Annotated in this window: 59 protein-coding genes and 1 riboswitch (1 of these 60 cut by a window edge); of the genes, 13 read left to right on the top strand and 46 right to left on the bottom strand. The window is 63.5% G+C overall.

Annotated elements, in window-relative coordinates:
• From QRN52_RS01855 to fabF, 6 genes are all read left to right on the top strand, one after another.
• On the top strand, window positions 1–605 hold a 605-nt coding region (locus QRN52_RS01855; RefSeq protein ID WP_502869680.1), incomplete at its 5' end, for a transketolase-like TK C-terminal-containing protein.
• 209 nt (window positions 606–814) lie between these two features.
• On the top strand, window positions 815–2,059 hold the full coding sequence (locus QRN52_RS01860) for a PucR family transcriptional regulator (RefSeq protein WP_284751101.1): 1,245 nt from the start codon (window positions 815–817) through the stop codon (window positions 2,057–2,059).
• Window positions 2,060–2,147: 88 nt separating this feature from the next.
• Entirely contained in the window at window positions 2,148–3,077 is a 930-nt protein-coding gene (locus tag QRN52_RS01865) for an ACP S-malonyltransferase (RefSeq protein ID WP_284751102.1), read from the top strand.
• A complete protein-coding gene (locus tag QRN52_RS01870; protein ID WP_284751103.1) occupies window positions 3,074–4,135 on the top strand; it encodes a beta-ketoacyl-ACP synthase III in 1,062 nt (353 codons plus the stop codon). The genes QRN52_RS01865 and QRN52_RS01870 overlap by 4 nt, the downstream gene beginning before the upstream one ends.
• A 109-nt stretch (window positions 4,136–4,244) precedes the next feature.
• Complete coding sequence (locus QRN52_RS01875; RefSeq protein ID WP_028267518.1) at window positions 4,245–4,490, top strand: acyl carrier protein; 246 nt, start codon at window positions 4,245–4,247, stop codon at window positions 4,488–4,490.
• 140 nt (window positions 4,491–4,630) lie between these two features.
• On the top strand, window positions 4,631–5,866 hold the full coding sequence (gene fabF, locus QRN52_RS01880; RefSeq protein ID WP_284751104.1) for a beta-ketoacyl-ACP synthase II: 1,236 nt from the start codon (window positions 4,631–4,633) through the stop codon (window positions 5,864–5,866).
• Between the two features lie 143 nt (window positions 5,867–6,009).
• Here fabF and QRN52_RS01885 read toward each other — a convergent pair whose 3' ends face one another.
• From QRN52_RS01885 to dprA, 3 genes are all read right to left on the bottom strand, one after another.
• Window positions 6,010–6,513 (bottom strand): DUF3145 domain-containing protein, encoded by a 504-nt coding sequence (locus QRN52_RS01885; RefSeq protein ID WP_078108617.1) that lies wholly within the window; start codon window positions 6,511–6,513, stop codon window positions 6,010–6,012.
• 259 nt (window positions 6,514–6,772) lie between these two features.
• Window positions 6,773–7,738 (bottom strand): tyrosine recombinase XerC, encoded by a 966-nt coding sequence (locus tag QRN52_RS01890; RefSeq protein WP_284751319.1) that lies wholly within the window; start codon window positions 7,736–7,738, stop codon window positions 6,773–6,775.
• Window positions 7,739–8,007: 269 nt separating this feature from the next.
• The gene (gene dprA / locus QRN52_RS01895; RefSeq protein ID WP_284751105.1) at window positions 8,008–9,234 is read right to left on the bottom strand and encodes a DNA-processing protein DprA; all 1,227 of its coding nucleotides are present in this window, start codon (window positions 9,232–9,234) and stop codon (window positions 8,008–8,010) included.
• Between the two features lie 208 nt (window positions 9,235–9,442).
• On the opposite strand from dprA, the gene QRN52_RS01900 reads away from it, so the two are divergent.
• Window positions 9,443–10,138 carry a hypothetical protein gene (locus QRN52_RS01900; protein ID WP_284751106.1) on the top strand — a complete coding sequence of 232 codons (696 nt, stop codon included), beginning with the start codon at window positions 9,443–9,445 and terminating at the stop codon, window positions 10,136–10,138.
• Between the two features lie 437 nt (window positions 10,139–10,575).
• On the opposite strand, the gene QRN52_RS01905 is transcribed toward QRN52_RS01900, so the two are convergent.
• From QRN52_RS01905 to QRN52_RS02020, 25 genes are all read right to left on the bottom strand, one after another.
• Window positions 10,576–10,866 (bottom strand): hypothetical protein, encoded by a 291-nt coding sequence (locus QRN52_RS01905; protein WP_284751107.1) that lies wholly within the window; start codon window positions 10,864–10,866, stop codon window positions 10,576–10,578.
• Between the two features lie 243 nt (window positions 10,867–11,109).
• Window positions 11,110–12,453 (bottom strand): phage major capsid protein, encoded by a 1,344-nt coding sequence (locus tag QRN52_RS01910; RefSeq protein WP_284751108.1) that lies wholly within the window; start codon window positions 12,451–12,453, stop codon window positions 11,110–11,112.
• 226 nt (window positions 12,454–12,679) lie between these two features.
• On the bottom strand, window positions 12,680–13,036 hold the full coding sequence (locus tag QRN52_RS01915) for a hypothetical protein (RefSeq protein ID WP_284751109.1): 357 nt from the start codon (window positions 13,034–13,036) through the stop codon (window positions 12,680–12,682).
• A 1-nt stretch (window position 13,037) separates the two neighbouring features.
• Window positions 13,038–13,628 carry a hypothetical protein gene (locus QRN52_RS01920; protein ID WP_284751110.1) on the bottom strand — a complete coding sequence of 197 codons (591 nt, stop codon included), beginning with the start codon at window positions 13,626–13,628 and terminating at the stop codon, window positions 13,038–13,040.
• A gap of 448 nt (window positions 13,629–14,076) precedes the next feature.
• Window positions 14,077–14,373 (bottom strand): hypothetical protein, encoded by a 297-nt coding sequence (locus QRN52_RS01925; RefSeq protein WP_284751111.1) that lies wholly within the window; start codon window positions 14,371–14,373, stop codon window positions 14,077–14,079.
• Window positions 14,370–14,585, bottom strand: coding sequence for a hypothetical protein (locus tag QRN52_RS01930; protein WP_284751112.1), 216 nt, complete (start codon window positions 14,583–14,585; stop codon window positions 14,370–14,372). Before QRN52_RS01930 ends, QRN52_RS01925 begins: the two co-directional genes overlap by 4 nt.
• Window positions 14,582–15,499, bottom strand: coding sequence for a hypothetical protein (locus QRN52_RS01935; RefSeq protein ID WP_284751113.1), 918 nt, complete (start codon window positions 15,497–15,499; stop codon window positions 14,582–14,584). Before QRN52_RS01935 ends, QRN52_RS01930 begins: the two co-directional genes overlap by 4 nt.
• Window positions 15,496–15,954 carry a hypothetical protein gene (locus tag QRN52_RS01940; protein WP_284751114.1) on the bottom strand — a complete coding sequence of 153 codons (459 nt, stop codon included), beginning with the start codon at window positions 15,952–15,954 and terminating at the stop codon, window positions 15,496–15,498. The genes QRN52_RS01935 and QRN52_RS01940 overlap by 4 nt, the downstream gene beginning before the upstream one ends.
• Window positions 15,951–16,190, bottom strand: a complete 240-nt coding sequence (locus QRN52_RS23895; RefSeq protein ID WP_350225118.1) for a DUF6011 domain-containing protein — start codon at window positions 16,188–16,190, stop codon at window positions 15,951–15,953. Before QRN52_RS23895 ends, QRN52_RS01940 begins: the two co-directional genes overlap by 4 nt.
• Before the next feature lie 2 nt (window positions 16,191–16,192).
• Window positions 16,193–16,408 carry a hypothetical protein gene (locus QRN52_RS01945; RefSeq protein ID WP_284751115.1) on the bottom strand — a complete coding sequence of 72 codons (216 nt, stop codon included), beginning with the start codon at window positions 16,406–16,408 and terminating at the stop codon, window positions 16,193–16,195.
• Window positions 16,409–16,614: 206 nt separating this feature from the next.
• Entirely contained in the window at window positions 16,615–18,036 is a 1,422-nt protein-coding gene (locus QRN52_RS01950; RefSeq protein ID WP_284751116.1) for a recombinase family protein, read from the bottom strand.
• Complete coding sequence (locus QRN52_RS01955; protein WP_284751117.1) at window positions 18,021–19,484, bottom strand: YifB family Mg chelatase-like AAA ATPase; 1,464 nt, start codon at window positions 19,482–19,484, stop codon at window positions 18,021–18,023. The genes QRN52_RS01950 and QRN52_RS01955 overlap by 16 nt, the downstream gene beginning before the upstream one ends.
• The gene (locus QRN52_RS01960) at window positions 19,485–19,841 is read right to left on the bottom strand and encodes a YraN family protein (RefSeq protein ID WP_284751118.1); all 357 of its coding nucleotides are present in this window, start codon (window positions 19,839–19,841) and stop codon (window positions 19,485–19,487) included.
• A gap of 113 nt (window positions 19,842–19,954) precedes the next feature.
• The gene (locus tag QRN52_RS01965; RefSeq protein WP_059387678.1) at window positions 19,955–20,299 is read right to left on the bottom strand and encodes a DUF2469 domain-containing protein; all 345 of its coding nucleotides are present in this window, start codon (window positions 20,297–20,299) and stop codon (window positions 19,955–19,957) included.
• A gap of 78 nt (window positions 20,300–20,377) precedes the next feature.
• Entirely contained in the window at window positions 20,378–21,088 is a 711-nt protein-coding gene (gene rnhB, locus QRN52_RS01970; RefSeq protein ID WP_284751119.1) for a ribonuclease HII, read from the bottom strand.
• Between the two features lie 35 nt (window positions 21,089–21,123).
• Window positions 21,124–22,071, bottom strand: a complete 948-nt coding sequence (lepB, locus tag QRN52_RS01975) for a signal peptidase I (protein ID WP_284751120.1) — start codon at window positions 22,069–22,071, stop codon at window positions 21,124–21,126.
• Window positions 22,072–22,749, bottom strand: a complete 678-nt coding sequence (gene lepB / locus QRN52_RS01980; protein ID WP_284751121.1) for a signal peptidase I — start codon at window positions 22,747–22,749, stop codon at window positions 22,072–22,074.
• A 78-nt stretch (window positions 22,750–22,827) separates the two neighbouring features.
• On the bottom strand, window positions 22,828–23,187 hold the full coding sequence (gene rplS, locus QRN52_RS01985) for a 50S ribosomal protein L19 (protein WP_059387674.1): 360 nt from the start codon (window positions 23,185–23,187) through the stop codon (window positions 22,828–22,830).
• A gap of 286 nt (window positions 23,188–23,473) precedes the next feature.
• Window positions 23,474–24,319, bottom strand: a complete 846-nt coding sequence (gene trmD / locus QRN52_RS01990) for a tRNA (guanosine(37)-N1)-methyltransferase TrmD (RefSeq protein WP_284751122.1) — start codon at window positions 24,317–24,319, stop codon at window positions 23,474–23,476.
• Window positions 24,320–24,883 carry a ribosome maturation factor RimM gene (gene rimM / locus QRN52_RS01995; protein ID WP_284751123.1) on the bottom strand — a complete coding sequence of 188 codons (564 nt, stop codon included), beginning with the start codon at window positions 24,881–24,883 and terminating at the stop codon, window positions 24,320–24,322.
• A gap of 130 nt (window positions 24,884–25,013) precedes the next feature.
• Entirely contained in the window at window positions 25,014–25,256 is a 243-nt protein-coding gene (locus QRN52_RS02000) for an RNA-binding protein (protein WP_028267532.1), read from the bottom strand.
• 1 nt (window position 25,257) lies between these two features.
• A complete protein-coding gene (gene rpsP, locus QRN52_RS02005) occupies window positions 25,258–25,680 on the bottom strand; it encodes a 30S ribosomal protein S16 (protein ID WP_284751124.1) in 423 nt (140 codons plus the stop codon).
• A 194-nt stretch (window positions 25,681–25,874) separates the two neighbouring features.
• Window positions 25,875–26,318 carry a hypothetical protein gene (locus QRN52_RS02010; RefSeq protein ID WP_284751125.1) on the bottom strand — a complete coding sequence of 148 codons (444 nt, stop codon included), beginning with the start codon at window positions 26,316–26,318 and terminating at the stop codon, window positions 25,875–25,877.
• A gap of 134 nt (window positions 26,319–26,452) precedes the next feature.
• Window positions 26,453–27,325 carry a VOC family protein gene (locus QRN52_RS02015; RefSeq protein ID WP_284751126.1) on the bottom strand — a complete coding sequence of 291 codons (873 nt, stop codon included), beginning with the start codon at window positions 27,323–27,325 and terminating at the stop codon, window positions 26,453–26,455.
• A gap of 77 nt (window positions 27,326–27,402) precedes the next feature.
• A complete protein-coding gene (locus QRN52_RS02020) occupies window positions 27,403–28,497 on the bottom strand; it encodes an amidohydrolase family protein (RefSeq protein ID WP_284751127.1) in 1,095 nt (364 codons plus the stop codon).
• Between the two features lie 93 nt (window positions 28,498–28,590).
• Window positions 28,591–28,698, top strand: a riboswitch (TPP riboswitch).
• Here QRN52_RS02020 and thiC point away from each other — a divergent pair.
• Entirely contained in the window at window positions 28,694–30,523 is a 1,830-nt protein-coding gene (thiC, locus tag QRN52_RS02025; RefSeq protein WP_284751128.1) for a phosphomethylpyrimidine synthase ThiC, read from the top strand. (Overlaps the previous riboswitch by 5 nt.)
• Here the strand turns inward: thiC and QRN52_RS02030 are convergent, their stop codons facing one another.
• Window positions 30,524–31,273, bottom strand: a complete 750-nt coding sequence (locus tag QRN52_RS02030) for an alpha/beta fold hydrolase (protein WP_284751129.1) — start codon at window positions 31,271–31,273, stop codon at window positions 30,524–30,526.
• Between the two features lie 44 nt (window positions 31,274–31,317).
• Window positions 31,318–32,883 (bottom strand): signal recognition particle protein, encoded by a 1,566-nt coding sequence (ffh, locus tag QRN52_RS02035; protein ID WP_284751130.1) that lies wholly within the window; start codon window positions 32,881–32,883, stop codon window positions 31,318–31,320.
• 151 nt (window positions 32,884–33,034) lie between these two features.
• Here ffh and QRN52_RS02040 point away from each other — a divergent pair, with 151 nt between their 5' ends.
• Window positions 33,035–34,435 (top strand): glucose-6-phosphate dehydrogenase, encoded by a 1,401-nt coding sequence (locus tag QRN52_RS02040; protein WP_284751131.1) that lies wholly within the window; start codon window positions 33,035–33,037, stop codon window positions 34,433–34,435.
• Window positions 34,436–34,523: 88 nt separating this feature from the next.
• On the opposite strand, the gene QRN52_RS02045 is transcribed toward QRN52_RS02040, so the two are convergent.
• Window positions 34,524–34,862, bottom strand: coding sequence for a P-II family nitrogen regulator (locus QRN52_RS02045; protein ID WP_028264639.1), 339 nt, complete (start codon window positions 34,860–34,862; stop codon window positions 34,524–34,526).
• Window positions 34,859–36,193: an ammonium transporter gene (locus QRN52_RS02050; protein ID WP_284751132.1), complete on the bottom strand. Its 1,335-nt coding sequence runs from the start codon at window positions 36,191–36,193 to the stop codon at window positions 34,859–34,861. Before QRN52_RS02050 ends, QRN52_RS02045 begins: the two co-directional genes overlap by 4 nt.
• A gap of 226 nt (window positions 36,194–36,419) precedes the next feature.
• Here QRN52_RS02050 and QRN52_RS02055 point away from each other — a divergent pair, with 226 nt between their 5' ends.
• Window positions 36,420–37,655, top strand: a complete 1,236-nt coding sequence (locus QRN52_RS02055; protein ID WP_284751133.1) for an MFS transporter — start codon at window positions 36,420–36,422, stop codon at window positions 37,653–37,655.
• Window positions 37,656–37,731: 76 nt separating this feature from the next.
• On the opposite strand, the gene ftsY is transcribed toward QRN52_RS02055, so the two are convergent.
• The 9 genes from ftsY to coaD all read right to left on the bottom strand — a co-directional run bounded on the left by ftsY (window position 37,732) and on the right by coaD (window position 48,341).
• Window positions 37,732–38,955, bottom strand: coding sequence for a signal recognition particle-docking protein FtsY (gene ftsY / locus QRN52_RS02060; protein ID WP_284751134.1), 1,224 nt, complete (start codon window positions 38,953–38,955; stop codon window positions 37,732–37,734).
• Between the two features lie 20 nt (window positions 38,956–38,975).
• Window positions 38,976–42,569, bottom strand: a complete 3,594-nt coding sequence (gene smc / locus QRN52_RS02065; protein WP_284751135.1) for a chromosome segregation protein SMC — start codon at window positions 42,567–42,569, stop codon at window positions 38,976–38,978.
• Window positions 42,570–42,667: 98 nt separating this feature from the next.
• A complete protein-coding gene (locus tag QRN52_RS02070) occupies window positions 42,668–43,735 on the bottom strand; it encodes a hypothetical protein (protein WP_350225119.1) in 1,068 nt (355 codons plus the stop codon).
• A gap of 41 nt (window positions 43,736–43,776) precedes the next feature.
• Complete coding sequence (locus tag QRN52_RS02075) at window positions 43,777–44,976, bottom strand: MFS transporter (RefSeq protein ID WP_284751321.1); 1,200 nt, start codon at window positions 44,974–44,976, stop codon at window positions 43,777–43,779.
• Window positions 44,977–45,204: 228 nt separating this feature from the next.
• On the bottom strand, window positions 45,205–46,185 hold the full coding sequence (mutM, locus tag QRN52_RS02080) for a bifunctional DNA-formamidopyrimidine glycosylase/DNA-(apurinic or apyrimidinic site) lyase (protein ID WP_284751136.1): 981 nt from the start codon (window positions 46,183–46,185) through the stop codon (window positions 45,205–45,207).
• 6 nt (window positions 46,186–46,191) lie between these two features.
• A complete protein-coding gene (rnc, locus tag QRN52_RS02085) occupies window positions 46,192–46,923 on the bottom strand; it encodes a ribonuclease III (RefSeq protein WP_284751137.1) in 732 nt (243 codons plus the stop codon).
• A 22-nt stretch (window positions 46,924–46,945) separates the two neighbouring features.
• On the bottom strand, window positions 46,946–47,149 hold the full coding sequence (gene rpmF / locus QRN52_RS02090; RefSeq protein ID WP_028264646.1) for a 50S ribosomal protein L32: 204 nt from the start codon (window positions 47,147–47,149) through the stop codon (window positions 46,946–46,948).
• Window positions 47,150–47,181: 32 nt separating this feature from the next.
• Window positions 47,182–47,709, bottom strand: a complete 528-nt coding sequence (locus tag QRN52_RS02095) for a YceD family protein (RefSeq protein WP_059387665.1) — start codon at window positions 47,707–47,709, stop codon at window positions 47,182–47,184.
• 146 nt (window positions 47,710–47,855) lie between these two features.
• Window positions 47,856–48,341, bottom strand: coding sequence for a pantetheine-phosphate adenylyltransferase (coaD, locus tag QRN52_RS02100; protein ID WP_236811552.1), 486 nt, complete (start codon window positions 48,339–48,341; stop codon window positions 47,856–47,858).
• A gap of 105 nt (window positions 48,342–48,446) precedes the next feature.
• On the opposite strand from coaD, the gene QRN52_RS02105 reads away from it, so the two are divergent.
• Window positions 48,447–49,676 carry an aminotransferase class I/II-fold pyridoxal phosphate-dependent enzyme gene (locus QRN52_RS02105; protein ID WP_284751138.1) on the top strand — a complete coding sequence of 410 codons (1,230 nt, stop codon included), beginning with the start codon at window positions 48,447–48,449 and terminating at the stop codon, window positions 49,674–49,676.
• Between the two features lie 2 nt (window positions 49,677–49,678).
• Entirely contained in the window at window positions 49,679–50,467 is a 789-nt protein-coding gene (locus QRN52_RS02110; protein ID WP_284751139.1) for a spermidine synthase, read from the top strand.
• A 39-nt stretch (window positions 50,468–50,506) separates the two neighbouring features.
• On the opposite strand, the gene rsmD is transcribed toward QRN52_RS02110, so the two are convergent.
• From rsmD to thiL, 4 genes are read right to left on the bottom strand one after another with little or no spacing between them, the layout of a single operon-like run.
• Window positions 50,507–51,073 carry a 16S rRNA (guanine(966)-N(2))-methyltransferase RsmD gene (gene rsmD / locus QRN52_RS02115; RefSeq protein WP_284751140.1) on the bottom strand — a complete coding sequence of 189 codons (567 nt, stop codon included), beginning with the start codon at window positions 51,071–51,073 and terminating at the stop codon, window positions 50,507–50,509.
• A gap of 51 nt (window positions 51,074–51,124) precedes the next feature.
• A complete protein-coding gene (locus tag QRN52_RS02120; RefSeq protein ID WP_284751141.1) occupies window positions 51,125–53,392 on the bottom strand; it encodes an ATP-dependent DNA helicase RecG in 2,268 nt (755 codons plus the stop codon).
• Window positions 53,382–54,428, bottom strand: coding sequence for a DAK2 domain-containing protein (locus tag QRN52_RS02125; protein WP_284751322.1), 1,047 nt, complete (start codon window positions 54,426–54,428; stop codon window positions 53,382–53,384). Before QRN52_RS02125 ends, QRN52_RS02120 begins: the two co-directional genes overlap by 11 nt.
• Before the next feature lie 22 nt (window positions 54,429–54,450).
• Window positions 54,451–55,464 carry a thiamine-phosphate kinase gene (thiL, locus tag QRN52_RS02130; RefSeq protein WP_284751142.1) on the bottom strand — a complete coding sequence of 338 codons (1,014 nt, stop codon included), beginning with the start codon at window positions 55,462–55,464 and terminating at the stop codon, window positions 54,451–54,453.
• 95 nt (window positions 55,465–55,559) lie between these two features.
• Between thiL and QRN52_RS02135 the strand changes: the two genes are divergently transcribed.
• The gene (locus QRN52_RS02135) at window positions 55,560–56,075 is read left to right on the top strand and encodes a DUF3515 family protein (protein ID WP_284751143.1); all 516 of its coding nucleotides are present in this window, start codon (window positions 55,560–55,562) and stop codon (window positions 56,073–56,075) included.
• Between the two features lie 56 nt (window positions 56,076–56,131).
• Here the strand turns inward: QRN52_RS02135 and QRN52_RS02140 are convergent, their stop codons facing one another.
• Window positions 56,132–56,659, bottom strand: partial view of a D-alanine--D-alanine ligase family protein gene (locus QRN52_RS02140; RefSeq protein WP_502869682.1) — the final stretch only. The gene runs 639 nt beyond the window's last position; 528 of the gene's 1,167 nt are visible here — the last part of the coding sequence; its start codon lies beyond the right edge, outside the window — the gene reads right to left on this strand; its stop codon occupies window positions 56,132–56,134.

A 56,659-nucleotide genomic window follows, 5' to 3' on the forward strand; every position in this document is an offset into this window, starting at 1 on the left:
ACGAACCGATCAGCCAGCCCGCGGAACCGGAAAACCTCGACACCGAAGGCCTCCTCAAGGGCATCTACCTGCTCGCCCCGGCGAAAACCGACGGGCCCCGGGCACAGATCCTGGCCTCCGGCGTCTCGGTCCCCTGGGCCCTGGAAGCCCAGAAGGTCCTGGCCCAGGACTGGGGAGTCTCCGCCGATGTCTGGTCCGTGACCTCCTGGAACGAACTCCGGCGCGACGGACTCGCCGCCGAAGAACACGCCTTCCTGAACCCCGGCGAAGAACCCCGCATCCCGTTCGTCGCCCAGCAACTCGCCGGCGCCACCGGACCGGTCATCGCCGTCACCGACTACATGAAAGCCGTCCCCGACCAGATCCGCCAATTCATCCCCAACGAATTCGCCTCCCTCGGCGCCGACGGCTTCGGATTCTCCGACACCCGCCAAGCCGCACGCCGCTTCTTCAAGAACGACACCCACTCCATCGTCGTCAAAGCCCTCCAACTCCTCGCCCGCCGAGGCGAAGTTGACGTGCAGGCGCCTGCCCAGGCAATCGAGAAGTACAGCCTCCTCGACGTCAACGCCGGCACCACCGGAGGGGCGGGCGGCGAAAGCTAAGCCTCCAGAGAAGCAAGCAACATCTCGACGGCGGTCCACACCGAAAGGTGCGGGCCGCCGTCGGGCTTTAACACCCGGGCTTTAACATCCGGGCAGTAACAATCGCCGCTCAGCACCACTCGACGCGGGCAGTCACGTGACGTGCACCAATCGCAGTTGTAGCCTTCGCACAAATGGAGCTTGTGGATGATGCGCCGTATGCTCAAGGCATGGCAGAGCCGAATCAAACCCCCGCGAAACGCAAAGCGGCCGCGCGCACGTTATCACCCGAAAAGGCGGAGACCCTCAAGCGGCTCCGTGCCAATGTGGGGCAACTGTCCACCACCACCATGCGCAAGCTTGAGAAATCGTTGCCATGGTACAGCCGGCTGAGCTCCGATGAACGCTCAGCATTGGGCCTGGTTGCCCAAAACGGAATCGCGGCTTTCGTGACGTGGTACGAGAGGCCGAGCTCGCCGTCGTGGATCCTGACGGACGTCTTCGGGAATGCTCCGACCGAACTGACCCGCTCCATCAGCCTGCAAAAGGCCCTCCAGCTGATCCGGATCGTCGTCGAGGTGGTGGAGGACCAGGTCCCCGTCATCGCACCCGAAGCCGACCAGCCCTCTTTGCGCGAAGCGGTCCTGCGCTACTCGCGGGAAGTGGCATTCGCCGCAGCCGATGTCTATGCCCGCGCCGCCGAATCCCGCGGTTCCTGGGACACCAGGCTCGAAGCCTTGATCGTGGACGCCATCCTCCGTGGCGAGAACACCGACGCCCTTCGTTCCCGCATCGCGGCCCTCGGCTGGAAGGCCCAGGAGCGCTTCACGGTGATGGTGGGCAACTCGCCGTCGGAACCAAGCGCAAGCTACGTGAGCGAGTTGCGCCGGACCGCCGGACGCTACGCGGAGGACGCCCTGGTCGGCATCCAGGGCGACCGCCTCATCTTGATCCTCGGTGGCGTCCAAGACCGAGACACCGCGTATCTGAAACTGAGCGAACTGTTCGCCCCCGGCGCGGTGGTCTATGGACCCGAGGCCGGGTCACTGTTGGAGGCAAGCAGCTCCGCACAGGCAGCCTTTGCAGGGCTCACCGCTGCCAAGGCCTGGCCTTCGGCTCCGCGACCGGTAGCCGCTGACGACCTCCTCCCGGAGCGCGTAGTCTCAGGCGACGACGCCGCCCGCCGTTCCCTGATCAAGAACATTTACCGGCCGCTGCTGGCCGCATCCAACGGCCTTGTTGAAACCCTCGGAACCTACTTGGAACTGGGCCATTCCCTCGAAGCAACCGCCCGCGAGCTGTTCGTCCACGCAAACACGGTGCGGTATCGTCTCAAGCGCGTCTGCGACGTCACAGGGTGGGATCCGCTCCTCCCCCGGGAGGCTTTCGTGCTCCAAACCGCGTTGGTTGTGGGCAGGCTTTCGGCCCAGCCAAAGGCGACGTCGGAGCGTCACGGTACCCGATCCGCGGGTTGAACCGTTGTAGACTTCCTACAAACTGACCCAGTGAGCTTGGTGTACGCAAACACCAGTAGTTCACGCGGCAATTTGGAAAGCTGGTTACGTGCTTGCAATCGTCTGCCCTGGACAGGGCTCCCAGACCCCTGGATTTTTGGCCCCCTGGCTGGAGCTCCCTTCCGTAGAAGGCCATTTGGCCTCCCTGAGCGAAATCGCAGGCATCGACCTCAAGGCCCACGGCACCACCTCCGATGAAGAAACCATCAAGGACACTGCCGTCGCGCAGCCCCTGATTGTTGCCGCAGGGCTCGTGGCAGCGAAATCGCTGTTCGACGTCGAACTCAGTACCCTTCCGATCGTCCTTGCCGGCCACTCGGTCGGGGAGATCACGGCCTCGGCGCTTGCGGGTGTCCTGAGCGAGGAAGAAGCCATGACGTTTGTCCGCGAGCGTGCCAACAACATGGCCGCTGCCGCCGCCGTCACCCCCACCGGAATGAGTGCCGTCGTCGGCGGCGATCCGGCCGAGGTGCTGTCCGCTATCGAGGCAGCGGGCGCAACTCCCGCGAACGTCAACGGCGCGGGCCAGACGGTTGCCGCGGGCACGTTCGAACAGCTCCAGGCGCTGGCTGACAACCCGCCTGCCAAGGCCAGGGTCATCCCGCTGAAGGTCGCCGGAGCATTCCACACCTCCCACATGGCCCCGGCCGTGAGCGCGCTTGAAGCACTGCGGCCGTCGCTCAAACCGCAGGCTCCCACGGTTCCCTTGCTCTCGAACTTCGATGGCCAGGAAGTCACGGACGGCGGCGCCGCCGTCGAAAGCCTGATCGCCCAGGTCTCGCGCCCGGTGCGCTGGGACCTCTGCATGGAGAACCTGGTCCAGCGCGGAGTCACCGGACTCATCGAACTGGCACCTGCCGGCACCCTGGCCGGCCTCGCCAAGCGCGGCATGCCCGGCGTGAAAACCGTTGCCGTCAAGACGCCGGAAGACTTGTCCGCCGCACTTGCACTCTTCGCGGAATTGGAGGGAGACGCATGAGCGCCCCCGTACTCAAGCAAGCGCCGACGAACGCATACTCACGCGTTATCGGCATCGGGGCATACCGCCCTGACATCATCGTCACCAACGACGACGTTTGCCAGTGGATCGATTCCTCGGACGAATGGATCCGCCAGCGCACAGGCATCGTGACCCGCCACCGCGCTGCGGCCGATGTCAGCGTTATCGACATGGCCGAAGGCGCTGCCCGCGAGGCACTCAAGCAGGCCGGCATTGAGGCTTCCCAGCTGGGTGCCGTCATCGTCTCCACCGTCACGCACCCGTATGCCACGCCGTCCGCCGCCGCCGCCCTCACCGACCGTTTGGGCGCCACCCCTGCACCGGCCTTCGACATCTCCGCGGCATGTGCAGGCTACTGCTATGGCATCGCCCAGGGCGACGCCTTGGTCCGATCGGGCGCGGCTGAATACGTCCTGGTGGTCGGCGCCGAGAAGCTCTCGGACGTCATCGACAACCATGAGCGAACCATTTCCTTCCTTCTCGGCGACGGTGCGGGCGCCGTGATCATCGGCCCGTCCGACACGCCCGGCATTGCCCCGTCCGTCTGGGGATCCGATGGCAGCAAGTGGAACGCGATCGGCATGACGCATTCCCTCGACGAAGTCCGCAACCTTGGCGAGACTGCCCGCCACTCGGATGAATCCGACGATCAGGCCATTATTTCCGCGGCGCAGGATGTCTGGCCGACGCTCCGCCAGGACGGCCAGACGGTCTTCCGCTGGGCCGTCTGGGAAATGGCGAAGGTTGCCCAGCAAGCCCTCGACGCCGCAGGCATTGAAGCCTCGGATCTGGCGGCGTTTGTCCCGCACCAGGCGAACATGCGGATCATCGATGAGATGGTCAAGAAGCTCAAACTTCCCGAGACTGTGGTGGTTGCACGGGACATCGCCGATGCGGGAAATACTTCTGCCGCCTCCATTCCGCTGGCCACGCACCGACTCCTCAAGGAGAACCCGGCGCTCAGCGGCGGCCTCGCCTTGCAGATCGGCTTCGGTGCCGGTCTTGTGTTTGGTGCCCAGGTAATCGTTCTTCCGTAGTTTCGGACCGCGCCTGCCTTCCAATTGAATAGCGCTTTGAAACCCAAGCCGTAACCGCGGTTTGCCCCCATTCCGGCAATAGCCGGCACAACAAGAAAAGGAGCCAACAATGGCTAGCAACGAAGAAATCCTGGCCGGCCTGGCTGAAATCGTGAACGAAGAGACCGGCCTCGCCACCGAAGCCGTGGAGCTGGACAAGTCCTTCACCGAGGACCTCGACATCGACTCCATCTCCATGATGACCATCGTCGTCAACGCTGAAGAGAAGTTCGGCGTGCGCATCCCGGACGAAGAGGTCAAGAACCTCAAGACCGTCGGCGACGCCGTCAACTTCATCTCGAACGCACAGGCCTAGCCTGGCCTCAACTGTGCCGGACTTCGGGTGCGCCCTGTTGCATCCGAAGCCCGGCACAGCTGCTTTATCTCCCAAAGTTTTTTCCTGCCTCCCCAGTGAGAACAGCACGTGGGTTGGCTGATCCGACAGAGAGTGATCGCATGGCACGCAAAGTAGTCATAACCGGTCTGGGCGCCACAACGCCCATCGGCGGCGACGTCCCCACGATGTGGAAGAACGCGCTCAAAGGGGTCTCCGGTGCCCACACACTCGAGGACGAGTGGGTTGCCAAGTATGACCTTCCGGTCCACTTTGCCGCCCGGTGCTCGACGCCGGCCCTCGAGGTTCTGAGCCGCGTAGAAGCCAAGCGCATGGACCCGTCCACGCAATTCGGTGTCATCGCCGCCCGCGAGGCCTGGGCTGATTCCGGTATCACCGAAATCGACCACGATCGCCTTGCCGTGGCTTTCGCCACGGGTATCGGTGGCGTCTGGACGCTCCTGGACGCTTGGGACACGCTGAGGGAAAAGGGCCCCCGCCGGGTTCTGCCCATGACGGTTCCCATGCTCATGCCGAACGGCGTCGCCGCCGCGGTCAGCCTTGACCTTGGTGCCCGCGCCGGTGCGCACACCCCGGTTTCTGCTTGCGCTTCCGGCACCGAAGCCTTGCACCTCGGCCTGGATCTCATCCGCTCCGGCAAGGCCGACGTCGTCGTCTGCGGCGGCGCCGAAGCCGCCATCCACCCGATGCCGCTCGCCGCGTTTTCCTCGATGCAGGCCCTCTCGCGCCGCAATGACGATCCCGAGCACGCTTCGCGGCCATACGACCGCGACCGCGACGGCTTTGTCATGGGTGAAGGCGCCGGCGCCCTGGTCCTGGAAGCCGAGGAGCACGCGATCGCCCGCGGCGCACGCATCTACGCTGAGCTCGCCGGCACTTCAGTCACAGCTGACGCCTACCACATCACCGCACCGGACCCGGAAGGCCTGGGCGCTACCCGCGCTTTGAAGGCTGCCATGTTCGATGGCCGCATCCAAGCTGAGGACGTCGTGCACGTCAACGCCCACGCCACCTCGACGCCTGTTGGTGACAAGCCCGAGTACACGGCGCTCCGCGCCGCACTGGGCGCCCACGTCGACAATGTGGCGGTCTCCGCCACCAAGTCGCAGATGGGCCACCTGTTGGGCGCTTCAGGGGCCGTAGAAGCGGTGCTGACGGTCCTCGCCGTCTACGAACGCCAGGCTCCGTTGACCATCAACCTTGAGAACCAGGATCCGGAGATCCCGCTCGACGTCGTCACTTCGGCACGCACTTTGCCTGCCGGTGACATTGTCGCTTTGAGCAACTCCTTCGGTTTCGGCGGCCACAACGCCGTCATCGCCATCCGCAACGTCTGACGGTCGCCGGAGCTTCGGCGAACAAAGCAAGGCACAAGAGGAGGGCCCCACCGTGGTGGGGCCCTCCTCTTTGCTATGGAAAAGCTATTTTGGGAACTTTGTTCCCTAACCGACCGGGTGTTGCTTAACCGAGCTGGTGTTGCCTAACCGACCTGGTGGAGCCAGCGCACAGGGGCGCCTTCAGCGGCATGCCGGAAGGGCTCGAGCTCTTCGTCCCAGGCCTCACCGAGCGCCAAGGAAAGCTCGTGGTAGACGGCGGCAGGATCTCCCGCCCCCGACTCGTAGGCGTAGCGGATGCGGTCCTCAGTCACCATGATGTTGCCGTGGACATCGGTAACCGCATGGAAGATACCCAGCTCCGGTGTGTGCGACCAACGCGCGCCGTCGACGCCTTGGCTGGGCTCCTCGGTGACTTCGTAGCGAAGGTGCGCCCATCCTCGCAGTGCCGAAGCCAATTGGGCACCGGTTCCAGGCACTCCTGCCCAGGAGAGCTCGGCGCGGAACATTCCGGGCGCGGCCGGCTGAGGGGTCCACTCAAGATCGGTCCGCTTGTCAACGACCGATCCGATGGCCCACTCAACGTGAGGGCACAACGCGGTAGGGGCCGAATGCACAAACAAGACACCGCGGGTTATTGCAACAGACATTCCATCCTCCATAGCTGTAGGTACGTCTTCCCCAACGACCTCTGCCTGGATGAAAATGTGCTGCGCGGGTGCCGCGCTGTTCCGGTTTCCCTACCTATCTATGATTTTTTCCGCAGCGGAAGAACATTCAAGTTTTGGTTGAAAGTTCCCCCGCAGTGCTTTCATTTTGCCGTACCGACCCGAATTACGCCAGTGCGATTCACGGACGTGCGGTTTTCCTCCTCTGGGACTGTTCGAAGTGTTGCACGGTTTCTGGTCCTTAAGCACGGGGGTGGGCTTGTTGATAGCTCTTGCGGAGCCGGTCCACCGACACATGGGTGTAGATCTGGGTTGTTGCGAGGCTGCTGTGTCCCAGAATTTCCTGCACGGCACGCAGGTCCGCGCCGCCGTCGAGCAAATGGGTGGCGGCGGTGTGACGCAGGGCGTGGGGGCCGGTTGCCGCGGTATCCCCCAAGGCTGCCAGGAGATCGTTGACGACGCTGCGGGCCTGGCGCTGATCGATGCGGTTGCCCCTTGAACTGAGGAAGAGTGCCGGCCCGCTGCGCTCGTTTGCGAGCCGTGGGCGTCCGCGGCGGAGCCAGTCGTCGACGGCGAGCGCAGCCGGGACCCCATAGGGCACCGTCCGTTCCTTGTTGCCCTTGCCGAGCACGCGAAGAGTCCGGCGGTCCGGATCGAGATCATCGATGTCCAGGCCGGCGAGCTCGCCGACGCGGATCCCTGTGGCGTAGAGCAATTCGACGACGGCGCGGTTTCTCAACGGCATCGGAGAGCCCGCCGCGGCTGCCCCTGACAGGTTTTCGAAGATCCTGGAGACCTGCTGCTGGTGAAGGACTCCGGGGAGTGTGTGGTCCAGCTTGGGGGCTTGGAGGCGAATGGCAGGGTCCGACGCGATGAGTTCTTCCCGCAGGGCCCAGGCGGTGAATGCGCGGGCCGTCGCGGCATGCCGGGCGAGTGTTGCCCTGGACCGGCCGGATTCGCTTTGTGCCCCCAGCCAACGTCGAAGGGTGCCGAGTTCCAGGTCCGCGAGTTCCCCCACGCCCTCCACGGCAGCGAAGCGCAGTAGGTTCTCGACGTCGGCGATGTACGCCCTCACCGTGTGGGCGGACCTGGCCCGTTCGCTTTCGAGGTAACGCCGGAAGCCCTGAACGGACCCGGCGAGTGCTTCGGGGAGCGGATTCTCTTGCACCCTTCCACTGTGCCAGCCGCGGGGCCCGGTGGCTGGCATCGCCACGACGAGCCGCTTCACCTTTGACCGATGGACCCGCACATCCTGAAGTACTGCCACAGGAGCAACCCCTGCCAGACCACGAAAACAACCCAAAGGCAGACCGGGCCAGAGCCGCCTTGGACGAACAGGACGGCTCCCACAATCAGAAAGAGACCGATTTGCCGTCCAATCACGAACCTCGCGGGCTGCGTCCTTGGCTTCATGTCCACTCCGTCCCCATCGAAGCTACCTCAACCCCCGCTAACTGATAGTCGACTATCCCTAGTTTATCCCTGTTTCCCCGATCTCTTCCACGCGCCACTCACTGATACCGCCAAGCCCAACAGGCCGAGGCGTCCAAGACCTGCCCTGACGGACTCGGGGCTGAGTCCCGCAACGACCGCGAGCTTCTCCACCGAGCTCGTAGAACGGACGGGCAGGGAGTCGAGCAGGATGAGGTCCTCGAGGGTGAGCCCGTCGTGATCCGAGGCTGCCGTTTCCTTGTCCCCGACGAGCCCCTCACCGCTCGACCCTGCCAGTTCAGCGATCTCTCCGACGTCCGTGACGCAAACAGCTCCGCCATCCCGGAGGAGCCGATGGCAGCCCGCAGAGTTGGCGCTGTGGATGGACCCCGGGACCGCGGCGACCGCCCTGCCGATGGATTCAGCATGATGAGCTGTATTCAGGGCACCCGAACGCCAGCGCGCTTCCACGACCACGGTCACGGCTGCCAAGGCAGCGATAATCCTGTTCCGCTGAAGGAAGCGGTAACGGGTGGGCGCCGAGCCCGGGGGAACTTCGGAAATGACCGCCCCTTGGTTTGCCACGGCACGCAGCAAATCCTCGTTTCCGGACGGATAGTATCGGTCCACGCCCCCGGCCATCACCGCGATGGTCGGCATGTCGTTCGTGCCCCCGGCCAAGGCTCCGCGGTGAGCATGGGCGTCGATCCCGTAGGCCCCTCCGGACACGACGGTGCAGCCGCGCTGACCCAGCCCGTAGGCGAAATCGCCCGTGACGGAGGCCCCGTAGCTTGTACTGTCCCGGGAGCCGACAAGCGCCACGACCCGACGTACGGGTGGGAACTCCAATTCGTTTCCCCGCCACCACAAACACAACGGCTCATGAAGGCCCAGGTCTGCCAACTGCGCGGGCCACAGCGGGTCCCCAGGGATGATCATGCGACCACCCAGGCGTTGCATGGTGGCAAGATCGCGGTCCGGGGCAAGGTCCGGGATCCGGGGCGCCCACCGGCGCAACGCAGCAGCCAATCCGGCCCCGGCGGAAGATACCCCGCTGTCCACCAACAAGGAAGCCACTTCCTGCTCAAGCCCGGGTCCGGGAGCGAGTTCGCCGGTCGCTATTTTGAGACCGTCAACGGCCCCTGCGGCCTTCACCAGCGCGAGCCCGCCCGCATCTTGCGGTTCCATGAGCCGCGATAATGCTGTCCGGGCGAGTCGCTCCCTGCTCCGGTCCGGGGCGTCCGAGGTGAGCCGCTGGCCATGTTTAGTCATGGCGTGTCCTTTCATGCGGCCGCAACCGCCTGCCGCAAGCCGAGGGCCTGCCCGATGTCGTCACTGTGGGGTTGGTCTCTGTGGCCCAGGTCCGCGAGGGTCCAGGCGAGGACATGGACAGCGAAACAGCAGAACTAGATTGGCGGCACGGAACACTGAAAGGGACAAAGGCCCCTCTTCGGCGGTGGCGCTTGTGTATGTTGTGCCAATGGATGCCGAAACTCTCCGACTTTTGATCACCGCTGGGACTGCAATCGTCGCCGGTCTAGGCGGTGCCGGTCTTACTGCCTATATCAACCGTAGGAACACTACGGACTCGCTTGCGTCAGCACGAGCGACGACTGATGAGCAGTGGAAACGGACCCAAGAGCGGGAACACACCACTTGGCTCCGAGACCAGAAAATGGAAGCCTATACAACTTTCATGTTGCGTGCCCAGTCAATTCATGCGGAAATCTCCGCTGCGAGATTCGAAGAAATCCCCGATGTTGATCCTGAGGAACTGGTGATAGATCGAGGAAAAGTGAAGATTCTTGGCTCGCCCAAGGTTCGCTACGCCGCACGTTCACTTGACACTTGCGTCTCTGAGATGTTCGAAGCGCATATGTACGTTCGCATCCAATATATGGAAGGCATCGGGGACGGCAAGGCGACGGAAGAGGACGAGGACCGAATCCGGGCGAGGAGACACAACCGACTCATGGAAGCCTTGGATGGATTACACGCGGCAAAGGTGCGTTTCTCAATGCACCTCATTGACTATGTGGAAGAGGTGCGAAACGACCTCGGTACCGCCACACCAGACGACCATGAACTGAACGCCAGCAACCGCGCTCTCATTGATCCGGACAGAGAAATTGAAGATGAAGAGGTTGACTTGGTGCCCGATGGCGAGTTGGCCTAAGAAGAGGCATCCAAACCGCCTTTGCCCAGCCGGGGCACCTCGCCCTAGCTCCCAGTTGGCTCTGCGGCGAGTCCTTGCCCGCCATGGCAGCCAGCACGTCTCTAGGATCGGGGACATGACTACTGAGAACGCGGTTCCAACAGAAGAGCAATGCGACTACTCGGAGCGCAACATTTCCGGGGACGCTGTACGGTGCGCTCGTAGACAAGGCCACTCGGGCGGTCACACGCCGGTGTGGAACGGTTCAGAAGCGGAGCGCTGAGCTTCAACACGCAAGAAGAGACCCCCACCGGGAAACGGACGGTAAAGCGGTGGGGGTCTCTTTGTGTTGGCGCTGGCGGTTCATCGGTCCCGAAAGGTTTGGGCTGCCTCGCCGCCATGGGCTGCTCGGGCCGCTTATTGAAAAGCCGGAGCAGTGACCTTTACGCCAAGCTCTCTTAGTCCGACGCCTTCACGGACTTGTTGCCGCGCCTCACGGGCGGCTCGCTCGGTTCGGGCGGCGGCGCTGCTGCTGCTGCCGCCTCCTGCTCAAGCACGAATTGAGGTTTCCGCTCGCCCGGCAGGAAAGTGACTTCACCCCATTCCGGATGCTCCGGGTTGACGACGCGAAACACGTCCTCAAACACGGGATTGACGGGATGCTCCGCGTCACCGAACTGCAACGCCTCGGCGTTGGAACGACGCCGCGACGCTGGCCCGTATGGCCCGCTAAATTTGTGATCGGCCACTTTCTCAATTCCTTATCTGTAAGGTTGCGCCCATGCCGGGAGGGATTCGCCCGGCAGGAAGGTAACCGCGACGCCGTTAGGGTCCGTCAGGTGCATGATGTGGAGTGCGTCAATACGAGGCGTGGGAACGGCATTGGAGGTCTGCGGCAATCTTCCGTCGCTGGTTCCGTTGCGATAGTTCTGGTCTTCGATTGACGGATATGACCAATTCAAGGCAGCGCCAAAAGGCGTGGCGAGTACCATTTAGGCGGATCCCGTCAGAGCCTTGTAAACCGCGAATGCGCTGGACCGTGCCGGGGCAATGTCGCCGCGCCAGTGCATGACGAAACCAATCATGCCGGAATCGGCGTAACGCTCGTCCAAACGCTGCAAAGTGAAATCGAGCCGCTGCCCGATCAAAAGCTGTGACCAATCGCCCACGAAAGCATCGGCAGCCGTCGTAAGCGTTCCCTGGGTGTAAGCCGATGCAACTTGGTTTGTCGGAATGAACGGCAGATCCCGCAGATCCGTCTGGTTCTTATCCAGCGGCCTGTTCTGGCTGTCGATCAATTTCGCGTACGACTGCAAAAGCTTGGTGGGAGCCAAAAGCGCCGTGGGACTTTCGTTGAGGTTTTCGACCGCGTAGTCAAGGTCGATCAATTCATTGAACCGGGTCAATGCGGTGCCGTTCGTCTGGTTCCCCAGCACGTTCGCCGCACGCACCGCGAGCAGAGTAGCTGCCACGCCACGAGGATTCGGGCCGACTGGCAGGTTGATCCCCGCCCAGCTATTCGCGGTTACCACGCCGCCGTATAGCGCCATGTAATCCAGTTTCAGGGCCATCGCCTTGGCGATTTCGTTGCGTACCAGTTCCTCGCCGTTGATGGCGTCTTGCAGCCATTCCATGGTGACCTGCACGAGGCAGGACATTGTTTTCGATGTGAGGGTCACGTTGTCGAGCGTCGGATCGCTAGGCGTGATCGCCGAGCCTTCCGTGCGGAATGCTGCCGTGGGGTCGCCGGTGACGCGCCCGATATTCACAATCTGCCCATTCATGGGCACGATTTGCGCCCCGGCATTCAGAACAGCCGAGTAATTCCGGGCGAGGTCAATAACGTCCGTAGCCCAATCTGCCGGGACCACGGCGGACGTGCCGGTATCCGTCACGGTACGCACCATTTGCCCGAGAGATCCGCCATAGACGCCTTTGACAATGGCATCGTTTGCGGCGCGCGTGGCTGCATGTTCCCTGACGAGCGGGTGTGCACCGAAGGACTCGCCACGCCCCACCACGGCGGGAACGTCCGGGCGGTCCCGCAGCACGAACCTTGCCGGTGTGCCCTTGCCGCCGTCCTTGCGGAACGTCGTTGCCGATGCCTGGACAAGTCCCCCGGCACGGCTGTTGGCCGTGTAGTCGCCGTCGCTCGGGCCGGGGCCACGGGTGGCAGCTACGAGGGCGTCAATTTCAGCGTCAAGCCCGGACTTCTCGGAACGGAGCGCTTCAACGCGGGCCATGTTGGGCGCGTCTTGTTCCCGGACCGCGCTTAGTTCTGCGGCGATGGCATTGCGCCGGGCAAGTTTGGTATCAATCATTTCTTGGATATTCACTGTCGGCTCCTAAAGCCTACTGCGGGCCGTATTCATGCCCGGCTAAATGGGAATGGCGCGGCCAATTGACAACGTAGTGTCAGGCAGCGTCTTACGTTCAAAACCATTTGCTGGGCGAATCCACTACGGGCGAAGCGCGGTGGTGGCTCTGCATTGACCGGCCACGGGTGGGTTATTCACCGGGATCCCGTGGGAAGCCAACAACCATCATACGCGAACGGAATTGCTACACATAGCCGCCCTCAATAGCCTCGCGACGGGCATTCGCACTGGCGCACCGTTGACGATACGCGGCCAAGTCGGGTGAACCCGGTCCGGGGTGCACGAGCAATTCGGAGTCCGCCAAGGCGTCGAGTGCGTCATCGCGGGCCTTCTCGGCTTCAAGCTCCCGGATTTTGGCTTCGCTCCGGGCGATATCGGCATCGACAATCCCGAGATTGGTTCTTACGGATATTGAACGCTCGACACCATCAGACTTCATGCGTCCAAGCTCGCTAAGCGCGGTGTGCAAAGCCTCACGGCGCGCCCTTTTGGCGACTAGCTGCTCCCGCTCTCGGGCAATGAGTTGTTCCATGGTTGTCATTTCATTTCTCCTTTGGTTTGACACCGTAAGTGTCAGGGTTGGTCACTTTCTCAGGCGGATAAGTCCACGGCAGGTGATCCCTATGACCATCAACCGGCGTTCCCAAGCTCCGAATGAATTCGTCATCCTCGAATGCATCGGCGTCGCCGGTCTGCCGCACCGGGGCCAGAATCACCCGCAGTTTCTCCAAGGCGTCATTGACCAGACGGTAATGAGCCGGGGCCAAATGCACCCGCCCGTCAGCAATCACCTTGTCAACAATCCGCGCCGCAGACATCGCCTGAGATTCGAGCCGGGCGCATTCCTTCGTCCAGATGCCCGCCCGCACCGCCAGCGCATCAATTTCGGCCTCAACAGCGGACTCCGTGGACTCGGGCGCGGGACCACGCTCAACCACGGGCGGATCATCAGCCGGGAACGCCGGAAACGGCGCACGGACAACCGTAAGCCCGGCCTTCGCCGGGACAAACGACATGCCGTCAAGCTTCGCCCGACGACGGCGCTGCGCCTCCGAATGGCCCTCACGGCAAACCTCACAACGGCAGTTGTGATGCCGGTAGCCGCTCGCGCCGTGCTTGAATGCATCGCTCATTTGATTACTCCCTTCGTTTTGTCCCCACAGCCGCCCTACAGGATTTTTGCCCTACAAAGCGGAGAAATTCCGGAAGACTAGGCGGTCGTCCGCGTTCTGCTGGCTAAAAAACTGCCTGTCGTTGGGCGGCTGATGGTGCCCCGGTTTGTTGGTGCCCCGGTGCGCCCGGTTGGGTGTGTTGGCTTGGTGCGCTTGTCTGCTGCTTGTGCCTTGGTGTTGCTGCCTTGGTTGCCTCGCTCCGATGCCGTGCCGTGTGCCGTTGCGTGTGTGTCCTCGCGGGGTGCGTGGTGTGCGGCTGCTGTCCGACTATGGGGGCACTGCTGCCGTTCTGCGGCCTTGGGCTATCGTTCAGGTGTGATTGCCCAAGGGTGGTGTCAGTGCGGCGCTGATGCCCCCAGCGCTGGTTAATGGCTGGCATTTCCTGACGGGCCGTGGAATGTTCCATGGCTCAGATATCTTCCGGGCGTAGATCCGGTGCTACGGATTCGAACCGGAGCGCCGTTGCTTGGGTGACCTTGAGGGCTTGTTCCCGGCTGCCGTGCAATAGCTCAAGGGCGCTGGCGAAGCCGGTTGCTAGCTCGTGGATCAAGGTGGCTACGTAGGTTGCCCGGACTTCGGGTGGCTGCTCGGTAATGAACTTCCCGATCATGGCGCGGGTATCTTCGCCGTGGAGATCTTGGGTGAGCAAGGCGAACGCGTCCCTTTCGATCTGTAGCAGGAATGCCGTGGTGTCTTGCCTGTTCATTTCTTCGCCTTTCGAATTGCCGCATAGCGCAGCCTTCGCGCCTTTATGTCTGTGCTGATCACGGCGTTCTTAGCGGCCCTTGCTTCACTCACCGTGGCACCTGCCCGGAAAGCTGCCAGTTCCACAGCATCAGCAATGGGGCGTAGTCGGGCAATCTCGGCGTTCACCACCACATCAACCGCCGCCGCTGCAGCCGTGCGTTCACCTTTCATTTCTTTGCCCTTCCAAGTTCCAAGCCGTCCGCCATATTGGCGGTCACCGTCTCAAGCATTTCCTCTTTGGTCATCTTGCCGAAGTTCACGCGCACGAAATCCAGCGCTCGCGGCGTCAGATCCCAGTCGAGATCCAACGCGCCGAATTGCGAGAGAATCCACGTCTCGACAGCGGCGAGGGATTCCGGACGCGAAGCAGGTATCGGAAATTCTGTCCAGCACTCTTTTTCGAGCCAAGTAGCTGGACCCTTTGTGAATTTCGTTTCTCTTCCTTCGACGCTCACCATGTAACGCTTGGCCGACGACAGGAGAGTTGAGGCGCTTACTCCTGACTCAAGGGCGTTTTGATATAGGCGTATTGCCTTGGACTTGTCCACTTGCTTACGAAAGGCGGAGAAGAACTCCTTGAATCCATCGTCCATCGGCGTAGCGTCAGCGGAGCCGGGAGACGACGCGCTAGCGTCGGATTGGTTGTTTTTAACTGGTGAAGAACTGGTAACTACTGGTTGGGTACCACGCCGTGGTAGGTCTGGAAGTCGTGAAGTGGTAGCCCTGAGGGAATCCGGTGGTAGGTCTGGAAGTCGTGAAGTGGTAGGTCTGGATTTACGTTCCGGTGTTTCAGAGGTACCACCGCGTGGTAGGTCTGGAAGCAGGATGCGGTAAACGGCGGGCACATGTTGCGTTGCCTTTTCGACCTCATGCAGCCAGCCAATGGCTTGTAGCTCGTGGGCGGTCTTTCTAATCGTCTTGACATTCAGGCCCCACTTTTTGGCGATAGTTCCCAAGCTGGGCTTGATTTCTTCGAGGCCATAATTCCCATAATCGGCAAAGCACATCAAAACATCACGTTGGAGCGGAGTAAGGCCCCGTCCGGCAAGGAATTCATGCAAGTTGAGCTTGTTGAACTGCTTCACTTCCCCTCACCATTCCTGACGACGTATCCACTTTGGAGAAGTTCATCAAGTCCGCGCCTCAACACGGCGGCAGGGATGCCAGTAGTCGTGACGAATTCCGGTATTGATTGCTTTGGAAATTTGTGGACCGTCAGCGCCACATAAACACGAATCGCAGCGGCGGAAGCCCCGGACGCAATGAGCGCCGGATAACCTGATCGGTTCCATTCCGGCATGAACGGCAACGGCTCTATCTGCCGGTAAGAATCAATGCCCGCGTCATCAAGGTCTTGGAACATCGCAACTTCGGCGTCACCAACGCATTTTGCGCCCGGACCGTGCGGGAAAAAGCTCCAATCCCATTTGATCGGGACTTGCCGTCCGCAGACAGGACAGTCGATCCTTTTCATCACCTGATTATTGATCGGTTCGGTTGGCCGTGACTTCACAGAGTCGGTCTCATTTGTGTCACTCACCGTGTCGCTCCTTCCGTGAGTGCTGGCTGGCTGGGTTCGGTTCGCGCTCGACAAACCGGCCCTAGCTTGGCGTGTAGGGACCGTGCGGCCCAAAGCGGTGCGCCGCATCTGCGGCAACGGGCCGTGAGAGTTAGGCCCATGGCGGCGGCGTACTTTTGTAGCTCGGCCACGACGGCAGCGGCGGGCATGGAAGCCGCGTGCTGGACGGCATTCAGCGGCGACTCAGGCCCGTTCATGCTTATTCGCCGCCCGCAGGACGCAGCAGACCGGCGAGACGGTCTAATTGCGAGGGAGTGAGCGGTGGCCAGTTCGCCACAATGTCGTTTATGGCATCTTCAAGTTTTTGAGCGCCTATTTCGCGGCGCAATTCGGTTTGGTCCGCGTCAGGGTGGAATCTATGCTCAATGGCAAGCTGGCCGATAAGTCTGCGGCGGCGGGGGGATGCATTGCCCATTTGGACGGCCTTCTTCAATGAAACGAAGTCGTCCCCTCGAAGGCGAACCAACATTGGCTGGCGGGAACTTCTTTCCGTGCCAACCGATACTAATCGATTTCGTGGTTGGGTGTGGGCGGTTTTCCACGGTTTACGGAACTAGTTTTGTAACTCTTTTGTAGTTCGAATCACACCATTGTCTTGGGTTTGATTCTGACACTACGTTGTCAATTCCCCTTGGGCTTGAATTCCACAGTTGCCGGATTGAAGTTCCGTGTCCCGCGTCCCGGTGGATGAATGATTACGGCATCCATGAGGACGGATATCACGGCCCGTTTCCGCGACATGCTCAGCGAGTCCCAAACCTCCCGCACCTGCTCCGCGCCGATAAGCGGCCCCAGCACGTCCACACGGCCAGCGTCGGCAAGCATGGCGTCAATCGCAGCGAGCTTTGCCCGTCTCTGCGCCGACAGCGCCCGGAACTGGCTTCTGCTCATAAGGTCGTTCGCGAGGTCCACCGCGTCCGCGTCAAGCTGTTCCCGCAGTCCCACCGCTTGCGCCCGCAACTCTTCCGCGTCAGGACGGTTGTCGTCCTGCATCAGCCGTGCAGCGTCCGGACGGGACAAGATGCTCACGACAACAGCCTCCACGTATTCCTCAACAGGCTCAGCACGGCGCGCAAAGTGCCCCATGGACGCCGTACAGCGATAAGCCCGCACTCCCGGACGGGAAGTACCCCCGGCGTGCACAGGAGCGCCACAGACGCCACAGCGGGCCAGCCCGGACAACAAATACCGCCCGCCCGTCTTGCCCGATATGCGCGCCGGATTCTTCAACATGGCCGTGACGGCGGCAAAGCGTTCCTCAGACACAATGGCGGGCCACTTGGCGTCTGAGACAGTCTCGCCCTTGTAGACACGCTTGCCGATGTTACGCGGATTCATCAGCACTACCCTGACAGAATCGGCCCGCCACAGCGAAGGCTCGCCCTCATGGCCGGGCTTGTACCGCTTCTGCCCCGTCGTGAATCCCTGGCTGTTCCACGTCCGCGCGACTTCCCGCAGCGACGCCCCGTAAAGCACCGAATCATAGGCAGCCGCGATTGCCGCAGCCTCAGCCGGACGCACCGTCATTCCGTCCGCCTCGTAGCCGAACGGGCGACGCCCGCCAACCCAGCGCCCTTGCTCTGCCGCCTGTTGCGCCGCCCTTGCTTGGCGCTCGGACTTCTGTTCAATCTCGAACCGCGCCACAGATCCCAACTGGTCTGCAACCAAACGTCCCGCCGCCGTCGAAAAATCAAGCTCCGGACCCTTCACAAAGGCCAATACAACATTCTTGCGCTGGCAAAGCTCGTAAAGCCGCAGTTCGTCGCGGCGGTTTCTTTGCAGCCTGTCGAGCGCCCATGCGACGACGACTCCAACATGCCCGGACTCAACCGCCGTCACCATGGCCTCAAATCCTCGTCGCTGCTTCTTGCCAGCGGCGCTGATGTCGTTGTCTACTTCGGTTGACACGACTTCCCAGCCGCGAACCGATGCCAGCTTTCGGCAGTCCTCGCCCTGCCGATCCACCGCCGAACGCTCGTCGGTTCGATCCTGACTGATTCTGAGGTAAACGATTGCTTTCACATCTGCTAATTTACCATCCATGCGAGACGCAGGACGCGGTCGTAGCCTCTGGCCGTGAGGATTCCGCGCTCCAGGGAGGTATCCAGGATCTTCGTGGTCGCGGAAGGGAGTCGCAGTTCGCCGCGCAGTACGCGCCCGGGAACCTGCGAGTTGGTTTCCATCCCGAAACTCCCGAGCCGCTCACATTGCCGCGACCGGGCGGCATGGACCCTCCCGGCGACCGTGGCAGTGTCCTCCTCTGCTCCGGATTGCCCGAAGTCCGCGAGGGATACACGCTCCACCTGAAGCTGGATGTCCACTCTGTCCAGCAACGGCCCGGACATGCGCCCGAAGTAGCGGCGCCGCATCACCGGGGTGCAGGTGCAATCGACTCCCTTCCCAGTGGCCTTCCCGCAAGGGCAAGGGTTCGCCGCGAGGACCAGCTGGAAGCGGGCCGGATATGCGGCTGTACCGGCGGAGCGATGGATGACCAGCTCGCCGCTCTCCAGAGGTTGCCGCAGGGCGTCCAGGACCCGGCGTTCGTACTCGGGGGCCTCGTCCAGGAACAAAACGCCACGATGCGCCCGTGATGCCGCCCCCGGCCGCGGCAAGCCGGAACCACCGCCGATGATTGCTGCGGCGGTGGCGCTGTGATGTGGGTTCTCAAAGGGCGGGCGACGCAACAGCCGTACCGAATCAACATGGACAGCCGAAAGCGAGTGGATCGCCGTGACCTCCATGGCTTCCTGGTCCCCCAAATCCGGCAAGAGCCCCGGGAGCCGCTCGGCGAGCATCGTCTTGCCCGCACCGGGCGGCCCGCAAAGCAGCACATGATGTGCGCCGGCTGCCGCAACCTCCAAGGCGCGGCGGGCATCGCCTTGCCCCGAGACATCACAAAGATCCGGAACAACCGCGGCCCCGACGTCGTGGTCTCCTGCAACGTCACCATCGGCCGGATCGTAATCCAGGGCCAGGTCCTGCGGATTGGCCCCGAAATCAAACGCAAGGCGGGCTAAGGTCTTATAGCCGCGGACCACCGCGCCCGGAACCAACTCCGCCTCGGCGACGTTTGCGTGCGCCACCACGATCTCCTGATGACCTGCCTGAACAGCTGCCATGACCGCCGGCAAGATGCCGCGAACCGGCCTCAACCTGCCATCCAATCCCAACTCGGAGATGAAGACAGTACCTTCCGTAGAACGGATATCACCGGCAGCGCGCAATACTGCCATGGTGATCGCGAGGTCGAATCCCGAGCCGCGCTTCGGCAGTGAGGCCGGAATCAGGTTCGCGGTGATCTTTCGACGACTCAGCGGGATGCCTGAGTTCTGTGCCGCGGAACGAATGCGCTCCTTGGCTTCGTTCAAGGAGGCATCCGGCAGACCCAGGATCACGAAATTGGGGAGGGTTTGGCCGATATCTGCCTCGACCTCCACGATGTAACCGTTCAGGCCAAGCAGCGCAACGGAGTAGCTTCGGCCCACGCCCATCTAGCCCACACCCTTGAGGTGTTCGAGCTGTGGCTCGCCCACGCCGTCGTCGATGATTCCCACCACATCCACCCGGCGGCGCAGGACGCGCAGCTCGTGATCACGGCACCAGGACAAAGCCAGGCGATGGAGCCTAGCGAGCTTGGCAGCGCCGACCGCTTCGAAAGGGTGCCCATAGGCCAGGTTCTTCCGCGTCTTGACCTCGGCGATCACCAGAGTGTCGCCGTCGAGCGCCACGATGTCGATCTCGCCCTCGGAGCATCTCCAATTGCGGTCCACAATCCGCATTCCCTGGGTTTCAAGGAAAGTGACGGCCAGCGTTTCGCCGTGCCGGCCCAACTGGTCTTTGGCTTTCATGACCACCTCCGCTTCCAGCCTGGAGGCGCGGAGAATCCAAAGACAGGGGGCAGTTTGGCTATGTGGGAAAACTCCGTCAGTCAGACGGTGTGGAGGACTAGTTGCCGGGCTTCCTAGTTGCCTAGGTTGCCAAGATCGCCTAGGTCGCCGTCCTTCGGCAGGGAAAGTTCCTCGCTGCGCGGAAGTTCTTCGACGTTGACGTCCTTGAACGTAATGACCCGGACATTCTTCACGAAACGCGCCGAACGGTAGACGTCCCAAACCCAGGCATCCTGAAGCGTGAGGTCGAAATAGACCTCGCCATCGGCACTGCGGGCCTGCAGGTCAACGTGGTTCGCCAGATAGAACCGCCGTTCGGTCTCGACAACGTAGCTGAACAAACCAACAACGTCGCGGTATTCGCGGTAGAGCTGCAGCTCCATGTCGGTTTCGTAGTTCTCAAGATCCTCGGCACTCATAGATCCATCTTGCACCATAGAGCGGGCACACGCCGCCAAGGTTGGGCGGGCGGCATCCAGGACAGGGAAAAGCGGGGTCTAGATCAGGTTCCAGCTGGTCCGGTGGTACGGCGTGGGACCCAACGATCTGATGGCATCGCGGTGGAAGGACGTGGCGTAGCCCTTGTTCTCGTTCCAGCCGAAGGCGGGATATTCCTCGTGCAGGCCAAGCATGATGCGGTCCCTGGCCACCTTGGCCAGCACGCTGGCAGCCGCCACGCTGAGGCAGCTCATGTCCGCCTTCACGCGGGTGTGCACTGGCGCCTCGCAAGCAGGCCCGGATGGCTCGACGTCGAATAAGGAACCTTGGCTCTGGGGCGAGAGCCAGTTGTGGCTTCCATCCAGCAGCACGAGGTCCGGATGCACGCCCGAGTCGAGAATCTCGAGCCAGGCGCGTGTTCCGGCAAGGCGCAGGGCACCCACAATGCCCAGTGCATCGATCTCCATCGAACTTGCGTGGCCCACTGCGGAGCCAACCGCCCATTCGCGAACCAGCGGTTCCAACCGCTCGCGGTCTTCGGGCTTGAGAAGTTTGCTGTCGCGGACATCGGCGAGCAAGCCGTGGTCCCTGAGATCGACGACGGCGATCCCCACCGATACCGGCCCTGCAAGGGCTCCTCGCCCTACTTCGTCGACACCGGCCAGGAGCGTGACCCCCGGAGCCAGGAAACCCCGTTCGACGTCCAGGGTCGGAAAATCAGGAGCGTGCTTGGTCCGCGCGGCGGGTTTCCGCTGCGTTCGAACCGGCATTGCCGCTCCCGCCGTCCTGGTCCCTGCGGGCGCCATCATTTGCTCGCTGGAGCCGTGGGTGAAGCCGTGTTCTGGGGCGACGGCGCAGGAACGTTGCGGAAGACCTCGGAGTGGTTGTCAAGGATCTGCCAACGGTTGATGGGCCAGGCAATCACCGTGGCTTTGCCCTCGACGTCGGAAATGTCGATAAAACCACCATTGACTGATTGGTGTTCCCGGGAGTCGGCCGAGTTGTTGCGGTTGTCGCCCATAACCCAAATTTTGCCCGCAGGGACCACCACATCGAAAGACTTGGCCATGGGAACCTGGGCAGGATTGATGTAGCTCTCGTTAAGAACCGTGCCGTTGACGCTGACCCGCGCGGAACTGTCGCAGCACGAGACCCTGTCCCCCGGCAGGCCGATCACGCGCTTGACGAGGTGCTGGTTGGTCTCGTCCGGTAGCAACCCGACGAAGACAAGTCCGTCCTGGAACCATTTGAAGGGCCCGGGCGCCGCCTTCTGCGTGGGGGGCAGCCATCCTTGTGTGTCCTTGAAGACCACGATGTCGCCGCGCTCCAGTGCGAAAGGCTGCGGAACCAGCAGATTAACGAAGATCCGGTCGTCAACGTCAAGGGTGTTGACCATGGACTCCGAGGGAATGAAGAAGGCACGGAACAGGAAAGTCTTGATGAGGAAGGACAACACGATGGCGATGACCACCACGGTGCCGATTTCCCTGAGCCAGCCGAGGAACGGACTGGTGTGCGTTTTGCCGGCAGTTTCAGACCGATCGCTTTCGTCCGAAGCCAGCCGCGAACCCCGCCGCGCGGCGCGGCGCGGAGACTCCTGCTCCCCAGGAGAGCCAGCCGTCGGGCCGGTCCCCCTGTCCGGGGCCGGATCGGCGTCGTCCGCTGCGAGATCCATGCGGGGAGCGGACGGTCCGTCCAGGAGCCGGGCATCGTCGTCGTGCCGTTCCGGCTTCCCGGGAGTTGTCTCGGGCATCTATTGTCCGTTCTTCGAGGTTGTACCGGCCTGCGCAGGGCGAGGCAGTTCTGCAAATCTATCAAGCGGCCAGATAATCCGGACCGGACGCCCGATGACACGCTCCAGTGGCACCATTCCTCCGCCGGGTGCGCCCAGAAGGCCGCGCGAATCGGCCGATCGTGAACGGTGGTCCCCCATGAGCCACAATCGGTCACTCGGAACGATGACGTCGAACCTCTGTTCGCTCGGCGTGTCGCCGGGATAAAGATAGGGTTCCTCAAGCGGCTGACCGTTGACTGTGAGTTTTCCATCGGTGCCACAACAATCAACGTGGTCTCCGGGAAGCCCGATGACACGTTTGACGTATGTCGTCTCGCTTCCCGTCAGGCCCAGCCAATGGCCGGTGGCGGCCACGGCGTCGGCAAACGGTCCCTTGCCGCTGTTCAGCGGAGCAAAGGTTCCCCTGCCGTCGAAGACCACGATGTCTCCACGGCGAATAGGGTCTGCGGCGAAATCAGTCCGGGAGACAAGGATGCGGTCCCCGGTGCCCAGGATCGGCTCCATGGACTCGGAGGGGATGAAGTAGACATCTAGCCACAAGGACCGGACAAGCCCGCTGATTGCCACGGCCAGGACAAGTGCGAGCAAAACAAAACGCCAGCCCTGTTTCCGGGGCTGGCGTTTTGCGTGGTCCATGATTCGTTTCCTGTTGCGTTGCGGATTTCTCCGGCGCAGGCCGGACACGAATCCAGGACCCGCTGTTGGTCGAAAGACCTACTTGCCGGTGGCGAAGTCGCGCTTTTCCTTGATCTTCGCAGCCTTACCGCGCAGTGCGCGCATGTAGTAGAGCTTGGCGCGACGGACATCACCCTTGGTGACGACCTCGATCTTCTCGATGATCGGGGAGTGAACCGGGAAGGTACGCTCTACGCCGACACCGAAGGAAACCTTGCGGACCGTGAAGGTTTCGCGAACGCCGTCACCCTGGCGGCCCAGGACGAAGCCCTGGAAGACCTGGACACGGGAGTTCTTGCCTTCGATGATGTTCACGTGAACCTTGATGGTGTCACCCGCGCGGAACTCGGGAACATCGTTACGCAGCGAAGCTGCATCTACGCTATCGAGGATATGCATTAATCCACTCCTGGTGAACGCCACAGGTCATCCACTTTGGGTCACGGCGGGCAAGCCCGGGGCGCAAAGCCGTCCGGAAATTACCGCCGAAGATTTTCAAGTCCGGTACCGCCACTGATTGGTGGTTCCGGGTTGTCATGCTGTTGGTGACGCTCCCCCTGTGGCAGGCGCGAACCCAGTAGACACAAGGGTTAATTCTGCCACACCCCGGGAGTTCCGGCCAATCCCGCGAATGCGGCCCGGTGGTTGCGGCCGGCTGGAGGATGAAGTTGCCCGACGGCGGGGCTCAGTCCGGGAGGTTGCCGTCCGGGCGGTGCCGCAACCGGCCGTCGACGACGTCGTACCCGAGTTCGCCGAAAGCGGTGCGGTCCGCGCGTGTCAGGCGGCCGGCGTCGAACTCTGCGAGCAGGTCCGGGCGGCGTTCCGCCGTGCGGCGGAACTGTTCGTGGCGCCGCCACTGGGCGATCTTGCCGTGGTTGCCGCTCAAGAGGACGGCGGGCACGTCACGATCGCGCCATGACGAGGGCTTCGTGTAGACCGGGTACTCCAGCAAGCCGTCTGAATGGGATTCCTCCACCAAGGATTCGGGATTGCCGACAACGCCCGGAAGCAATCGTCCTATGGCCTCGACCATGGCAAGGACTGCAACCTCGCCGCCGTTGAGGACGTAGTCGCCCAGACTGACCGGGCGGACCGTGAAGTGTCCTGCCGCCCACTCGATGACGCGCTCGTCAATGCCTTCATAGCGGCCGCAGGCGAAAACGAGTTGCTCTTCCTCGGCGAGCTCATAGGCGAGGGCCTGGTTGAAACGCTCCCCCGCGGGCGACGGGACGATCAGGACCGGCCTTTTCGTCGGTCCGTCGGATGGGCCGTCAGTTGCGGGGCTTTCCGCTAAGGCAAGCCGCGCATCGGCAATGGATTCCAAGGCCTGGGCCCAGGGTTCGGGTTTCATGACCATGCCCGCACCGCCACCATACGGAGTGTCGTCCACGGTGCGGTGCTTGTCCGTGGTGAAGGTCCTCAAGTCATGGACATTGAGCTCCAAAAGCCCATCCTGACGGGCCTTGCCTATGAGGGAAAGCTCGAGTGGCGCCAGGTACTCGGGAAAGATGCTGACGACATCGATGCGCATCTAGGCGTCATCCTTGGTGTGGGCGTCGTCCTCTTCCGTATCGGAGCCCGAAGCGTCAGTGTTCAGTTCGAAGAGGCCCGGCGGAGGGGTAAGAAGCACGTAGCCGTGCTCGACGTTGACCTCAGGCACGATCTCTTCGACGAACGGCACCAGGATTTCCTTGCCGTCCGCGTCTTCAATGACCAGCAGATCCTGCACGGGCATCGTGTTGAGTGCGGTTACCTTGCCCACGGTCTGCGAGCCGACACGGACCTCAAGGCCGACGAGCTCATGCTCGTACCATCCTTCGTCGTCGTCCTCCTCCAGTTCTTCCGTCTCTATGAACAGCTTCGCGCCGCGGATTTCCTCCGCCTGGTTGCGCGTGGAGATCTCTTCGAAACCGAGCAACAGGATGTCCTTGTTCCAGCGGGCGCTGCTGATGGTCAAGGGACCGGCCTTTGCGGGCTCCACCACGAATTCGGTCCCCGGGACGAAACGATCGCCGGGGGCATCAGTGAGCACCTGGACAGTGACTTCGCCGCGGATTCCGTGGGGCTTGCCGATTCGGGCAACCTGGAGCTGCATGGGGTTCCTCTGATTTCTTCGCTGGGCCGATTTAGGGACCAAGGCTGGGGGTTTTGCTCGTAAAACAATCCGGCCCCTCCACCATAATCTGGTGAAGGGGCCGGATCTAAGACAAGTATTGCTGAGCGCGTTACCGGCGACGGTCGGTGTCGACGACGTCGACCCTGACCTGCTCGCCGCCCGCCAATGCCGCAATCACAGTGCGCAAAGCGCGTGCGGTGCGACCCTGGCGACCGATCACCCGTCCGAGATCGTCCTGGTGAACACGCACCTCGAGGGATTCCCCGCGGCGGTTGTTCTTGGCACTGACCTTGACGTCCTCAGGGCTGTCAACGATGCCACGGACCAAGTGCTCGAGCGCTTCTGCCAGCAACTTACTCAGCCTCGGTGGTCTCTGCTTCAGCGTCAGCGGGAGCTTCAGTTGCTTCCGGCTGCTTGGCCTTCTTGGTGATGGCTTCCGGGATGATGACGGAACCCTTCTCCGGCGCAACGAAAGCAGGCTTGGCGACCTTGGTCTTCAGCGTGCCTTCCTGGCCCGGGAGACCCTTGAACTTCTGCCAGTCACCGGTGATCTTGAGGATCGCGGCAACCTGCTCGGTCGGCTGGGCGCCGACGGACAGCCAGTACTGTGCACGCTCGGAGACGACCTCGATGTACGAGGGCTCTTCGGTGGGGTGGTACTTGCCGATTTCTTCAATCGCACGGCCATCGCGCTTGGCGCGGGAGTCCATGACGACGATGCGGTAGTACGGTGCGCGCATCTTACCGAAGCGCTTAAGGCGAATCTTTACGGCCACTTTTGTGGTCACTCCTGTTTCTGAAACGGGGTTGAGCCCGTCGTTCTGCACCCGTGGGGCGGGCCATACTTGAGGGTTCCAAGGACAAGATGCACGCACGGAGAGAGGGGCCACGCGGATCGAGTACCTGTCTATTGTGCCAGATGGCAGCCAGCATTTCGAACACGCGGCCGTACGGCGGGTTTACCGCAGGGTTACTGCTCGGCGGACCAGACGTAGAGACCGGCCCGTTCGGCCTTCTCGACGTCGCTCGCGAGCGACGCCAACTGCTGGACATACAGCCGGGACTGTTGGGCGTCAAAGGGCATATCTTCTTGGGCCGCCCAGCGTTCGGCGACGTCGTCGAGGATGCTTCCCTCGCCCTCGGTCTCGTAGCTGAGAAGCTCAGACAAGGCACGCACCATGGCTTCGGGGACGCCCAGCAAGGCGTCGCTGGTGACGTCCACCAAAGCGAGCTCATAGTCGGCCCCGGCTGCGTGCACGGCCGTGCCGGCCAGGTCGCCAAGTTGTTCTACTTCAAAATCGCTGATTCCCGGGATCCGTACCGCGGCGCCGGATACGTCACTGCCCTTCTCCAGGGCAGCGGCCCTCTTGAGTGCTTCATCGTGGGTGGCAACAAAGATTTCAGCAAAGCCCATGGAAACTACTCTCATTCATTCGTGCCAACGGAGCTGCGGCGTGGCCGAAAAGTGCGCGCCACGCCGTCGAGCCTAAGTGTAACTTGCGAGGGGTCCCCGGCTGAGCGAAGCGAAGTCGGGGAGCAAGTTGGACGCTAGCGGACGGCGACGCGCAGCCGGTTGCGCCACGGGTCCTCGAAGCGCAGCTCCTGGCCGGTGTGGTGGGACGCGATGCCGGCAACCTTGAGGCGATCGGCGAGCGCGCCGACGTCGTCTCCTGACGGCACCTCGATGACCACCTCGCCGAGGCCGAGCGTGTCCTTGCGCGGACCTGCACCGCGGCTGTTCCACACATTCATGGCCATGTGGTGGTGGTAGCCGCCCGCGGAGACGAACAGGGCCTGCCCATGCCAGCCGGCCGTCTGCTCGAAGCCCAGGGTGTCGACGTAGAAATCATGGGCGGTCCGCACGTCGCCCACCTGCAGGTGGACATGCCCGACGCCGGCGCCCGCCTCATGCTGGCCGGTCACCGCCGATTCGCTCAAGTACTGCTGGAGGTAGCGCTGCGGCGGGAGCGGCAGGCTGTCCATGACGACCGAACTACCGTTCCACTCCCAGCCTTCGCGGGGCTTGTCGTAGTAGAGCTCGATGCCGTTGCCCTCCGGGTCGGTGAAGTAGAAGGCCTCGCTGACGAGGTGGTCTGCGCTGCCGACGAAGGCATGGGGTTCGTATTGCGCCGCCGAGGCAACAGTTGCGGCGAGCGATGACTGGTCTTCGAAGAGCAAAGCCGTGTGGAAGAGCCCGGCCTCTCCGCGGCCCGGGATCTGGAGCCCGGAGGCCGGAGCCAAGTGCACCAACGGCTTGCCGAGCCTGCCAAAGTAGAGTCCGCCATCCTGTTCGGCGACGACGTCCAGGCCCAGCGCCCGCTGGTAGTAGTCGCCCATGAGCTTCATGTCCCCCACTTTGAGCATGACAGTGCCCATGGTGAGTTCGGCAGGAAGGAGATCCTGGCTGGATGTGATGGTCATGTGAAACTCCCGGCTTTCGTGGCGCCGCCCTTCGGCAACCTCTATGTATCTAAATTACTTGAAGCTTCAATTTATTCCTAATGCCCGGCGCTTCTTGAAATGTGTCCCCTCAGCACGGTGCATTGCGGCTTCAGCACGATCTCAAGGGACGCACGGGGATCGTTTGCGTAGAGCACGACGTCGGCACTGGCGCCTTCGCTGATGCCGTCGGCACCCAGCCACTCGCGGGCGGACCAGCAGGCGGCATCGAGGGCGGCTGCCGCCGGAAGGCCGGCCTGGTGCAGTTCCAGAATTTCCTCGCCGATCCGGCCGTGCTTGATGACGCTGCCGGCGTCGGTCCCGGCATACACCCGCACTCCGGCGTCGAACGCCTCGAGGACCCGCTCATGCCGGCGCTCCCACAACGCGATCATGTGGGCGGCGTAACGCGGGAACTTGGATTCAGCCTGCTTCGCGATGTCCGGAAAAGTCGCAATGTTGATGAGGGTCGGGACGATCGGAACATCCTGGTCCAGCAGCCGCGGAATATGGCGCGGCAGGAGACCGGTGGCGTGCTCGATGCAGTCGATGCCGGCGTCGAGCACGTCGTCGATAGTCCCTTCGGCGAAGCAATGGGCGGTCACGCGGGCCCCCTCGTCGTGTGCCGCCGCCACGGCGTCCTTGACGACGGCGGCCGGGAAGGACGGGCCAAGATCCCCGGCCGAGCGGTCGATCCAGTCCCCGACGATCTTGACCCAGCCATCTCCGGACCGGGCCTGCTTGCGCACCGCCTCCACCAGATCCTCCGGCTCAACCTCTTCGGCCAGCCCGGGGATGTACCGGCGTTGCCTCGCGATGTGCCTGCCTGCGCGGATGATCCTGGGCATGTCCGTCCGGCGCTGCAGCCAGCGCGTGTCACTTGCGGATCCCGCGTCGCGGATCAAGAGCGTCCCGGCGTTACGATCCGCCGTTGCCTGCAGACGGGCAGTCTCCTCGTCCACCGCTCCACCCTTGCCCAAGCCAACATGGCAGTGTGAGTCGACAAGTCCGGGCGCCACCCATCCGTCCAGGACGACGTCCGGTACGGCAGCAGGCCGCAAAAAGGTCAGCCGTCCGTCGACCGACCAGAGGCTGCGCCGTTCCACGTCCGGCCCGGTGAGGACGGTGCCGCTGAATTCGATGATTTCCGCCATGATTCCACCCTAGACTCCGACGCCGCGCCCGGCCCGGTCACATCTGTCCTCGGTCACATCTGTCTCTGGAACTCTCAGCTGTGGTAGCTTCGTCTACGACCACACGGGGGCCCTTGCAAGGGCTGAGATCGGGCTGACGCAGCCTGCGACCGTTGAACCTGTCCGGGTAATGCCGGCGAAGGAAGTGAGTAATCCTTTGAGCACCAAAGAAACACAGCTGAGCCCTACCCAAAACGGATCGGCCCAAGAGGTGACACAGTCCCTCAAGTCGCATTCCCTCTCGTTCCTTGAAGATGCCGAAACGGGAATCCGGGTTCCAGTGACTGAAATAGCCCTGGAACCGTCCCCGAACGGCGAGGCTAACGCGCCATTCCAGGTGTACCGCACCGCAGGACCCGGTAGTGATCCCGTGGTGGGCCTCGAACCGTTCCGCAGCGAGTGGATCGAAGCCCGCGGCGACACCGAGGCCTACAGCGGCCGCGAACGGAACCTTCTCGACGACGGCAAGTCTGCCGTGCGCCGCGGCGCCGCCTCCGCGGAGTGGAAGGGCGCACAGCCGGTGCCCCGCCGCGCCGTCGACGGCAAGACCGTGACACAGATGCACTATGCCAAGCAGGGCATCGTGACGCCCGAGATGCAGTTCGTGGCACTACGCGAAAACTGCGATGTTGAACTGGTCCGTAGCGAAGTCGCCGCAGGCCGGGCCATCATCCCCAACAACATCAACCACCCCGAATCCGAACCGATGATCATCGGCAAGGCGTTCCTGGTGAAGATCAATGCCAATATCGGCAACTCGGCCGTCACCAGTTCCATCGCCGAGGAAGTGGACAAGTTGCAGTGGGCAACGCAATGGGGCGCCGACACGGTCATGGACCTGTCCACGGGCGACGACATCCACACCACCCGTGAGTGGATCATCCGCAACTCCCCCGTGCCGATCGGCACCGTGCCCATTTACCAGGCCCTCGAGAAAGTCAACGGCGAAGCCAACAAGCTCACGTGGGAAATCTTCCGCGACACTGTCATTGAACAGTGCGAGCAGGGCGTGGACTACATGACCATCCACGCCGGCGTGTTGCTGCGCTACGTGCCGCTCACCGCCAACCGCGTCACGGGCATCGTCTCCCGCGGCGGCTCCATCATGGCGGGCTGGTGCCTGGCCCACCACGAGGAAAACTTCCTCTACACCCACTTCGACGAGCTCTGCGAAATTTTCGCCAAGTACGACGTCGCGTTCTCCCTCGGCGACGGCTTGCGCCCGGGAGCGACGGCGGACGCCAACGACGCCGCGCAGTTCGCCGAGCTCGACACCCTGGCCGAGCTGACGCAGCGGGCGTGGGAATTCGACGTCCAGGTCATGGTGGAAGGACCCGGCCACGTTCCCTTCCACTTGGTGCGGGAAAACGTGGAGCGCCAGCAGGAGCTTTGCAAGGGCGCTCCGTTCTACACCTTGGGTCCCCTGGTCACCGACGTCGCTCCGGGCTACGACCACATCACCTCGGCCATCGGCGCCACGGAAATCGCACGCTACGGAACCGCGATGCTCTGCTACGTCACCCCGAAGGAACACCTGGGCCTGCCAAACAAGGACGACGTCAAGACCGGCGTGATCACGTACAAGATCGCCGCCCACGCCGCGGACCTTGCCAAGGGACACCCGGGCGCCCACGAACGCGACGATGCCCTCTCCAAGGCCCGCTTCGAATTCCGCTGGCGTGACCAGTTCGCCCTGTCATTGGATCCAGTCACGGCCGAAGCGTTCCACGACGAGACCCTCCCCGCCGAACCGGCCAAGACGGCGCATTTCTGCTCCATGTGTGGCCCGAAATTCTGCTCCATGCGCATCAGCCAGGACATCCGCGACGAATACGGCTCCGCGGATTCCCAGGCAGCCATCGCGGAAATGTACAGCGGGATGCGCGAAAAGAGCGAGGAGTTCCTGGCATCCGGCGGAAAGGTCTACCTGCCCGAACTCGAGGTTCCCGCAGGAAAACGTGAGGCGACGTCAGGAAGCCTGAACTGATCAGGAAGCTTGGACTGACCCGGCGCGGCTGACATCCGCGATGAAGGAGCGGATCATCCGGTCTCCTTCAACTGAGTCATGAGGCCGGTGTCCTCCAGCCGCAACGCGGTGGAGGGCACCGGTTTCCTGCAGGTAGCCGGCGATCTCTTCGTACAGGGGTTCCCAACCACCGGTCAGGACAAGCGTGGGAACGCCCGGCACAATGTGCAGGGGCGCTTCCCACGGCGGCGCTTGGAGCCGCAGGCGTCGCGCGGTACGCCTGGCCTCCGGAGTGCTGAGGACTGCAGCCTCCGAGGAAAACGCCCGGCGGACGAATTCACGTTGGTAATCGTCGTCGCTGAGTTCGTTCCGGATCGCGAACAAGGGCTCCATCAGTGCCCGGTAAGCCGCGGTGGCGGGCAATTCAGCAGTCAAGGAAAGGCACGCCGGTTCAACCAGCACGAGGGAGCGGACCAGGTCCGGCCTCTCCACCGCAGCCAGCATGGCGGAAATCGCGCCTTGGGAATGCGCCACGACGTGGCCTCCACGCGCGGGGCCGGCCGCCGAAGCGGCCTCCCGAGCTCCGAGGCACTCGAGGATAATCTCCACATCGGCTGCAACATCGGATTCCAAAGGCTCGGCCTGCGCATCAAAGCCGTGGCGTTTCAGGAACAGTGCATCGTATGCCAGCGCCATGCCATGCTGTTTCGGCCACGCGGCAGCGCCGAATGTGCCTGCTCCATGGACGAACACGACGCGCTGCTTTTGCATCCCCCCAGCCTATGGCACGGGGCCGACAACCTCCGGCGGGAGCGCTACTTGCCGAGGAACTTATCGAAGCCCTTGGGCAGGTTCAGCTGCGAGGGGTCGAAGTCGCCGGAAGGCTGGCCGAATGCTGCCCCGGTGCGAACGGCGTTCGCCCGCTTGTTCTCGGCGTCGCGCAGTTCCTGGGCCGCCTTGGCGGGGTTTCCGGAACGGGCCTTCTTCTTGGGCGCGCTCTTGCTTGCCTTGCGGGAACCGCCACCGAGGCCGGGCATGCCAGGCATCCCGGGCATGCCTCCGCCCTGGGCCAGCTTCTTCATCATCTTCTGTGCCTGCGCGAAACGCTCCAGGAGGCCGTTGACTTCGGAAACGTGCACGCCGGAACCACGGGCGATACGGGCGCGACGGGAACCGTTGATGATCTTCGGAGCCAGACGCTCGTGCGGGGTCATGGAGCGGACAATCGCCTCCACGCGATCGATTTCGCGCTCGTCGAACTGCTCCAGCTGCTGGCGGATGTTCTGCGCACCCGGCATCATCATGAGCATCTTCTTCATGGAGCCCATGTTGCGGATCTGCTGCATCTGGGCGAGGAAGTCGTCCAGGGTGAAGTCTTCCTGGTCGGCGAACTTCTTCGCCATCCGGGCAGCTTCGTCCTTGTCCCAGTTCTTCTCGGCCTGTTCGATCAGGGTGAGAACGTCGCCCATGTCGAGGATGCGGGACGCCATGCGGTCCGGGTGGAACAGTTCGAAGTCGTCGAGTCCTTCGCCGGTAGACGCGAACATGACCGGCTTCCCGGTGACCGACGCGACCGACAGGGCCGCACCACCGCGGGCGTCGCCGTCGAGCTTCGACAGCACGACACCCGTGAAGTTGACGCCTTCATCGAAGGCAACCGCCGTGTTGACGGCGTCCTGGCCGATCATGGAGTCGATCACGAACAGCACTTCGTTCGGGATGATCGCCTGGCGGATACGGCGCGCCTGGTCCATCATTTCGGCGTCGACGCCGAGGCGTCCCGCGGTGTCCACGATCACGACGTCGTGCAGCTTCTGGCGGGCTTCGTCGACGCCGGCGCGCGCGACGGCGACCGGGTCGCCCGTGGGAACATCCAGATCCGAGGTGGTGCCGGGGTGCGGAGCAAAGACGGGTACGCCGGCCCGTTCGCCGACAATCTGGAGCTGCGTTACGGCGTTGGGACGCTGGAGGTCGGCGGCAACGAGCACGGGGCTGTGACCTTGGGCCTTGAGCCACTTGGCAAGCTTGCCGGCAAGGGTGGTCTTACCCGCACCCTGCAAGCCGGCGAGCATGATGATGGTGGGGCCGGTCTTCGCCAAGCGGATACGACGAGTCTCGCCGCCGAGGATCTCCTGGAGCTCCTCGTTGACGATCTTCACGATCTGCTGGCTCGGGTTCAGGGCCGCGGAAACCTCAGCGCCCAGGGCACGTTCACGGATGCGGCCTGTGAACTCGCGGACCACGGGCACGGCAACGTCGGCGTCCAAAAGGGCACGCCGGATCTCGCGGACGGTGGCGTCAACATCGGCCTCGGTGAGGCGGCCCTTGCCACGGAGATTCTTGAAGGTTGCTGTCAACCGGTCAGAGAGTGAATTGAACACGCGCCGTGCACTTCTTTCAATGGTCTACGAATGGCGGCCGTTCCGACGCACCAATATCTTGACGATTCCTGCCCCAAACAAATCTGACTCAACTGAGGGACTCGACTATCTAGGGTACCAAGACGCGCCTGCAAGATGGCATGCTGGCACAGTGACCAGCAAAACAACAGTAAATACGTTGCTCATCCTAGGCGCCTCCGGAGATCTGACGGGCCGATTGCTGTTGCCGGGCCTTGCCAGGCTCGTGGCCGGCGGCCTTACGAACGGCCTGAAGCTTGTTGGAGCCGGCTCCGACCCGTGGACGCCCGAACAGTGGACCAAACGTGTGGGCGGTGCCTTCGAGGAGGCCGCCAAGGGTGCAGGTGCCGCGGGCAGGAAAGCAATCGCGGCCCTGGAGAAAAGTACCGAATACCATCAAGTGGATGTCACTGCGGAGGGCCGGCTCGCGACGCTCCTGGCCGCGCTCGAAGCACCAATCGCCGTCTACTTCGCTTTGCCACCGCATATCAGCCAGAAGGCCTGCGAGGTCCTCACCTCCCAGCAGCTTCCTCCCGGAACAAGCCTGGTGATGGAGAAACCCTTCGGATCCAGTTCCGAATCCGCCAGGGAACTCAACAAGACCCTCGCCGCTTTGGTCCCCGAGGACCACATCCACCGCGTGGACCACTTCCTGGGCAAGGCCACCGTGTTCAACATCCTGGGACTCCGCTTCGCCAACAGGTTCCTGGAGCCGGTGTGGAACCGGGACCATATCGAGAAGGTGGAGATCATCTTCGATGAAGACCTCGCACTCGAAGGGCGCGCACGCTACTACGACGGAGCCGGCGCCCTCAAGGATATGATCCAGAGCCATTTGCTCCACATCATGGCGCTGCTGGCCATCGATGCCCCCTCCAGCATCGGCGAGCGCGATCTCCGCGACGCGATTTCAACGGTACTGCGAGCGAGCAGCATCACCGCACCGTATAAGAAGTCCACTCGGCGGGCGCGGTACACAGCTGGCCGGATCGGCGATCGGGACGTGCCGGACTATGTCGCGGAGGCGGGCGTGGACCCTGCACGGGAAACGGAGACGCTCGCGGAAGTCGAAGTGGGAATCGATAACTGGCGCTGGAAAGGCGTCCCCTTCATCCTGCGCTCGGGAAAGGCGCTGGGTGCCGCGCGGAAAGAGGCCATCGTCACCTTCCGGCCCGTTCCACACCTGCCGTCCGGGTTCGAGGGCGTGGACTCGCCCAACCAGCTCCGCATCGGGTTCGGTCCGGACACCCTGCAGATCGACGTCGACGTCAACGGTCCAGGAAACATCTTCACGCTGGATCGCGTGACGCTCAACGCAGAACTTAATGCCTCCGATCTGCTGCCCTACGGAGAAGTGTTGGAGGGCGTCATTACCGGAGATCCGCTGCTCTCGGTCCGCGGCGACACCGCCGTCGACTGCTGGCGGATCATCGAGCCCGTGATCAAGGCCTGGGCCAAGGATTCGGTGCCGCTCGAAGAGTACGACGCCGGCGGGCCCGGTCCCGCAGACTGGCCCACCGCCGTCGGGGGTTAGCCAGCTGGCCGCGCTCCTTCGCAAGCGCGCACACGCAAGAGGGGCCGGGTACCTTTCCAGGTACCCGGCCCCTCCTTGCGTTGGTGCCTTAGATGGCTGCTGCGCCTCGCTCGCCCGTGCGGACACGGACGGCTTCGTAGACGTCCACGGTCCAGACTTTGCCGTCACCGGCGCGGCCGGTGTTGGAAGAAGCAATCAGGACATCGAGGATGTCGTCTGCCTGCTCATCCGTGGCCAGGACCTCCACGCGGATCTTAGGAAGCAGATCCACGTTGTACTCGGCCCCGCGGTACACCTCGGTGTAGCCGCGCTGCCGGCCGTAGCCGCTGGCCGCGCTGACCGTCAGTCCCTGTACCCCGTATGCTTCGAGCCCCTCTCGGATGGCGTCGAGCTTCTCCGGGCGGACGATCGCCGTGATGAGTTTCATGCCTGGACACTCTCCTTGCCTGATACGGATGCTTCGTCAGCTGTTTCGGACGATGACTTGCCGGTGATGAGGTCGTGCAAGGGCTGGAAGCTTCCACCGTGGCCGCCAACGCCGAACTCGTATGCCGTCTCGGCGTGCAGGCTGAGGTCTGCGCCGGCGATCTCCTGGCGTTCGGAGATGCGGAAGCCCATGAGCTTGTGGATCGGGTAGGCGATGATGAACGTCATGATGCCCGTGAAGACGATCGAGCAAAGCGCTGCAAGGGACTGTGCAACCAGCTGGGTGGTACCTCCGCCATAGAACAGGCCTGCAGCACCCTGGGTCGGGGTGGCGAGGAAGCCGATGGCCACCGTGCCGATGATGCCGGACACCAGGTGCACGCCGACGACATCCAGGGAGTCATCGTAGCCAAGCTTGAACTTCAGGCCGACCGCGAGGGCCGAGGCAACGCCGGCTGCGACGCCGAGTGCGATGGCGCCGAGGGGAGAAACGTTGGCACAAGCCGGGGTGATGGCAACCAGGCCGGCAACGACACCCGAAGCGGCACCGAGGGAGGTGGGGTGGCCGTCACGGATGCGCTCCACGATAAGCCAGCCGAGCATGGCCGCTGCCGGAGCAGCGAGGGTGTTGATCCAGATGAGGCCCGCCTGCTCCACGGTTGCTGCTGCACCGGCGTTGAAGCCGAACCAGCCGAACCAGAGGATGGCGGCACCGAGCATGACCAGGGGCACGTTGTGCGGGCGGTGGTTCGGGTCCTTGCCGAAGCCCTTGCGGTTGCCGATGATCAGGACGAGGATCAGGCCAGCCACACCAGCGTTGATGTGCACCACGGTGCCACCGGCGAAGTCGATGACCGGAGCGAAAGTCTGGCCGAACCAGCCGTCCTTGGAGAAGAGGCCGCCGCCCCAGACCATGTAGGCCATGGGTGCGTAGACAAGGGTTGCCCAGATCGGGGTGAAGAGCGTCCAGGCCGAGAACTTGGCACGGTCCGCGATGGCACCGGAGATGAGGGCCACGGTGATGATCGCGAAGGTGGCGGCGTAGCCTACCTTGAGGAGGTCAGCGGGATCCGTGAAGTTGTGCAGACCGAAGTGGCTGAACGGGTTTGCGAAGAGCTGGAAGAAGTTGTCCGTGTTGCTCGTGGACATCGATGCGCCCCACAAGACCCAGACGATGGTCACTGTGCCGATGGCGATGAAGCTCATCATCATCATGTTCAGGGCGGCCTTGGCACGGGTCATGCCGCCATAGAAGAATGCCAGGCCCGGGGTCATGAACAGCACGAAGGCTGACGCGACCAGGAGCCAAACGAGACCGGCGCTGAATTCCATGGTCTACGTCCTCTCTGCTCTTTGTTGCGGACTTTGCCGCCTGTCCCAACGCAATTGCGTTCTACATAAGAGTTTTGCGGGGCAGTGTTTCACCTGCGAAGGTTTTAGATTGCGGGGCTGTTACAAGAACTTCTCGAACGTAAATGGTGCATATCACCCTTGTTACGGATATGTTTCGTCAGTTCCACATCCCCTGCTTTCCAACTACCCAGAGGACCCCAACGCCATGACCGCAAGCCCCGAATCCCCCGCCAATCAAGGAGCGAGGGCCGCGAAGGCTGAAATGCCACGGGACATCAAGGTGATGTTGGCGGCAGAGTTCCTCATCGCACTGGGTTTCGGCCTCGTGGCACCCGTGCTGCCCCAGTTCGCTACGACTTTCGACGTCGGAGCGACGGCCGCCGCGGTGATCGTGAGTATTTTCGCCTTCATGCGCTTGGTGTTTGCCCCGGCCGGAGGTGCCCTGATGGGCCGCTTCGGTGAGCGTCCCGTGTACATCGCAGGGTTGCTCATAGTGGCGGCGTCGACGGCAGCGTGCGCCTTCGCCCAGAACTATTGGCAGCTGCTCGTTTTCCGGGGCCTTGGCGGGGCTGGTTCCGTGATGTTCACGGTTGCTGCGATGGGCCTGTTGATCAGGCTCGCCCCTCCGGAAAGCCGTGGGCGGGTCTCCGGCGCGTATGCCTCCGCCTTCCTGATCGGCAGCGTCCTTGGCCCTGTGGTCGGCGGCCTGTTGGCCGGGTTCGGCCTGCGCGTCCCGTTCCTTGCCTACGCGGCAGCCCTGGTCCTGGCGGCCTTGGTTGTGCGCACGCAGCTGACGGGCAGTTCAAATGCAGCCGACCACGGTGGCGCTGCGGGGCCGGCGATGCAGATGAAGGAGGCCCTGGGCGACTCTGCCTACCGGGCCGCCCTGTTCTCCAGTTTCAGCAACGGCTGGGCGACCTTCGGCGTGCGTATGGCCACTGTGCCATTGTTCGCTGTGGTTGTCCTGGCCGGAGGATCGGCCTCGGCGGGTTGGGCGCTGGCAGTGTTTGCCGGCGGAAACGCGCTGGCGCTGACCTTCTCCGGCCGTATGGCTGACACTTTCGGCCGCAAGCCCATGATGTTGCTGGGCTTGGTCGTCACCGGCCTGGCCACCGCGGCCATCGGTTTGACGGGCAATCTTCCCGCGTTTTTCGCGGCGTCTGCGGCGGCGGGCTTCGGCTCCGGCTTGCTCAACCCTGCCCAGCAGGCCGCCGTCGGGGACATCATCGGTCGTGGCCGCTCCGGTGGCAAGGTGCTGGCCGTCTTCCAGATGGCCTCTGACGCCGGAGCGATCGTTGGCCCGGTCCTCGTCGGACTCCTGGCCGATGGGCTCGGATACGGCTGGGCGTTCGGCGCAACCGGCGGCATCCTCCTGCTCGCCGCCGTCGGCTGGTCCGTTGCGCGTGAGCCCATGCAGCGCGGCCCGGAGCGCATCGACTAGCCCAACTAAATAGCAGTTAATGTCGTTTTCAGGGCTGAAAACGACATTAACTGCTATTTAGTTGGGCTAGATGCACCTAGTTGAGCAGGGCGTCGACGAAGGCTTCGGCCTCGAACGGCGCGAGGTCGTCCGGTCCTTCGCCGAGGCCGACAAGCTTGACCGGCACGCCGAGGGCCTTTTGGATCGCGACGACGATCCCGCCCTTCGCCGTGCCGTCCAGCTTCGTGAGCACGATTCCCGTGATGTTGACCACTTCGGAAAAGACCTTGGCCTGGTTCAGGCCGTTCTGGCCGGTGGTCGCATCCAGCACCAGCAGGACTTCGTCCACTTCGGCCAGCTTCTCGATGACGCGCTTGACCTTGCTGAGCTCGTCCATCAGGCCGACCTTGTTTTGCAGGCGGCCGGCGGTGTCGATCATGACGACATCGACTTCCTGCTCAATGCCGGACTTGACGGCTTCATAGGCGACAGAGGCGGGGTCCGCGCCGACGACGTGCGACCGGACGGTTGCGACGCCGACTCGCTGGCCCCACGTCGCAAGCTGTTCGGCAGCCGCTGCGCGGAAGGTGTCGGCTGCGCCCAGCAGGACGTCCTTGTCTTCGGCCACGAGAACGCGCGCGAGCTTGCCGACGGTGGTGGTCTTGCCCACCCCGTTGACGCCGACGACGATCATGATGGCCGGGTGGGCTCCCTTGCGTTCCACGTTCAAGCTGCGGTCCATCGTGGGATCCACGAGCTTGATGAGCTCCTCGCGCAGGAGGGCCTTGACGTCCTCGGGGCTGCGGGTGCCCTGGACCTTGACCCGTGCGCGCAGGGCATCGACCAGCTGCATGGTGGGCTCGGTGCCGAGGTCGGCAAGGAGCAGTGTTTCCTCGACTTCGTCCCAGACGTTCTCGTCGATCTTGTCGCTCGAAAGCAGGGCCAGGAGACCCTTGCCGAGAATGCTGTTGGATTTGACCAATCGCGCGCGAAGCCGGTTGAGGCGGCCCTCGACAGGCGCGGGGGTCTCCACCTGGATAAGTTCCAGTCCTGCGGCGTCGTCCGGAACGTCTGTCTCCGGTACGGCGAGCTCGGCGGGCTCGACGACGTTGCCGGGCACCGTGCGATCCGGCGCGGTTCCGGGGGCGTCGTCGACGATCGTTCCGCCGCCCGCCGGGGCCCTGTCGGCGGGGTCGTTGGCGTCGCGCGTTCCAGCGTAAGTCGAGGAGGACTTCCGCGCCTTGAGCAGGACAGGAATCAGCCCTCCGACCACCACGATGGCAGCGACAATGGACAAAATAATGGGGAGGAGATCGTTCACTCCCCTAGCTTCTCACAAAGCTAGACCTCGGCACCGAGCCTTTGGCTGATGACGGTGGACACGCCGTCGCCCCGCATTGTCACTCCGTAGAGAGCGTCCGCGACCTCCATGGTCCGCTTCTGGTGCGTAATGACAATCAGCTGGCTGGACTCGCGCAGCTCTTCGAAAATCGTGATGAGCCTGCCCAGGTTCGTATCGTCCAACGCGGCTTCCACTTCATCCATGACATAGAACGGCGAGGGCCGCGCCTTGAAAATCGCCACGAGCAGCGCGACAGCTGTCAGCGACCGTTCGCCACCGGAAAGCAAGGACAATCGCTTGATCTTCTTCCCTGCGGGCCTTGCCTCCACCTCGATGCCGGTGGTCAGCATGTCATCGGGGTCCGTCAGCACCAATTTGCCCTCCCCGCCCGGGAAGAGCCGCGCAAAGACGTGGTCGAACTGTTTGGAAGTATCGGCGAACGCTTCAGCAAACACCTGCTGGACGCGGTTATCCACTTCCTTGATGATGTCCAAAAGGTCTTTGCGACTGGATTTGAGGTCTTCCAGCTGCGTGCTCAGGAATTGGTGGCGTTCCTCAAGCGCGGCAAATTCCTCGAGCGCCAACGGGTTTACTTTGCCAAGGGCGGCGAGGTCCCGTTCGGCCTTGCGGAGCCGTTTCTCCTGCTCGGCGCGGACAAAGGGGACACCTTCGACAATGGCGTTTCCGTCCTCGTCCACCGGCGTTCGGAGTTCGGCCCACTTGTCCACCGAAGCGGCGGGCACGGGAACGGGCTGCTCCGGACCGAAATCGGCCACGATTTGTTCCGCTGACAAGCCGAGTTCCTCGATGGCGCGGGTTTCCAACGCTTCGATCCTGAGCCTTTGCTGGGCTCGGGCGAGTTCGTCGCGGTGAACAGAATCCGTCAGTCCGGCAAGTTCCTGGGCCAACGTCTCATTGCTGCTCCGGACATCGCCGAGTTCCTTTTCGCGCTGCTCCCGGACCGCCTCGGCCAGGTCGCGGGCGCGGGCAGCCAGGTCCACCGACACATCGACGAAACGTACGGCCTGTTCGACGGCGGAAGCGACGGCGGAGGCCCGCTCGGCTTGGGCTTTGCGGCGCATGGCCCGGCGCGCGGCTTCTTCACGTGCCCGCCGTTCGCTTGCGGCGGCCCGTTCGAGGGATGCGGCCCGGTTGCTGGTCGCGGCGAGCTGTTCCTCGGCACTTCGCAAGCCCAGCCTGACCTCCATCTCACGGGACCGGGCATCGCTGGCAGCCCGGGCCAAGGCATCGCGGTGCTCCGTGGAAGGCTCTTCTTCCTGGGGGGCTTCTTGCGCCGCGGCCAGCCGTTCCGCGGCAAGCTCAAGGGATTCCTCTGCCACGGCGATGTTCAGTTCGGCCTTGGCCAGGGACTCGGCCATTCGATCGCGTTCCCCGACGGCGCTGCGCAACTGGGAGTTCAGGTGGCCGAGCCGTTCCGCGACTGCCGCCAGGCGGGCATCCGAGTCGTGAAGTTTGTCGAGCGCCGCGTTCGCCCGTTCCTGGGCATCGGCCCGGCGTGCTTCGGCTCCAGCCAGGGCGAACTTGCCCCGCTCAAGGCGGGTGGTGAGCTCGAGGAGCCGGGTGTCGGCGTCGTCCACTGCGGCCTGGACTTCAAGGAGCGACGGCGCCGTGGCCGATCCACCGTCTACCGTCAGGGCCCTGAAGACGTCGCCTTCGAGGGTCACCGCAGTGAGCGTCGGGTTGCCGGCAATGAGGCTTGCCGCCGCATGCAAGTCGTCGACGACGGCGGTGGACGCCAGGAGGTTCACCGCGCCACTGGCTTCGCTGGCGTCAGTCGCCACCAACTCGGCAGCCCAGCGCGCACCGTCAGGCAGCGTTGGCAGTTCCCGCAGGCCGGGCTCCGGAGCCGCGGAGGGGACCGCGCCTGCCACCAAGAGCGAGGCGCGTCCGGCGTCGGCGTCCTTCAACAGCTGCATCGCGGCGACGGCTCCCGCGCCGTCCGCCACCACGACGGCGTCGGAAGCACTGCCAAGCGCTGCGGCCACGGCGGTCTCATACCCGGGCTCCACCGTCAGGAGGGAGGCCAGCGAGCCCAGGATTCCAGGGTGGTCCGAAGACAGAAGCCGCGAAGAGCCATCCTTGCGGTTGAGTCCGAGCTGCAAGGCATCACGGCGGGCGGTGAGCGAATCGCGTTGGCGGATTTCATCGCGTTCGGCAGCTTTCAACGCTTCAATCTCGGCGTTGATCTCGTCAAGAAGGGTGCTGGCGTCTTCGTATTCGGCGTCGAGGCTTTCTTCGCCGTCTTCAACGCCGGCCACTTGCGACTCGAGGGCTGTAAACTCACTTTGCGCGTGGCGACGGCGTTCCTCGCCGGCTGCCAGCGATTCCCTGAGCCGGCCCCTCTCGGCCTCGGCGGCCTCGGCCCGCGATCGTGCGGCGGCCAACTGACCTACGAGTTTCGCGAGGCCTTCACGGCGATCGGCTGCTGCCCGCAACACGGCCGTCAGGCGCTTGTCCTCTGCCGCGGCAAGGTTCTCGGCTTCCTGTTTGGCTGCCGTAGCCTCGAGCAGGGCTGCTTGCTTCGCCAGGATGTCGTGCTCCAGCTCCGCCTGTTCCTGCCGGACCCGGGCGGCCTGACGGTCCAGGTGATCCGGGTCGCGGCCTGAATCCGGGGCAGCATCGGAGGAACCGAGGAGACGGCGGCGCTCGGTAGCGAGGGATCCCAAGGCGCGAAGCCGGTCCCTGGTTGCCGACAGCTGGTACCAGTTGTCCCTGGCCGCATTGAGCTTGGGTGTGGCCTCAGCCGCGAGCTGCTCAAGACGGATCTGGCGTTGACGGCCTGCGCTGAGCTCCGCTTCTACCACCTCGCGGCGCTCTTTCAACGCGGCTTCGTCGGCGACGTCCTTCTCCAGCGCCTGGGTCAGCTGGACGAGATCATCGGCCAACAGCCTGGACTTGGCGTCACGAACGTCGAACTGCACGGTCTGGGCGCGGCGGGCGACTTCGGCCTGTTTGCCCAGCGGCGTGAGTTGGCGGCGGATTTCTGTCGTGAGGTCGCCAAGGCGTTGCAGGTTCGCCTGGATGGCTTCCAGCTTGCGGACGGTCTTTTCCTTGCGACGCCGGTGCTTGAGGATGCCTGCCGCTTCTTCGATGAATCCCCTGCGGTCCTCTGGGGTGGCGTGCAGGACACGGTCGAGTTGCCCCTGCCCCACGATCACATGCATCTCCCGGCCAAGGCCTGAATCCGAGAGCAGTTCCTGGATGTCCAGGAGGCGGCATGGCGAGCCGTTGATGGCGTACTCGGATCCGCCGGTCCGGAACAGTGTGCGGGAAATGGTGACTTCGCTGTACTCGATCGGCAGGGCGCCGTCGGCGTTGTCGATCGTCAGCGCAACGTGCGCGCGGCCCAATGGTGGCCGCCCCGAGGTACCCGCGAAGATGACGTCTTCCATTTTGCCGCCGCGCAGGGTCTTGGCACCTTGTTCGCCCATGACCCAGGCCAGCGCGTCAACCACATTGGACTTGCCCGAACCGTTGGGGCCGACAACGGCGGTGACTCCCGGCTCGAAGTCGAACGTCGTGGCCGACGCGAACGACTTGAATCCCCGGACAGTCAAACTTTTCAGGTGCAAGGTGTTTCGGTTCTCTTTCAATGGCGGCAGTGGCTGCTTTACGGCCTAAATCTACCGCCCTCCCGCCGAATGGCCCGGATTGGCTGCGGCTGGGCGCATTACCGGACCACTGACGGAGACCATGCGTGCTCAATGAAGAGGGCGGGTGCCGCGGAAGGGTCGGTCCGGATCGACCAGATGTCGCTGTCGGTTCCAGAGCCGTTACGCGGCAGGCCGTATAGCAGGGTGGAGTTGTCCAGCCACTCAATCTGGTCGTCGATGCTCTGCTGCTCGGACAGCACGGTCTCCTTGCCGCTGGCGAGGTCCAGGACGGCGATACGGCGGTGGCCGGTCAGGGAGCCGGAGTCACTCTTCTTGTAGGCGATGCGGGTGCCGTCCGGGGATACGGAGGGACATTCAATCCCCGAGCCGACTACAGTCAGCGTCCGCCCGGCGAAGCTCCCTTTTACGAGCCAGATTTTGCCCTGGGAGGAGGCCGTGGCATAGAAGACATCCGGCTGCCGGGGGACGAAGGTGACGCCCCAGATGTTCCTGTCAGTGGCCTTGATCCTGTTTCCGTCCAGGATCAGCGCGAAGCCTTCGAGGTTTCCGCTGACCGGCCCGGCCTGGTCCCGGATGACGGTTTCCGTTGAGAATCCGGCTGCGGAGTAGGAGTGGCCGGACACGAAAACGGTGGAGGCCATCAGTGAACCGTCGGCATTGGTCCGTGCCCTGCTCGGGATGCCTGGAAGAGGCCAACTCGCCGTCTGCTTCCAGTGGCTGTCGTACACCGAGGCTTGGAAGTTTGTAGCGAGCTCGTGTTTGGTTTGCAGGCAAAACGCCATCGCAGACGTGCCGTAGACGCGGTCGCAGGCTATTCCGCTCAATGCCCTCGGGCCACCCGGATCCGTCAACGGTACTGTCGCAGCCTCGCCGAAGCCTTGGCCCGGGGCGGTGTTGCGGAAGAGAACGAAAGGTGCAACCGGCAAGGCCTGCGACGTGGTGACTTCAACAGGGGGCGGCGCGGCTTGGCTCGCTTTGGCACCCTGGAATTCCAGCGCCGCATAGATTCCAGCCGCCGCGATCGCGGTGACTGTGATCACCAGCAGCGTTATGACGCGCTGCCTGCTGATCATCAACCGTTGCCCGGTTGTTTCGCCGGTCCGTCCCTGAGTGGTGGGCCGCATTGCAGCCCTCCGTTCCGCGGCCGGTATCCGGCTGCGCGGTGTCATGCGTCGGCCTCCCGTTTCCGGGACGTGCCCATGAGCACTGCCGTGGCCGCCAGCACCGCAGCCAACACGACGCCGGCTGTCAGCATGGCAGCGGACGCTCCGATGGCGAACCAAAGGATCCCGAAGCCCGCTGACGCCGCCATCCGGCACAGGGCGACGACAGTCTGGGCGGCGCCGATGCTGGTGGCCACCTTCTCGGGCCTGACCAAGCGGCTGGCGAGCGCTGCCAGCACTCCATCGGTTGCGGCGTAGAACAGCCCCAATAGCATCAGGCAAGCCGCCGTGACACCGATCCCTCCGAAGGGGGCCGCCGCCAGCACATAGCAGGCCAGCAAGGAAAGGTGGCCGCCGAGGAACACCCGGACCCGGCCCCAGCGATCCGCAAGCCGCCCGATCGGAACCGCCAGGACAAGGTAGATGATATTCGTTCCCACGTAAAGCAGCGGGAACCATTGCACGGCGAACGAGTCCCGGTCCTGCAGGACGAGGTAGATAAAACCGTCTCCAACAGTCAGCAAGGCCAGCAGCCCGGCCGTCACAAGAAGCCTCGTGAGTCCGGGTTCCTTCAGCTGGCTCCATCTAAAGGCAGGACGTGCGCTTGTCCGCGCCTCTGCCGCGCGCGGCGTCCTCCGGTCCGGCACCACCAAGACCAACACTGCTACGCCGATCACGGCGAACGCCACCGAGACCACAAAAACCGTGCCGAACCCGTTCGGGATCAGCAGGAGGACCAGGAACGCCAGCAACGGCCCTGTTGCGGCGCCGATGTTGTCCAGCATCCGGTGCACACCGAAAGATCTGGCCAGATGTTCCGGCTGGGCTTCCGCCGAGATCAGGGCATCCCGCGGCGCCGTGCGGATGCCCTTGCCGATGCGGTCGCCGGCGACGACCCCGATGAGCGACCAGAATCCGCCGACGAACAGGAGCCCGATCCGTGCCAGCATCGACAGGCCATAGCCGGCCATGGCCACCCGCTTCGGGTGCCCGGTGCGGTCGGATGCCCAGCCGGCAGCAATTCGCACGATGGCGCTGGCGCCCTGGTTGAGCCCGTCAATGAAGCCGTAAGCGATGGTGGAGAGGCCTAGGAACCCTGTGACGTACAGCGGGAGGATGGCCGAGACGGACTCCGAGGAAATATCGGTGACCATGCTGACGATTCCAAGCCAGAGGATGACCGGCGACAACCGGAAGGCCACCCCCGGGCCGGCCTGCAGTTCCGTGCGTGCCGTGCTGGGATCCGTCTTACCGCCGGTGCGGTCAGCCATTGAAATGTACACAGGCGCCCCCATCCCTCGTCTCCGAACCAGTGGCATCCGGCGATCCGGACAGCCCAGGCTTTCATGGCGGCAGTCTGTCAGCCGGAAGGTGGAATTGAGTAGCGTAGCACTACCTGTTTTAGGTACGTCTAACGGATTTCCGGGCCGCTACCAGCGGCCGTTGCGGGGTTTCGGCTGGCAGATTGGGCAAGTGTAGGAAGAGCGGTTCATGAATTGCTCGCGCTTGATCACACCCGGCAACCCTACAGCGGCGCAACGCCTGCACGGTTCGCCCGCCCGGCCATAGGCATCCAAGGACCGGGCGAAGTATCCCGACGCTCCGTTGACATTGACGTAAAGCGAATCAAAGCTCGTCCCACCAGCCGCCAGGGCGTCGCTCATGACTTCCTTGGCGGCATCGACGAGCCTCACGGCATCGGACCGCTTAAGGGTGTCTGTCGGCTTGGCATAGTGGAGTTTGGCCCGCCAAAGGGCCTCATCGGCGTAGATGTTGCCTATCCCCGAAATAACTCCCTGATCCAACAGGGCACGCTTGAGCCCGGTCTTGCGGGCCTTGATCTTGCGGTAAAAATCGTCAAAGGAAAAGTGCGGATCCAGCGGATCACGGGCAATGTGGGAGGCTTCTTCGGCAATTTCCGGGAGGGGTGTCTCGCCTTGGCCCCCGGGCCCGCCGTCGGGCGTCGGTACAAGGGAGGTGACAAACAGTCCGCCGAAGATCCGTTGGTCCACAAACCGCAGCTGTTCGGGCATGCCGTCGGAACTGCTGAGCCGGAGGCGGACTTTGAGATGCTTCTCATCGGGAACCCCGGGGTCTTGCATGAGGAGTTGCCCGCTCATGCCGAGGTGCGCCATCAGCGCGACGCCGGGCATCGCCTCGGCGGACACGTCGCCGGCGGTGCCAGCGGCGCTGCGGGATTCCTCGGTCCGCAGGGGCATCCACAGGAACTTACCCCGGCGGACGACGTCCAAAACCGTAGAGTTCTCAAGGTTGCCGATAAAGTCTTCCGTGCCTAGCGCATGGCGGCGGATAGAGCGGGGGTCCAGGACGTCCACGGACGTGATGGTCCGGCCTCGTACCCAACGTGCCAGGCCACGGCGGACCACTTCGACTTCGGGCAGTTCCGGCACGCGGACTCAGGCGCTGTGCGCAGGATCGGCTGGAGCGTCGGCTTTGCTGTTCAGCGTGACTTTGCTGTTCAGCGTGCGCCACGCATCCGCGGCGGCTTCCTGCTCGGCTTCCTTCTTGGAGTGGCCCGAGCCTTTGCCGTAGGCGGTGCCGCCGATCTGGAGCACTGCCTCAAAGGTGCGTGCATGGTCCGGACCGGAGCCTTCGACGGCATAGTAGATGGACCCGAGCTGACGGCTCGCGGCAAGCTCCTGCATGCTGGTCTTCCAGTCGGTGCCGGCCCCAAGGGCTGCGGCGTCCTTCAGCAACGGGCCAACGAGCCGCATGACCAGTTGCCGGGCGGTCTCCATGTCGTTGGAAAGATAGGTTGCGCCAATGAGCGCTTCCATGGTGTCAGCGAGAATTGAAGATTTGTTCTTGCCGTCGGTGAGTCTTTCGCCCTGCCCGAGGTAGATGAATTCTCCGATGCCGAGGTCCCGGCCGATACCCGCCAAGGCGCGGGTGCTGACGACGGCGGAGCGCCGCTTGGCGAGTTCGCCTTCCGGCAGTGCCGGGTTGTCGCGGTACAGCGAATCGGTCACGGAAAAGCCCAGAATGGAGTCGCCCAGGAATTCGAGGCGCTCATTGGTGGGAATCCCGCCATTTTCATACGCGTATGAACGATGTGTCAGAGCAAGACGAAGCGTCTCGGCGTCAATGGAGACACCGAGACGCTTCAGAAGCTCTTCAGTTGAAGACATCCTTGTCAGCCTTGTGGCGGATTTAGACGTCTGCGACCTTGCGGCCCTTGTATTCAAGGAACAGCGCAGTCCCGGCGGAGTCGGTTACGACCTTTGCCTGGTGCGGCAGGCTGTAAACAACCTGGCCGTTTTCGATGGTCTTGACCAGGTTGGGGGCAGTTGCCTTCCACTGGGCACGGCGGGCGCGTGTATTTGCGCGAGACATTTTCCGCTTGGGAACAGCCACGGCTATCTCATTTCTCTTTTAGTCAGCACTTACTAATCAGTTTGCCGGTCGGTCTTAGCCAGTTCAGCTAGGGCAGCCCAGCGAGGATCCAGGTCCTCGTGGTGGTGCCCCGGCTCGTCTTCCAGACGCACTCCGCATATTGAGCAGAGGCCCTGGCAGTCTTCCCGGCACACCGGCTGGAACGGCAGCATGGTTACAACCGCGTCCCGCAACACCGGTTCAAGATCGATTAGATCGTGCTCGACTCGACGTTGCTCTTCATCGTCTTCTTCGTCCGAAAGCTCGACGCCCTCATAGAAGAAAAGTTCTTGCACATTGACCTCAAGGTCATACGCAAGGGGATCCAGGCATCGTCCGCATTCGCCCTTGACTTCAGCGAATACGGTTCCAGATACCAGAATTCCTTCGTGTACGGCCTCAAGCCTCAAGTCGAGCTCGATATCCGAGCCTTCCTGAACGCCAATGAGTGCCACGCCAAGGTCACTTGGCGCGGGTACATGTTCCGTGAGCGTCCGCATGCTTCCTGGACTACGTCCGAGGTCCTTGACGTCCAGCGTCAAAGGCGAACTTGCATCTCGCTTAATGAGAACTCCTGTAGAACATATGACCGACGTACCATCTTAGCCTGAACGCGCGAACGGACTCAAACCGGGTCAATTGCAACGCGTTCTGCCCGAGGTACCGATCCAGCTTACCCGTTGCGGGGCTACTCCGCTGCCGACCCGCCAGCCAGGAGCCTTTTGAGCACCGATTTGGGCACGAAATCGGAGACATCGCCGCCAAGGAGGGAAATTTCCTTGATCAGCGTGGAGGACAAATGCAGGTAATGGGCCTCCGCCGGAAGAAAGACAGTCTCGACGCCGGACAATTGGCGGTTCATGGTGGCCATGGGAAGTTCGTAGTCAAAATCGGAAGACGAACGCAGGCCCTTCACGATCGCCGAAATTCCCCGGTGCCTGCAGTATTCGGCGAGCAGTCCCTCACCCATCGGCTCCACGATGATGCCCCGCAACGAAGCCAGGGTCTCCCGCGCCATGTCCATGCGTTCTTCCAGGCTGAAGCGGTACTTCTTCGCGTAGTTGGTGGACACCGCGACGACGACTTCGTCGAACAAGCCGGCGGCCCTTGCGATGACTTCCAAATGTCCGTTGTGGATGGGGTCGAAGGAGCCAGGGCACACTGCGCGTCTCATGGTTCGAACCTACCCCATCCGGGGCCGCAGGCACTATGGCGATACCATGGCTGAAACGGCGGGCCGGACGAGCCGGATGCCAGCACCCAGGAAGGCAACCCCACAGTGACGAGCCCGGCCTCTCTCAGCGAGAACACGTCCGTCGCCCCTTGGCAACGAGCCGCCAGCGGAGCAAACCTGCTTTCGGCCGACGGCAGCCTCGGAGTGACCATCTTCGAAGAGATGACCACCCTGGCAATATCCACCGGCGCCATCAACCTGGGCCAGGGATTCCCGGATGAGGACGGGCCTGCGGAAATCAAGGCAGCAGCCCAAGCAGCCATTACGGCGGGAGCCAACCAGTACGCACCAGGCAAAGGCATCCCTGAACTTCGCGAAGCCATCGCCGCGCACCAGGAACGCTTCTACGGACTGACCCCGGACCCGCAGACCGAGGTCATTGTGACCACCGGGGCCACTGAAGCCATCGCCGCCTCATTGCTCGCGTTCATCGAACCGGGCGACGAGGTGCTGACCTTCGAGCCCTTCTATGACTCTTACGGCGCCATCATTGGACTTGCCGGGGCCAAGCATGTGACCGCTCCTTTGCTGGCGCCGGACTTCCTTCCGGACGTGGACGCCATGGAATCGGCATTCAGCGAGCGTACGAAGCTTGTGCTCCTCAACAACCCGCACAATCCCACGGGCGCGGTATTCCCTCGCGAGGTGTTGGAACGAATCGTCGAACTCGCCCGGAAATACGATGCCGTGATCCTCAGCGATGAGGTCTACGAGCACCTCACCTTCGGGGTGCGGCACCTTCCGATCGCCAGCATCCCCGGAGCAGCCGAACGAAGTGTCACGATTTCCTCGGCCGGCAAGACGTTTTCGTTCACCGGATGGAAGATCGGCTGGCTCAGCGGACCGGCCCACCTCGTGGCAGCGATCCGCACCGTCAAACAATTCCTCAGCTACAGCTCCGGCACTCCCTTCCAAAGTGCAATCGCCGTAGGCCTCGCCCTGCCCGATGAGTTCTACGCCGGCATCGCGTCCGCTCTCCAGCACAAGCGGGACATCCTCGCTGAGGGACTGCGGGCCGCCGGCTTCGATGTCTACACGCCGCAGGGAACATACTTCATCAATGTGGACACCGCGCCCCTCGGCATCAGCGACTCCGTGGACCTGGCACGAAGACTGCCGGGGCTCGTAGGAGTGGCTGCCATCCCCGTCCCGGTGTTTTGCCACCCGGAAGGCGCGGAAAGGACGCGCAGCCTTCTCCGATTCGCGTTCTGCAAGAAGACCGAAGCATTGGAAGAAGCGGCCGCCAGGCTGGCCACCCTGCGGGACAAGCTCTGACTGTGTCCACCGGCCAAAGTCACGAGGGACGGCGTTTCCTGCGGACCACCGGGCAGCATGCAGCGATCGAGGCCGACGCGCTGATCGACGGTGCCTACATCCTGCGCATCGGCGGCGCCGAGCAATCCCATGTCAATCTCGCGGAACCCGCGGAAATCTTCTACGAGTACCTGCGGCGGATCGGCCATGTGGTGGATCTGGCCGCGCCGGCCGAACAGGCCATCACTGCCCTTCATCTTGGCGCGGGGGCCTTGACCCTGGCCCGCTACATCGAGGCGACGAGGCCCGGTTCGGAACAGCACGCCGTCGAGCTCGAACGTGAATTGCTCGATTTCGTGCTGCAGAAGTTGCCCATGCCGCACGGCACCCGCTTGGAGACCCATATCGGCGACGCTCGCGAAACCCTCGCCGAACTGCCCGCGGCACTCGAGTTCGACGTCGTGATCCTGGACATCTTCTCCGGTCCCGAGGCTCCGGCGCATATCGCCTGCCAGGAGTTCTATGAGGAGGCCGCGGCGCGGCTCCGGCCCGACGGGGTGCTCATCGTCAATGTCGGCGACGAAGCGGCCTTGACCCTGGTGCGCAGCCAGGTCGCCGCGATGCGCCGGGCGATGCCCGACGTTGCCGCCTTCGCCGAGAGCGGCATGTTCGCCGGCCGGTACCCCGGCAACATCATCCTGGTGGGGACGCGCCGGCCGTGGCCAGCCGGCTGGACAGCGGAACTCCTGGCCCGGGGGCCGCATCCGGCGGCTGTACTGAGCGGAGTGGAGCTGGACCGGATTTCGGGCTAGCGCCGGTTATCGGGCTAGCGCAGCGTCGCCGAGCATGCGCTAGACGGGTTCGGCGAACCAGAGCTTGGTTTCGCCGTACTTCTTGTCGGCAAACCGTTCGAGGGTGTCCGGCCAGTCCGGTTCCGGTGACCGTGAGGAACGCTCGACGACCACCACGGCGCCTTCATCGAGGTGGAAGGCAAGCTTGGCCAGGACAGCCTTGAGGGAAGGCTCATCCAAAGGGTACGGCGGATCCAGGAACACCAGGTCCCAGAGGACCTCATCCGCCGCGCGTTCCAGGAAGGACTCCACTTTGGAACGATGGACCGAGACGATCCTGCGTCCGAGCACTTGGTTGGCCATGTCTGCGTTTCGCTGGCAGACCTCGGAGGCGCGCGCATCGAACTCCACGAGTTCGGCCGAGCGCGCGCCCCGGCTGGCACCTTCGATGCCTAGCGAGCCCGAACCCGCATAAAGATCCAAAACCCGGGCGTCGTCGATCGCGTCGAGGGCTTCGAGCCGCGAGAACAAGGCCTCCTTGACGCGGTCCGTCGTGGGCCTGGTGGCGTTTCCCGGGACGCTGACCAGCGGATTGCCGCCGACCATGCCGGCAATGATCCGGCTCACCGGCCAACTCCCGGGGCGCCGCACACAGGCGCGCCTTCAGGCATGGATTCCTTAGCCGCGTTCAAGGAACGCCTCCTTTTCGGGGTTCAGATATTCGTCAATTGCCGCGGCCAGGGCTTGTTGCCCCTCCAGCAGGGGGTCGTTCGCCACGAGCCACTGGGCATCGGTTCGGGCACGGGCGATCACGTCCTCATGCTCCAGGACCCGCAACAGCTTAAGGGTGGAGCGCCCGCCGGATTGGGAGGCGCCCAGGATGTCGCCTTCCCGGCGTAGCTTCAGGTCTTCCTGGGAAAGCTCGAAGCCGTCGGTAGTGGAAGCAACGGCATCGAGGCGCCTGCGGCTTGGATGGCCGGGTTCGAGCGTCGTGACCAGAAGGCACGTCCCCGGGAGACCGCCGCGGCCCACCCTCCCGCGCAGCTGGTGGAGTTGCGAAATACCGAAGCGGTCAGCATCGAGGATCACCATCAGCGTGGCGTTATGGACGTCCACGCCCACTTCAATGACCGTGGTGGACACCAGCAACTGGGTCTCGTTGGCGGTGAACGAGGCCATGGTTTCGGACTTGAGCGCCGGATCCTGCCGTCCGTGGAGGGGCTCCACCCGGACACCGCGCAGGGCGGGCTCCTGGCTGAGCGTTTCGACGACCGCGGTCACCGAGGCGAGCTCGCGCGCGGGGCCCTCTTCCGAAAGTTCGGCGTCGCTTGGCTCTGCTTCGCCCGGGCTGAAGTCGCCGTCGTCGTCGTCTCCGATCTTGGGACAGACGACGTACACCTGGTGGCCGGCGTCGATCTCTTCCCGCGAGCGTTTCCAGATCCTCGCCGCCCAGCCCGGATTTTCTGCGAGCCCGACGACGTGGGTGGAGATGGGCGCCCGGCCGGCAGGGAGTTCGTCCAGCACGGACGTTTCGAGGTCGCCGAAGACGGTCATGGCAACGGTGCGCGGAATCGGAGTGGCGGTCATCACCAAGAGGTGGGGCGGCCGGTTGGCCTTGGCACGCAGGGCGTCGCGCTGTTCCACCCCAAAGCGGTGCTGCTCGTCCACCACGATCAGCCCCAGGTCCTGGAACGATGTTTTGTCACTCAGCAGCGCATGGGTGCCGATCACGATCCCGGCGTTGCCCGAGGCCGCGTCCAGCATGGCTTGCTTGCGGGCGGCCGCCGGCATGGAGCCTGTCAGCAAGGCGACTTGGACCGATCCGGGGCCGCTGTCCAGCAATCCGGCCCCGCCCAGCATCCCGGCGCCCCCGAACAAACCGTCGCGGGCCAGTGGGCCCAGGGTCCTCCGGATGGAATCGAAGTGCTGTGCCGCGAGGACCTCCGTGGGTGCAAGCAGTGCAGCCTGCCCGCCGGCATCCACCACTTGCAGCATGGCCCGCAAGGCCACGATCGTTTTTCCGGAACCGACCTCGCCCTGCAGCAAGCGGTTCATCGGCGAGTCCTGTGCCAGCTCGTGGGAGAGCGTCTTACCGACCGCGGCTTGGCCTGCCGTCAGCGTGAATGGCAGTTGCCGGTCGAAGGAAGCAAGGAGCCCTTCGGGCAGGGGCCGACGGGCGGTGGCCTCCTCGGCAGCCAACTGGGCCCGGCGCCGCGCCAGCGCAGTCTGCAGAACCAGTGCTTCCTGGTAGCGGAACCGGTCACGGGCGCGCTGCCAGTCCGCCGCTGTTTCCGGAGAATGGATCAGCCGGTACGCATCCCCTACTCCCAGGAATTTCTCCCGGGACGCGATGTCGGCAGGCAGCGGATCCTCGATGCTGTCCACATCGATGGTGTCCAGGAGCGTGGTGATGACCTTGTGGATGGACCAACTGGTGAGCTTCGCGGTGGCCGGGTACACGGGAATGGGCATGGCCGCGAGCTTTTCCGGATCGACGGAACCGGCCAGCTCCGGGTCCTCGTCGAGCAGCATGAAGTCCGGATTGGTCATGCCCAGGGATCCGCCGTAGCGGCTGACCTTCCCGGAGAACATCACCCGGCGCCCCGGCTGGAGTTCGCTGCGGGCGCGGAAGCCGTTGAAGAAACTGATTTTTAACGTTCCCGGAATCTGCTCACCGCTGGCCTCGTCCGTGACCACGACGTCCGTCAACGATCCCCGCCTTGCCCGCATTTGCCGGGTTGAGTTGGACAGGACCCTGGCGATGAGGGTGGCCTCTTCATCCAACGGCAGTTTGCTGATGGGCGTCAGCTCCCCACGGCTCAAGTAACGGCGGGGAAAGTAGTTCAGCAGCTCCCCGACAGTGTCCAGGCCAAGGTGCTTCTCGATGACGGAAGCGGAGCGTTTGCCGATCCTCCGCTCAAGGGGAAGCTGAAGCTCAGTATTCATGCCCGTGCTGGCCTGCCGGAAGGCCTGGGTCGCGCGGCATCGACAGTTGGCTGACGGAAATGTCGGTGGGGTCCCCGAGTGAGCGGATGACAGCGACGGCGGGTTCAGCTTCCGGAACGTGGACGTGCACGCGCCAGCGGTAGCTCACTTCTGCGGCGTCCTCGTCGTCATCATCGTCGTACCCGGCGTCGTCCGGTCCTGCCGGGCTGCCGGCGTGGCTCGCGCTGCCTACCTGGCTCATGATCACGGAGTCGCCGAGTTCGTCCAAGCGCTGACGGAGCGTGGCAGCGGCCAGCGGTGAAAGGCTGATAGTGCACATGACCTCGACGCCGTCGTCGTCGGGCATTCCGGCGTGGATATGCGGATCCTGCAGGTCATAGCCGTGCAGCCCGTCCAGGAGCTCATCCTGGAGTTCTTCGCCGAGCACAGCCGAACGCAGGCAGTCCAGGATCAACAACATGCCTACCCCGCCCGCGTCCACAACATGGGCGGCGTGCAGCGGGGCAAGTTGGTCCTCGGTTTGCACCACGGCATCCAGCGCGGCATTGACGGCGGCATCGAGCGCCAGGCCCAAGGCCTGGTTGCTGTCATCGCCGTTGTGCGCAGTATCGCACTCACCCGCTGCCCTTGCGGCAGCTTCGAGAACGGAGAGCATGGTGCCGGGCACCGGCTCGCTCAAGGCCGACCAAGCCCGGATCTGGGCCCGGTTCAGGGCTGCGGCAAGCAGCGGCGCGCTAAGGCGCGTGTGCCCGCCCAGCGGCTCAGCCAGTGCGCACAAAAAGACGGCAAAGAGTGTCCCGGAGTTACCCCGGGCCTGCTCCATGGCCGCCCGTCCGGCCGCGGCCAGGACAGCACCGACGTCGTTTGCCGGTTCATCCACAGTGGAACCGCTGGCGAATGCTGCCGCGGCGGCGCGGACGGTGAGGTAGAGGTTGGTGCCGGTGTCGCCGTCGGCCACCGGGAAGATGTTGATGGCGTTGAGGCGGTCGCTGTGGTTCCCGAGCGTCGTCTCCGCTTTGCCCAGCCACCGCTTCATGGCGTGCGTATTGGCGGCAATCTTAGTCTGCAAAGTGATCCCATCCCACGGTGTCAGCGGGCATTCCCGCTATCCGGACGCCGCTGTGCTGTCCTTCGGCAACGGCCTGGATCGAGCCTATCGCAGTGAAGCCGGAAGGTAGCTGAACATTTGCTGGAAATGTCGCCAGCAGGCCATGGTCCTCTCCCCCACCCAGGATCCAGTCCATGGGATCGAGGCCCAGAGGAGCCGAGGCAGCTTCCAAGGGTGTGGCGAGGGCCTTGAGCGCGATGGGATCGAGGTCGAGTGCGACGCCACTGGCTTCGGCGAGGCGGGCGCCGTCGCGCAACAGCCCGTCGGAGACGTCCATCATGGCAGTCGCTCCTGCCTTGGCACCCTGCGGTCCTGCGGCGAGAGGCGGCTGCGGCCGGCACTGGCTGTCCATGAGTGCGCGCTGGGCAGGGTTCAGATTGCCCACGGGTATGGTGCTTTCAAGGAGCGCCAGTCCCGCGGCGGCGCGGCCAACAGTTCCGGCAAGGGCCAGGGTGTCCCCAGGACAAGCCCCGGAGCGCAAGACAGCAGGAAGCCCGTGCATTGTCCCGACGACGGCGACGGTCACCGCGATTTCGCGGCCACGGCCCAGGTCTCCCCCGGCAACTGAACAATCGCCAGCCCCCAAGCCGACGATGCCGGCTGTCAGGCCATCCGCGAAATCCTCAACCCACGGCACCGGGGTGCCGGGCGGCATGGTCAAGCTGACGACGAGGGAGACGGCGGTACCACCCATTGCGTTGATGTCGCTGAGATTCTGAGCCGCCGATTTCCAGCCGACGTCATACCCCGTAGTCCGGTATCCGTTGTTCCACTCCAGGCGAAAGTCCTGGTCCTGGGTCTGGGTGTCGATGGAAATGAGGGTCCGGCCATCAGGGGCGGCGACGACGGCGGCGTCGTCCCCCGGCCCGAGCAGCACGCTGTTGCTGTGGTTCAGGCGCGGAAAGATGCGCGCGAGAAGCTCGCCTTCGGAGAGCTCGCCGACAGTCTGTTGTTCAATGGACACAGCTCTACGCTATCGCGAACCGCCGACAACAAAGGCTGTCCCTTGGCGCCCGCTTCCCGATCCTCGGATTGCCGCAGCCGAGATAGGCTTGATCAATGCAACAAACGAAAGCCGCTGTGTACGTCCGCGCCCTTTGCTCCCTGACGGCCGCCGCGGTTTCGGTTCTTACGCTCGCGGCCTGCTCCCCCGTCGTCGACGTCAAGCCCGCCGCTGATGCCGCGAACGCCGCTTGCGCACCCATGATGGTGTCGCTCCCGGACACCATCGGGGACGCCGCCCTTCGGAAGACCAACAGCCAGGCCACGGCGGCGTGGGGCGATCCGTCTGTCCTGATTCTGCGTTGCGGCGTCAACGTGCCGGGCCCCACCACGGACCGCTGCGTCACTGTCAACGACGTCGACTGGGTCATCAAGGAAGGCGACCCGGTCTGGACCCTGACCACCTACGGTCGCGAGCCCGCGACCGAAATCCTCATGGACCCGAACAAGATCAGCTCCGCCACGGTCCTTGCCGATCTGGCGCCAGCCGCGGCGAAAATCAAAGCGGTACGCAAGTGCATCGGTCAGCCTGAGCTGCTGCAGAACCTGCCGACGAGCACCCCGGGCAAGTAGCAAAGGCAGCCCAGGCTGATTATCAGCGCGGGGACGTCGTCAACCCCAGCCGGCTGTCAGCGCAGGCCGGTTTTGCGGTTGAGCGCCAGGTAGATGAGCTCGTCGATCAACTCGGCGTAACCCAGTCCGGAAGCCGCCCACATTTGCGGATACATGCTCTTCGGGGTGAAGCCCGGCATCGTGTTGATCTCGTTGATGATGAGTTCGCCGTCCGGAGTGTAGAAAAAGTCCACGCGGCTGAGGCCTTCGGCACCGACCGCATCAAACGCAGCCGCCGCGAGCTCACGGACGCGCGCAATGGCCTCGTCCGGAATGTCGGCCGGGCAGCTAAGAGCTGCCGCGCCGTCCTCCACATATTTGGCATTGAAGTCGTAGAATTCGTGTTCGCCTGGAGCAACGGCGATTTCCCCCGGCATGGAGGTTCGCGGCGCCGCAGCGCCACGTCCTTCAAGGACGGCGCACTCGATTTCGCGGCCGACAATGCCCGCCTCGATCACCAGTTTGAGGTCGTGCCGTCGTGCTTCTTCGATCGCCGCGTCCAAGTCATCCATCGAATCCACTTTGGAAATCCCCATTGAGGAACC

The organism is Arthrobacter sp. efr-133-R2A-120 (assembly GCF_030209835.1).
GTDB lineage: Bacteria > Actinomycetota > Actinomycetes > Actinomycetales > Micrococcaceae > Arthrobacter.

Excerpts from the sequence above, each read along its gene's own strand:
- QRN52_RS02020 (WP_284751127.1), bottom strand. The coding sequence starts at position 28,497 with ATGGCGGAAATCATCGAATTCAGCGGCACCGTCCTCACCGGGCCGGAC.
- QRN52_RS01900 (WP_284751106.1), top strand. The coding sequence starts at position 9,443 with ATGGATGCCGAAACTCTCCGACTTTTGATCACCGCTGGGACTGCAATC.
- QRN52_RS01960 (WP_284751118.1), bottom strand. The coding sequence starts at position 19,841 with ATGAAAGCCAAAGACCAGTTGGGCCGGCACGGCGAAACGCTGGCCGTC.
- rnc (WP_284751137.1), bottom strand. The coding sequence starts at position 46,923 with ATGTCTTCAACTGAAGAGCTTCTGAAGCGTCTCGGTGTCTCCATTGAC.
- rnhB (WP_284751119.1), bottom strand. The coding sequence starts at position 21,088 with ATGCCGGTTCGAACGCAGCGGAAACCCGCCGCGCGGACCAAGCACGCT.
- QRN52_RS01930 (WP_284751112.1), bottom strand. The coding sequence starts at position 14,585 with ATGAAAGGTGAACGCACGGCTGCAGCGGCGGCGGTTGATGTGGTGGTG.
- QRN52_RS01955 (WP_284751117.1), bottom strand. The coding sequence starts at position 19,484 with ATGGGCGTGGGCCGAAGCTACTCCGTTGCGCTGCTTGGCCTGAACGGT.
- QRN52_RS02135 (WP_284751143.1), top strand. The coding sequence starts at position 55,560 with ATGCAACAAACGAAAGCCGCTGTGTACGTCCGCGCCCTTTGCTCCCTG.
- QRN52_RS02045 (WP_028264639.1), bottom strand. The coding sequence starts at position 34,862 with ATGAAACTCATCACGGCGATCGTCCGCCCGGAGAAGCTCGACGCCATC.
- fabF (WP_284751104.1), top strand. The coding sequence starts at position 4,631 with ATGGCACGCAAAGTAGTCATAACCGGTCTGGGCGCCACAACGCCCATC.
- QRN52_RS01915 (WP_284751109.1), bottom strand. The coding sequence starts at position 13,036 with ATGACAACCATGGAACAACTCATTGCCCGAGAGCGGGAGCAGCTAGTC.
- QRN52_RS01945 (WP_284751115.1), bottom strand. The coding sequence starts at position 16,408 with ATGGGCAATGCATCCCCCCGCCGCCGCAGACTTATCGGCCAGCTTGCC.
- rplS (WP_059387674.1), bottom strand. The coding sequence starts at position 23,187 with ATGCATATCCTCGATAGCGTAGATGCAGCTTCGCTGCGTAACGATGTT.
- QRN52_RS01925 (WP_284751111.1), bottom strand. The coding sequence starts at position 14,373 with ATGAACAGGCAAGACACCACGGCATTCCTGCTACAGATCGAAAGGGAC.
- QRN52_RS01870 (WP_284751103.1), top strand. The coding sequence starts at position 3,074 with ATGAGCGCCCCCGTACTCAAGCAAGCGCCGACGAACGCATACTCACGC.
- QRN52_RS01965 (WP_059387678.1), bottom strand. The coding sequence starts at position 20,299 with ATGAGTGCCGAGGATCTTGAGAACTACGAAACCGACATGGAGCTGCAG.
- QRN52_RS02050 (WP_284751132.1), bottom strand. The coding sequence starts at position 36,193 with ATGGAATTCAGCGCCGGTCTCGTTTGGCTCCTGGTCGCGTCAGCCTTC.
- QRN52_RS02125 (WP_284751322.1), bottom strand. The coding sequence starts at position 54,428 with ATGAAGCGGTGGCTGGGCAAAGCGGAGACGACGCTCGGGAACCACAGC.
- dprA (WP_284751105.1), bottom strand. The coding sequence starts at position 9,234 with ATGACTAAACATGGCCAGCGGCTCACCTCGGACGCCCCGGACCGGAGC.
- lepB (WP_284751120.1), bottom strand. The coding sequence starts at position 22,071 with ATGCCCGAGACAACTCCCGGGAAGCCGGAACGGCACGACGACGATGCC.
- coaD (WP_236811552.1), bottom strand. The coding sequence starts at position 48,341 with ATGAGACGCGCAGTGTGCCCTGGCTCCTTCGACCCCATCCACAACGGA.
- rimM (WP_284751123.1), bottom strand. The coding sequence starts at position 24,883 with ATGCAGCTCCAGGTTGCCCGAATCGGCAAGCCCCACGGAATCCGCGGC.
- QRN52_RS02010 (WP_284751125.1), bottom strand. The coding sequence starts at position 26,318 with ATGGGCTTTGCTGAAATCTTTGTTGCCACCCACGATGAAGCACTCAAG.
- QRN52_RS23895 (WP_350225118.1), bottom strand. The coding sequence starts at position 16,190 with ATGAACGGGCCTGAGTCGCCGCTGAATGCCGTCCAGCACGCGGCTTCC.
- QRN52_RS01875 (WP_028267518.1), top strand. The coding sequence starts at position 4,245 with ATGGCTAGCAACGAAGAAATCCTGGCCGGCCTGGCTGAAATCGTGAAC.
- QRN52_RS02030 (WP_284751129.1), bottom strand. The coding sequence starts at position 31,273 with ATGCAAAAGCAGCGCGTCGTGTTCGTCCATGGAGCAGGCACATTCGGC.
- lepB (WP_284751121.1), bottom strand. The coding sequence starts at position 22,749 with ATGGACCACGCAAAACGCCAGCCCCGGAAACAGGGCTGGCGTTTTGTT.
- QRN52_RS01860 (WP_284751101.1), top strand. The coding sequence starts at position 815 with ATGGCAGAGCCGAATCAAACCCCCGCGAAACGCAAAGCGGCCGCGCGC.
- QRN52_RS01950 (WP_284751116.1), bottom strand. The coding sequence starts at position 18,036 with ATGGATGGTAAATTAGCAGATGTGAAAGCAATCGTTTACCTCAGAATC.
- trmD (WP_284751122.1), bottom strand. The coding sequence starts at position 24,319 with ATGCGCATCGATGTCGTCAGCATCTTTCCCGAGTACCTGGCGCCACTC.
- QRN52_RS02070 (WP_350225119.1), bottom strand. The coding sequence starts at position 43,735 with ATGCGGCCCACCACTCAGGGACGGACCGGCGAAACAACCGGGCAACGG.
- QRN52_RS02055 (WP_284751133.1), top strand. The coding sequence starts at position 36,420 with ATGACCGCAAGCCCCGAATCCCCCGCCAATCAAGGAGCGAGGGCCGCG.
- QRN52_RS01885 (WP_078108617.1), bottom strand. The coding sequence starts at position 6,513 with ATGTCTGTTGCAATAACCCGCGGTGTCTTGTTTGTGCATTCGGCCCCT.
- QRN52_RS01890 (WP_284751319.1), bottom strand. The coding sequence starts at position 7,738 with ATGCCAGCCACCGGGCCCCGCGGCTGGCACAGTGGAAGGGTGCAAGAG.
- QRN52_RS02120 (WP_284751141.1), bottom strand. The coding sequence starts at position 53,392 with ATGAATACTGAGCTTCAGCTTCCCCTTGAGCGGAGGATCGGCAAACGC.
- QRN52_RS01920 (WP_284751110.1), bottom strand. The coding sequence starts at position 13,628 with ATGAGCGATGCATTCAAGCACGGCGCGAGCGGCTACCGGCATCACAAC.
- QRN52_RS02015 (WP_284751126.1), bottom strand. The coding sequence starts at position 27,325 with ATGACCATCACATCCAGCCAGGATCTCCTTCCTGCCGAACTCACCATG.